The sequence below is a fragment of the Micromonospora sp. NPDC049662 genome, assembly GCF_040675055.1.
Taxonomy (GTDB): domain Bacteria; phylum Actinomycetota; class Actinomycetes; order Mycobacteriales; family Micromonosporaceae; genus Micromonospora.
The window spans coordinates 1-42503 of record NZ_JBFAOC010000052.1 but is presented as its reverse complement, the minus strand read 5'-3'; the positions used below and the strand labels follow the sequence as shown (position 1 = coordinate 42503).

Sequence of the window (42503 nt, the reverse complement as noted above, 5' to 3'; positions counted from 1 at the left end):
GACGTCGCGGCCCTGCGCCTCGACGACGAGGCCAGCCGGGACGTCGCCGTACGCCTGGCCCGCGAGTCCGTCGTGCTGCTGCACAACACAGGCCGCCGGCCGCCGGCCGCCGGTGGCTGGCAGCCGGTGGCCGGTGCCTGGTCGCCGGTGCGCTGGGCCGTCGACTCGGTCAGGGCGGACCACTAGGTCTGTCCGCTCCCTGTCGAGCTGCCCCAGAAATGGGGCGCGCGGTTGGCGTGCGGCGGGTGCCTGTGCCAGCCATTGTGCGTCAGCGGGTGCCGGGTCGGCCGTGATGTGGTTGGCGTTGGTGGGTGCTGTGTCGGCGGTTGATGTGGTTGGCCTAGGTGGGTGCCGGGCCAGGCCGTCGGCGTGGATCGCTGCGCCCCGCATCTGGGGCAGCTCGACAGGTGTCCAGTGGCAACCTGGGGCCCGAGCCGTCGACCACCTGTCAGGGGCCCCCGCCCTGCCGGCGCTACCGGCGGGCCGGCGTAGGCGGGCGGCCCGGCGTCTCGGGCGGGTCAGAGCGGAAGCTTCATGCCTTCGTGGCTGGCTCTGAAGCCGAGGCCCAGATAGAAGCGGTGCGCGTCGGTACGGGACTTGTCGGTGGTGAGCTGGACCAGGGCGCAGCCCCGCCGCCGGGCCTGGTCGATGACCCAGGCCATCATCTGCCGGCCGAGCCCTTGCCCGCGCCGGTCGGAGCGCACCCGGACCGACTCGATGAGGGAGCGCTCGGCACCGTGCCGGCCCAGCCCCGGGATGTAGGTGATCTGTAGGCATCCGACCAGGTCGCCGTCCTGCTCGGCGACGATCAGGAAGTTGCGCGGGTCGGCGCTGATGTCGGCGAACGCCCGTTCGTACGCCTCGTCGACCTGGGTGAAGTCACGAGCCTTGCCCAGGACGTCGTCGGCGAGCAGGGCGATGACGGCGGGCAGGTCCGCGCGGACAGCCTCCCGGAAGATCATGTCGCTCATACCGGTCAGCCTGGCACAACGTCACTTGGCCGGGCAGCGCAGGCCCTCGCGGGGAACGGTCAGGTCGAGCAGGTACGCGTCGACGGCCTGGGTGATGCAGGAGGTCTGCGGGTACGCGGTGTGCCCCTCGCCCTCCCACGTGAGCACCCGGCCCACGCCCAGCATCGAGGCGAGCCGGCCGGTCTGCTCGTACGGCGTCGCGGGGTCGCCGGTCGTGCCGACCACCACGATCGGTGGCGCGCCGTTGGCCCGCCCGGTCGGGTACGGGTCCCGGCCGCCCGGCCACTCGACGCAGCTCAGCATGCCGACGGCGAGCGCCGGACCGAACAGCGGGTACTTCGCGCGCCACTGCGACTGCAACTGGCGGATCTGCTCCCGGCTCGGCTTCTCGGTCTCGTCTGCGCAGTTGATGGCGAGGTTGGCGTCGAACAGGTTCGAGTAGTGCCCGTCGCTTTCCCGCCCGGCGTACGAGTCGGCGAGCCGGAACACGTCCTTCGGGTCGCCCTCGGCCAGCCGGTCGATGGCCCGTGCCAGCTCCTGCCAGCCGGACTCCGTGTAGAGGGACGAGATGACCGCGTAGAAGACCCAGCCCGCGGTGGCCTCCCGCCCGTCGTCGCCCCGGACGGGGGAGACCTTGGCCTTGTCGATGGCCGAGGTCACGGCGGCGCGGGCGTCGGGAGCGATCGGGCAGCGCGGGGCGTTGGCGGCGCACCATCGGGTGAAGTTGTCGAACGCCCGCTCGAACCCGCGGGCCTGGCTCTCCGAGCCGGCCACCAACCGCTGCTGCGGGTCGACGGCGCCGTCGAGCACCAACGCGCGTACCCGCTGCGGGTAGAGCTGGGCGTAGATGGCGCCGAGCAGCGTGCCGTAGGAGTAACCCAGGTAGGTCAGCTTGTCGTCACCGACGGCGGCGCGGACGGCGTCCATGTCCCGGGCGGCCTGCTCACTGCCGTACAGGGGCAACTGGTCGCCGTAACGGTCCCCGCAACCACGCCCGATCCGCTGGCTCAACCCGGCGAAGCCGTCGAACGACGCCTGGCTCTGCGGGTCGGGGTCGTAGCCGAAGCTCGTGTCCAGGTCGGCGTCGGAGATGCACTTGACCGGACTGGAGCGGGAAACGCCGCGCGGGTCGAAGCCGACGATGTCGAAGCGCTCGGTGACCGAGGTGGGCAGCCCACCGAACTGGGTGCCGAACGAGAGGTAGACGGCGGTGTCCACACCGGAGCCGCCCGGTCCGCCGGGGTTGACCACCAGTGAGCCGATGCGGTCGCGCTGCCGGGTGGACCGGGCCCGCAGCAGAGCGATCTCGAAGGTCTGCCCGGCGCCGGGTCCGGCGGTGGCCCCGCTGCCGGTGCCCCAGTCCCGGGGAACGGCGATCCGCGCGCACTCGTAGCGCATGTCCGGTGCGCCCCGCCCCACCAGATCCTCGGCCACCTCCGGGCACGGCCGCCAGGTGGCCGACGAGCCGGCCGGGGCCGCCTCACCCTGCACCTCGGTGCGCGGCGCGAACGCCGGTAGCGTGCAGCCGGCGGTGAGCAGGGCCGCCACGGCGAAGGCGACGAAACGGTGACGGACCCGGCGACCGGGTGCCATCCGAGGGTGGTCGGCGGTGCGGCTCACGTGATCCTCCGGAGTCGGGTCGACGGCCAGGCTACGCCGGACCGGTGGCGGCCCGATCCAGGGTGACCGCCGGATCGCCGCGCAGCACCTGGTCCACGTCGAAGCGGATCGGACGGTCGAGCTGGTCGTAGCGGCAGGAGCGGGGATCGCGGTCGGGTCGCCACCGGACGAACTGGGCGGTGTGCCGGAAGCGGTCGCCCTCCATCGCGTCGTAGCCCACCTCGACGACCAGTTCCGGGCGCAGCGGCTCCCACTCCAGGTTCTTGGTGCCGGTCCACCGGCTCACCCCGCCCGGGATGCGCTGACCGCGTTCGTGGTCGCCGTGCACCCACGGGTGCTCGCCGCCGGTGTCCCGGTAGGGGGCCAACTCGTCGAGCAACTCGGCCCGGCGGGCCATGCTGAACGACGCGCTCACCCCGACGTGGTGCAGGACGCCCTCGTCGTCGTAGAGGCCGAGCAGCAGCGAGCCGACCACCGGGCCGGACTTGTGCCAGCGGAAGCCGGCCACCACCGCGTCGGCGGTGCGGGCGTGCTTGACCTTGAACATCAACCGCTTGCCCGGCTCGTACGTCAGGTCGGCCGGCTTGACGATCAGGCCGTCCAGCCCCGCGCCCTCGAAGACGTCGAACCAGCGGCGGGCGGTCTCCGGGTCGGTGGTGACCTGGGTGACGTGCACCGGCGGGCGCACCTCGGCCAGGGCCTGGACCAGCCGCTCCCGGCGGCGCGGGTACGGCTGGTCGAGCAACGCCTCGTCACCGACGGCCAGCAGGTCGAAGGCGACGAAGTCGGCGGGCGTGGTCTCGGCCAGCAGCTTGACCCGCGATGCCGCCGGGTGGATGCGCTGGGCCAGCAGCTCGAAGTCCAGCCTCGGCTGACCGGACGGCCCGTCCCGCCGGATCACGATCAGCTCGCCGTCGACCGCGCACCGCTCGGGCAGCTGCCGGCGGGCCTGCTCGACCACCTCGGGGAAGTAGCGGGTCATCGACTTGCCGCCCCGGCTGGCCAGCTCGACCTCGTCGCCGTCGCGGAACACGATGCACCGGAACCCGTCCCACTTGGGCTCGTACGTCACACCGGGCGTGGTGGGTAGCTTGGCGACGCTCTTGGCCAGCATCGGCTCGACCGGAGGGTTGATCGGCAGGTCCACGGCGACCAGTCAATCAGACGGCACCGACAGCCGTGAGGCAGATCACCGCTGGTGCGGCGGTGGCGTGTCCGCCCGCGCGCCCCTCGTCCCCCGCGGGCGAATCAGATAACCGCAGGTCAGAGCTAGTTTCGCGGGATGGCCGAGTGGGTCTGTGACTGCTGCGGGCGGTGGCGGGTCAGCGTCGAGCTGGTCCGGGGCCGCTACCGCTACCGGCTGACCCGTCGATATCCACAGCGGTTCGGTGGCGGCCGGGACGTGCTCGGCGAGGTCGCCACGGTGTCCGAGCTGGAAGAGCTGCTGCGGCGTCGTACCCCGTTGAGCCTGGCCGACCTGCGCGAAGCCGCCTGATCCCGCGCGGCCGGCGGACCCACGGCCCGATCGATGATCGGACCGCCCGGTGGATGCCGCGGTGACGGTCCGCCGGGCAGCGTCGTCGGCAGGAGGTGGCGGAGCCGGACGGCGCCACCGGGGGAGGGGACGCGATGCGGTTCGCAGCGAACAGCGAGATCGGCGCCGACGCCGAGCGGGTCTGGGCGGTGCTGGTGGACGTGGAACGGTGGCCGGAGTGGACCGCCTCGGTGACCCGGGCCGAGCGGGGTGAGCCGGGGCCCCTCGCGGTCGGCGCGACCGCCCGCCTGACCCAGCCGAAACTGCGCCCGGCGGTGTGGCGGGTCGTCGAGCTGACCGAGGGGCGGGAATTCACCTGGGTCTCCGACGTCCCGGGTGTGCACACCCGTGGCGAGCACCGGTTGGTGCCGTTGCCCGACGGACGTACCCGGGTCGACGTGGCCATCGACCAGAGCGGACCGCTGGCCGGTCTGATCGGCCGGCTGTACGGCGGCCTGCTGCGCCGCTACGTCGGGCTGGAGGCCGACGGGCTCAGGCGTCGCTGTGAGCGGAGCTGACGGCCGGTTTCTCCAGCACGGCCAGCGGGGTGCCGTTCGGGTCCGGACGGTGCGCCACGACCCGGTAGCCGTACCGCTGGTAGAGCGCGAGGGTGCGGGCGCTGTCCGCGCCGGTGAAGAGGGTGAACCGGGCCGCGCGGCCGGCGCAGGCCTCCTCGATCGCGACCAGCAGTCGCGCCCCGAGACCCCGCCCCTGCTGGTCGGGGGCGACCGAGAGGCGTCCGACCTGTGCGGTGTCGCCGGCCAGGTGGGCGCGCACCGAGCCGACCAGCCGGTGCCCCGAGCGGGCGACGAGCACGATGTCCGGGCCGGCCAGCACGGCCGCGACCTCGTCCAGGGTCTCGGTCAACGGCGGCAGGAAGGGCTCGCCGTAGTGTTGCGCCTCGCTCAGGTACGCGGCGCGCTGGACGGTCAGGATCTCGCCGGCGTCCGCGACAACCGCCGCAACGATGCTCACCTCGACGCTCATCGGGGCAGCACAACACAGCCGGCGTTGCCGAACCCGGGCGGCCCGGCCGCTGCCCGGCAGCCGGGAAACGCTCAGAAGCGGGCGAACGAGCGGATCGGCGCGCGCGGGCCGTACTTCGGCGCCTGGATACCGGCGGCCTCCAGCAGCACACACACCCGACCCCGATGCCCCCGGAACGGCTCCAGCAGGGTCAGCATCCGCGCGTCGTCGCCCCTCGGTTCGCCGGCCAGGGCCCAGGACACGGTGTTCGGGATGTGGTAGTCGCCGACGCTCACCGCGTCGGGGTCGCCGTACGCGATCCGGACCACCTCGGCAGCGGTCCACGGCCCGATGCCCGCGATGGCGGTCAGCCGGCGGGTCGCCTCCGCCGCGTCGACGCAGCGCTCCAGACGGTCGGCCAGCGCGGCGGCCCGGCGCAGCGTGTCGGCCCGGCGCTGCTCCACGCCGAACGGGTGGAACACCCAGTACGGGGTGGCGGCCACCGCGGCGGCCTCGGGTGGCAGCAGCAGCGGCTGAAGCGGGCCGGGCGCCGGCTCGCGGAAGTGCCGCACGGTCGCCGCGTACGCCCGGTACGCCTCCTTGCCGGTGACCTTCTGCTCGAAGACCGCCCGCAGCAGTCGGGGGAAGACCTGCCCGGTGGTGGGCATGCGCAATCCCCGGTGCTCCCGGGCCAGCCGGGCGACGAGCGGGTGCGCCGCCGCCAACTCGGCGAAGCCGGTGAGGTCGTCGCGCAGCCCGGCGATCCCGTCGGCGTGTGCCACCACATGCTCGGCGCCCGGCCCGTACCCCTCGGCGAGCAGATCACCGCCCGTCGGTCGCAGCGCGAGGGTGGCCGGTCCCTGCGGGGTGCGGGTCGCCCACCAGAAGGTGCCGGCGGCGATCCGCGCGCACGGGTCGTACGGGCTGAAGGTCAGCGCGCGGACCGACGCGGCCAGCCGGTATCCGACCGGCGGGTGCAGCACCCGGGTCGCGGCGGGTTCGGTCTCGGTCACCCTGCCACTCTGCCAGGTCACGCGGCGGTGCCGGTCGCCGCCGTCCGCCGACGTGCCACCGGGTACGACGGTGGCCGGTCGCGCCCGCTGCGGCTGCGACCGGCCACCGTCGTACCCCGGCGGTGCCGGGATCAGTACGAGTAGCCCGAGCCTCCGGCGTCGCTCGACCCGCTGTCCGCCGGCGGCGCGACGGCCTTCGGCGTCGAGGTGGGCAGGCAGGTCAGGTTCTTCTTGCCGTTCTGGTCGACCACGAACCAGGTGCCGCCGACGGCCTGACCCTTCCACTGGCCGGGCTTCTTGTCGCCGATGTAGCGGTAGACCGGCCAGCCGCCGATCGTGAGCTGGCGGGTGCCGTCCTGGCGGGTGACGCTGCCGACCTTGTCGTCGGAGAGGCCGGTGAGCTGGGGGTTCCCGTCGGTCAGCGCGGGCGGCCACACCTGCGCGCACTTGTCGACGCAGTTCGACGCGGGCGGGTCGGCGGTGTCCTTGTCGAAGCGGTACAGGACCCAGCCGTCCTGGTCCGTCACGACGTTGCCCATCCGGGCGATCTTCTTGCCGATCAACTGCTCGGTCAGGTCGACGTCCGCGGCCGGCGGCGCGTCGGCGACCGGCGCCTCCGCGGATGCCGACCCCTCGGGCTCCGCCGACGCGCTGGGCTCGGCCGCGGCGACGGCGACCGGCTCGGCCGCGCTCGAGTTCGCCCCGTCGTAACCCGCGGGAGCGCAGGCCGTTAGTGCGACCATCGCGCTCGCGACGATGACGGTCCGCTTCATCTGTGCCACGTGCCCTCCTCATTCTTGGCAGTTCACCCATAGGTACGGCGAGCGGGCTGTCAAGGTTGAAGAAGTAACAGTGGTCAATTTCACGGGTTTTGATTGAACCGTAGCGAACGATGATGCGTACGGCCCCACGCGGAACTTTCGACGGAAACAAAAATCGACGCCGGCCATTGGACAATGGCCGGCGTCGACGATGGTACGCGACCCTACATGGGCACCGTGACCAGCGGGCTCGCCACACCGTTACGGTCCACCGACTGCACCTGGAGCTGTTTGATGTCGCGCGTCAACGCCGACGTCGACGCGCTCAGCTCAAGACCCTGCGGGCGGCTGTTGGTGCCGTAACCACCCTCGGGCACCGACCACGTCGAAATCACCTCCGTGGTGGCGTTGTCGCGCACCACCACCAGTCGGCAGGTCCGCGGGCCGGGCAGTTTCCGCAGGCTGAAGTTGATGCGGGTGCCGTACTCCCGCTCAAGGAGGAACATGGTCGTCTGGACGCCGGTCGTCGGGTCGGTGGCGTCGACCTGGTCGCCCTCCTCCTCGGTGCCGCCGACGCCCGGTCCGCTCGGCGGCGCGGTCGGCGCGCTCGTCGGCGGGTCGTTGACGCCGGCGCTCGCCGTCGGCTCCGCGAGAGTTCCCGGCGCGTCGTCCCCGGCCACGCTGACGAAGCCGTAACCCGTCAACCCGCCGAAGACCACCACCGCCGCGGCGGTCGCGAGCAGCTGACGAAACCTGGTGCGCCGCCGGTCGGCCCGGACCGCGACCAATGTCCGGTCCAGCAGCGCCGGATCCGTGGCGGTCTGCTCCAGGGCCATCATCGTCTCGCCGTCGATGCCGGAGAGCAGGCCCACCACCGGCACCATCGTCTCCAGCTCGGCCGCGCACGCCCAGCAAGCGGCGAGATGCTCCTCGAACCGCTCGGTGTCCTGCTCGTCAAGCACGCCGAGCGCGTACGCGGCGACGTCCATGTGGTCCGGCCGGCTCATTCTGTCACCCCCCGCTCCTGCAGAGCCGTGCGCAAGGCGCGCAGCGCGTAGTAGACCCGCGACTTGGCGGTGCCCAACGGAAGCCCCAGCTCCTCCGCCGCCTCCGGCACCGTCCGCCCCCGGAAGTACGTCGCGATCAGGATCTCCCGATGCGACTGACTCAGCGTACGCAGCGCGTCCGCCACCGTCATCGTGCGCAGCACCCGGTCCGTGCTGTCCGCCTCGGCGAACGCCGTCAGGTCCCGGTCGTACGTCTCCGGCGGCCGGGCCTCCTGGCTGCGGTGCTCGTCGATGGCGATCCGACGTGCCACGGTGACCAGCCACGGCCGCAGGGAACCCTGCCCCTGTGCGCCGAGGCGGTGCGCGTTGCGCCAGGCCCGCAGCAGCGTCTCCTGGACGATGTCCTCCGCGCGCTGCCGGTCCCCCCCGGTGAGCCGCATGACGAACATCAGCAACGGGCCGGCGTGCTCGGCGTAGAGCAGCCGGATCAACTGGTCGGAGTGGCTGGCCTCGGTTGTCGTCGCCTGGTGGCGCCCGGGCGCCGGTCGGGGCGTCACCGGACCATTTTGGCGAGACGTGGCTCGGGCGTCGACCCCCCGGGCAGACGAGGTCGACCGTGACGACGACCGCGCGGACAACCAGTCCGCGCCAACCGCGTCGCCATGCCAACCGGCCGCCACCGCATGCATGCAGACCTCCGGGATGTCCGTGACCAACGCCGCCCCCACAAGGCGGGCCGCCCGGTGGTACGCAGCCACGCCCCGAGCGGATCAACGAACAACGAAAAAAACTTCGGCGGCGTCACCGGTGACCGGTCAGCGGCGGACGGAGAACAGCCCCGGCGGTGGTGGATCCGAGCCGGTGGCGTCGGCGTCGCGCACCACCGCCGCCCCGCCGGCGAAGCGGTCCAACTCGTCATCGGCCACCACCCGGCCGGGAAACCAGTCGCCGGCCGCCCGCCGGGTCAAGCCGGGCACCGGGGGAGTGGTCCGCCCGGCGACCAGCACCAGATTGCCGTACCGGCGACCACGCAGCACCCCCGCGTCGCCGACCAGGCACGCCTGCGGCAGCACCGAACGCACCGTGGCGACCTGACTGCGGGCGTACCGCAGCGGCGGGCCGTCGGCCAGGTTCGCCAGCAACCAGCCCGCCGGACGGAGCACCCGCGCGACCTCGGCGGCGTACTCGACCGACGTGAGGTGCGCCGGGGTGCGGGCACCGGCGAAGACGTCGGCGACCACCACGTCGTAGCTGGCGTCCCGCGTCGAGGTCAGCACGGCCCGCGCGTCCTGCACGCGGACCCGCAGCCGCGCGTCCGCAGGCCAGGGCAGCATGCGCCGCACCAGCTCCACCAGGGCGCCGTCCACCTCGGACACCCGCTGGGTCGAGCCGGGCCGGGTCGCCGACACGTACCGGGGCAGGGTCAACGCGCCGCCGCCCAGGTGCAGCACCCGCAGCGGCTCGCCCGGGGGCGCGATCAGGTCCAGCGCTGCGGCCAGCCGCCGGACGTACTCGAACTCCAGGTGGGTGGGGTCGCTCAGGTCGACGTGCGACTGCGGCGCGCCGTCCAACAGCAGCGTCCACGAACCGGGCCGGTCCGCCGACGGCACCAGCTCGGCCAGACCGGTGTCCACCCGCTCGACCACCCGGTCACCCGCTCGTTTACGCCCCACCGCGACCCGCCCGCTCAGCGACCGACACGTGCCGCGGCGGTCAACGCGCGGTGCAGCAGCCGGGAGTCGCCGAGCAGCGCGCGTAGGCGGCGCTCCAGGCCGGCGATCGGGATGAGGTTCTGCGGCGCCCGTGGGTCCTTGTACGGTGTCGACGCGAACCGGGGCAGCGTGACCAGCGACAGGTCGGCCAGGTCGATCGCCGCCTCGACGGGCAACTCGGTGGAGCACTCCACCCGGACGATGCCGGCCCACGGCGCGCCCACGGCCACCGGCAGCCGCAGATACCACGACCAGCCGCCCCAGGGCGTGCGGAGCCGGAACACCGGCGACCGCTCGCCCGGCGCCAGGCCCGTCACCACCGCCGTCAGCCGGGCGTCCAGATACTGGCTGTGCTGGGTCTTGATGTAGCCGAGCGTGCGCGGCAGATGGTGCCGACTGCGCAGCGGACCGTCCACCACCAACAGATCGCCGTCGACCCGGGCGGCGTCGGACACCGCCACCTCCAACGCGGTCAACGGGCCCTGCACGGCCGCCGGCAGCTTCGCCAGCTCGCCGGTGCCGCCCACCCGGTGCACCGGATAGCGGATCGCGCCCGCCACCACGTCCCGGGCCGACGGGCTCGCCGTGAACAGACCCCGGCCCACCTGCGTGCCGGCCAACTGCGCCGCGCCCCGACCCAGGTCGCAGCGCACCACCCCGGCCGCGTACGACGCCGCCAGCCCCGGAAACGACCCGCCGTCCTCCTCCGCCGTCCAGATGCTCGCGTCGACCCGGCGGACCCCGTCGACCAGGAGCACCACGTCCGGCGCCCGCACGTCGGCGCGTACGCCGATCGCCCGCCAGTCGACGGCCGGCAACTCCACGTCGACCTCGACCTGGGTGCTGCTCGGGGTGGCCGGCCCGGAGGCGGACGCCTCGAACGACGCCCCGTACGACGGGTCCCACGAGTCGACGAAGAACGCCGCGTCGCCCACGCTCACCGACCCGACCTTTCGTTCGCGACTGCGGGGCTCCGCTGCGCTGCACTCCTCGCGCTCACCGGCCGGACCTTTCGTTCGCGACTGCGGGGCTCCGCTGCGCTGCACTCCTCGCGCTCACCGGCCGGTCCGTTCGACGCGCGCCGAGCGGGCGTCCTTGCGTACCTCGAAGCGGACCGGGATCCGCTCGGCCAGCGCCGCGACGTGGGTGACCACGCCGACCATCCGGTCACCCCGGGCGGCCAGGTTCTCCAGCGTGGCGGCCACCGTGTCCAGGGTGGCCGCGTCCAGCGTGCCGAAACCCTCGTCCAGGACGATCGACTCCAGACTCGCCGCCGTCGTCGACATGCCGGCCAACTGCTCGGAGAGCGCCAACGCCAACGCCAGCGACGCCTGGAACGTCTCGCCGCCGGAGAGCGTCCGTACGCCCCGGCGCAGCCCGGCGTCGTGGTGGTCGACCACGAAGAACTCGCCCTTGTCGTGCACCAGCTCGTACTGACCCGAGGACAGTTCCCGCAGGATCCCGGACGCGCCGTCGACCAGCAGGTCCAGCGCCTCCGCCAGCAGCCACCGCTCGAAGTTGTTGGCCCGCAGGTGGCCCGCGAGGGCCCGCGCGACCTGCGCCTCGCGCTCGTGCCCGGCCCGCTGCTCGCGCAACGTGCCGGCCTGTTCGCGGCGCTCGTGCAGTCGACGCCGGTCGGCCTCGGCCCGCTCCACTGCGATCGTCGCGGCGTGTACCGGATCATCGCCGACCGGCACGTCGGCGGCGGCGAAGATGTCGGCGATCCGCCGCTGCACCTCGTCGGCCGCCGCCTCGGCCTCGGCGACGACGGTAACCCGGCCGGCCCGGTCAGCACGACGACGCTCCGCCTCGGCCGTCGCCCAGTCGGTCAACGCCGCCCAGGAGGCCGCCACGTCGTCCCGGTCGGCGGCCGGCGGCCCGAACCGGGCCAGCCCGTCGCGGGCGGTGTCGAAGCCCCGCCAGGTCGCCCGCAGCCGCTCCTGCGCCGCGTCCACCCCGGCGCGGGCCTGGCGCGCGCTTTCCCGGCCCGCCCGGACGGCGGTCGCCGCCTCGTCCAGAACCCGTCGCAGCCGGGCGTGCTCGGCCAGCTCCCGGCGCAGCACCGCGGGCTCGGCCGCGCCCGCGAGCTGCCCGTCCAGTTCGGCCAGCCGGGCGTCCACCTGCTCCTGCCGGGCGCGGGCCTGCACCAGCAGCCGTTCCAGGTCACGCGCCGCGGCGTCCCGCTGCTGCACCGCCGCCTGCGCCGCCTTGGTGGCGGCCCGCGCCGCCTTGCCGGCCGCCGTCGCGGCGGCCACCGCCGAATCCGCCGGGACGGCCGGCACCCGCGTCACCGGCTGCTCGCACACCGGGCAGGGCCTGCCCGGATGCAGGTGCGCCCGCAGGCCGACCGCCAGGTCGGTGGCCTTCGCCTCCTCGTGCGCCCGGAAGGCCGCCTCCAACTCGGCGTCGGCCCGCTCGGCCTCGGCGCGGGCGGCGGCCACCGCCGCCACCGCCGTCGTGTGCTCCTCGTCCGCCGTACGCACCGCCGCGCGGACCGTGTCGGCCTCGCCGGTCAGCCGATCCCGATCGTCGTACGCCCGCAGTTGCAGCCGCAGCGCGCTCTCGTCACCGGCGCCGGCCAACTCACCGCGCAGCTTCTCCTCCCGCTCCTCGGCCAGCGACACCGCCGCGACAGCCGCGTCGGCCTCGGCGCGCGCCGCGGCCACCGCGTGCGCCACCTCGGCCACCCCGCGCGGGGCGCGGACGGCGGACAGCACGCTCAGCTCGTCGTCGAGCGCGGTCAGGGCCACCGCCGCCTCCCGCGCGCGGTCCCGGGCCGCCGCCAACTCCGGCATGGCCCCGGTCACCGCGCCGGCCAGCTCAACCATCTCCTCGACGAGGGCGTCGGCCTCGGCCACCGCCTCGTCGTCCACCCCGGTCAGGCCGGCGAGCACCTGGTCGACCGCGTCCAGCTTGGCCTCCGCCTGCGCCGCGCGGGCCGTGGCCCTCTTCTGCACGTCCTCGTAGACGCCGAGGCCCAGCAGGTTGACCAGGATCTGCTGCCGGGTGGCCGGCTTGGCGTGCAGAAAGTCGGCGAACTGCCCCTGCGGCAGCACCACGCAGCTGGTGAACTGCTCGTACGGCAGCCCGACCGCCTCCAGCACCGCCTGCTCCATCTCGGCGGGCGTACCGGCGACCACCTCACCCAGGTCGTCCGGGCTCAACCCGGTGTCGAGCTTGGTCACGTCGAAGCCGGCCGGCATCACCTGCAACCCGGCGTTCGCGGTCTTCACGTTGCCCCGGCCGTCCCGGCGCACCACCCGGGTCGCCACGTACCGGGCGCCACCGGACTCGAAGACCAGCCGCACCCGGGCCTCGGTCGCCGACGGCGCGAGGGCGTTCGCCAACCCCCGCGCGCCACCCCAACGGGGGACCGTGCCGTAGAGGGCGAAGCAGATGGCGTCCAGCACTGTCGACTTGCCCGAACCGGTCGGCCCGATCAACGCGAAGAAGTCGGCGTCGGTGAAGTCGACCGTCGTGGAGTCCCGGAAGACCGTGAACCCGGCCATGTCGAGCCGCATCGGTCGCATCAGTGATCGACCTCCTCGAAGAGCTCGTCGAAGAGTTCCCGAACGCCCTCGTCGTCGTGGCCCCGGCTGTCCAGGTAGTCGCCGAACAGCTCCCGGGGGGAACGCCCCGACCGCTGCGCGATCCGGGTGCCGCTGCCCGGCGTCGCCAGCAACTCCGGGTCGATCCGGATCTCCAACGCGCGGGGGAGCAGCTCCTGGACCTCCTCGCGCAGGCCCGCGCGGGGGTGCTCCCGCACGAACACCCGCAGCCAGGCGTCCGGCGCCTCGATCTCGGCGAGCTGGGCCAGCGTGCCGCGGACCGTCCGCAGCGCGCTCGCCGCGGTCACCGGCACCTCCCGCACCCGGGCCGCCGTGCTGGCGGTCACCTCGACGACCGTCACCGACGGCACGTTCTCCTGCTCGCCGAAGTCGACGGCGAGCGGGCTGCCGCTGTACCGGACCGGGCAGGGGCCCTCGACGCGCTGCGCCCGGTGCAGGTGGCCCAGCGCCACGTAGTGCGCCGTCGCCGGGAAGACGGTGGCCGGCACCGCGTAGCCGAGCACCGTGTGGGCGTCCCGCTCGCCGCCGCCGGCCGCCGCGCCGATCACCGTCAGGTGGGCGGTGACCAGGTGCACCCGGTCCGGCTCCGAGAAACCCTCGGTGAGCCGGCCCAGCACCCGACCCAGGTGGTCGGCGTACGTCTGGTTGGCCTCGGCGGCGGTCAGCTCGTACATCTCCAGCGCGCGGATCGCGTACCGCTGGGACAGGAACGGCAGCGCGGCGAGCTGCCACCGCTCACCGCCGGCCGTGGTGCCGTCGATGACGTGCTCGGCCGGATTCTCGCGTACCCCGCCGCGCAGCGTGATGCCCGCGGCCTCGGCCCACGGGCGCAGCGCGTCCAGCGCGGGCCCGTTGTCGTGGTTGCCGCCGATCGCGACCACGTCCGCGCCGGTACGACGCAGCGCGGTCAACGCCCGGGTGACCAGCCGGGTCGCCTCCGAGGTCGGCGCGGCCGTGTCGTAGAGGTCACCGGCGACGATCACCAGATCCGGCTGTTCGGCGCGGGCGATGTCGATCACCCCGGCCAGTACGGCCTTGTGCTCCTCGGCCCGGGACTGCCCCTTGAGCACCTTGCCCACGTGCCAGTCGGAGGTGTGCAGGATCTTCATAGGTGTGCCGGCCCCCTAGAACGGGATGTCGTCGTCGCTGCCGCCGCCGGAGCCCACCACGGCGAACGGGTCGGCGGACTGGGTGATCGAGCGCAGCGTCTCCGAGGGGGCCCGACCCGCCTCGGAGACCCGGGTGGCCCACGCCGGGAACGGGAACTCCAGGCAGAGCGGCACCGGGATGTCCGGCTGGTTGACGAACATGGTGCCCGGCTTGGCGAGCAGCGCCCGCTGTCGCTGGGCCGGCGGCAGGAAGCCGTACTCGGGGCGGGACGCCTCGGCCGGGTCGAGCCGGCCGACCACCCGGATCGCCGAGTTGGTGACGATGCGCCGCTCCACCTCGCTCGCCGTCTGCTGGGCGCCGATCAGGATGACCCCGAGCGAGCGGCCGCGCTCGGCGATGTCGAGCAGCACCTCCTTGATGGGGGAGGAGCCCTCCCGGGGGGCGTACTTGTTGAGCTCGTCGAGGACGACGAAGAGCAGCGGCTTGGCCGTGCCGGCCTTCTCCTTGCGCTCGAACTCGCTCTTGAGCGTCACACCCACCACGAACCGCTGCGCCCGGTCGGGGAGGTTGTGCAGGTCGACGACGGTCACCTGCGCCGACTCGCTGGTGTTGATCGAGTGCGGGCGACGGACGGCCAGGTCGCCGCGGATCAGCCGGGCCAGGTCCTTCTTGCTGCCGATCAGCCGGCGGGCGAACGCGTTGACGGTGCCCAGTCCGACCGCGCTACCCGCCCAGTCGGAGCGGGTCTCGTCGTTGTTGAGCGCCTCGACGATGTGGTCGACCAGATCGCCGTAGGACCCGAGCCGCACCCCGTCGATGCTCACGCCCCCGTCGGCGGGCTGGGCGTACCGGGCCAGGTGGGCCGCGACCGAGTGGACCACCATCGTGTACTGCTGGCGCTCGTCGTCGGCGTCGGCGAAGACGTACGGCAGCAGGCGGTCGGAGCAGAACTCGCTCAACGTCCAGTAGAAGGCGTCGACGCCGGTCAGCCGGCTGCTCACGTCCGGCGTGCCGGCCGCGTCACCGACCCGGGGCGGGGCGTACACCCGCACGTCGGGGAAGGCACCGGCGCTGAGGCCCAGCTTCGCGTACGCCGCCCGGGTCGGCTCGTCGAGGCGCGTGTTGGGGTGGTCGAGGAACAGCAGGTCCTCGCCCTTGACGTTGAAGATGAGCGCCTTGCCGTTGACCGCGTCGCCGCCCAGGACGCCGGAGCGGAACACCGAGTAGAGCAGGAAGGTGGCGAAGCTCGTCTTGGTGGCGACCCCGGAGATGCCGGAGATCGAGACGTGCGCGCCCCGGCTGCCGTCGAGGAAGTCGGCGTTCAGGTAGACCGGCACGCCGTCGCGGCCCATCCCCATCGGGATGCGCCGCTCCATCCGGTCGAAGTGCAGCGCGCGGGCCCGCGCGTCGCCCTCGGCCCGGTGCACCACGGCCCCCGGGGTCGGCGGCACGTACAGCTCCGGGTCGACCCGCGTGGTGGTGACCTCGGCCGCCTCCTGGACCTGGGCGGGCAGGGTGCCGTCGGCGATGGCGAAGACGTCCGAGTCGAACTGGGCGCCCTCGTGCCGGGCCCGGACCTGCGTGACCACACCGGCGATCGTCACCGGCTCGCGGTTGGGCAGCTCACGACGGGTGACCACCACGTCGTCGAGCTGGAGGTAGCTGCCGGGGGCCACCGCCGTCCAGAACTGCAACGGCGTGGCGTCGGCGGTGCCCAGCACCCGGCCGACCAGCTCGCCCGGGCTGTCGAGGTCGGCGTCGGTCATCGGACGACTCGGGTCGGGCGGGCAGCGCGGTCGGGAAGCATGAGGTGCATCCTGCCCGAGGAGTACGACAGGTCGCCACGCGACGCGGCGGACGACACCATGGTCGGTCACACCCGCGACGCTGGGTGGGTGACCGGGCGACGGCCCGTCACGCGTCGGTGAGTGGCGGGCCGCCTCCAGGGCGCGGCCGTCAGTCGCGGGCGTGCCGGAGCATCAGGACGCCGTCGTCGGCGGCGAGCACGTGCCGCAGCGGCAGGTGCATCGGCCCGGTGGCGTCGCCGGCGGTGATCCGCCCCGGCCCCGGCCCGGCGAGCAGCGGCGCGACCGTGAGGCACAGCTCGTCCACCAGGTCGGCCGCGGTGAGCGCGCCGAGCAGGTGCGGGCCGCCCTCGCAGAGCAGCTGCGTCAGTCCGCGTCCGTGCAGCTCGGCCAGGGCGGCGGCGAGGTCGACCCGGCCGGCACCGCAGCGCAGCACTTCGGCGACGTCGGTGAGGCCGGGGGGTGGCTCGGCGTCGGAGTGGGTGAGCACGATCGGCCGGACCGGCGCGTCGGCGAACGCGGCCTGCGCCGGGTCGAGGTCGAGGGCGCCGGAGACGACCACCAACGTCGGGTACGCGGCCAGCCCGTTCGCCCTGCGCCAGGCGCGGCGGCCCTCGTCCAGGCGGACGGCCCGGTACCCCTCGTGCCGCAGGGTGCCGGCGGCCACCACGAGGGCGTCGCAGACCATCCGCAGCAGGCCGAACACCCGCTTGTCCGGCTCGCCCGACAGCCCGGCGGAGAAGCCGTCGACGGTGACCGCGCCGTCCAGGCTGGAGACGAAGTTGACCCGCAGTCGGGGCCGGTCGGCGCGGCCGTAGAGGGCGGTCAACGCCGCGTCGTCGAGGGGCTCGACGGACGGCTCGGGCCACAGCCGCCGGATCGGAATTCCGACCGTCATTCGCCGGCCGGACCGGTGACCGGAGGGGTCGGTTCAGCGGTACGGTGCTGGCAGTCGCACCAGTTCCGGCCCGGGCAGTCGTCGTGCCGCCGGGCCCGGCACGCTCGGCAGATCATGGTCGCAGCCTAAGCCGCGGGAGGACAGGACAGCATGCCGCGTCAGATCTTCCAGCTGAAGATGTCCCTCGCCGGCGTGCGCCCGATCATCTGGCGTCGGGTGCTCGTCCCGGCCGGCTACACGCTGGACCGACTGCACCGGGTCGCGCAGCACGCGATGGGCTGGCGGGACTGCCACCTGCACTCGTTCGAGATCGACACGGTGACCTACGGCGAACCCGTCCCGGACGAGGGCCTGGGGCTGCACGACGAGCTGGACGTCCGGCTGGACGCGGTGCTCGGCAAGGGCAGCAGGTTCTCCTACACGTACGACTTCGGCGACTGGTGGGAGCACGACCTGGTCGTCGAGGACGCACTCACCGCCGACCAGGACGAGCGGTACCCGGTCTGCCTGGACGGGGAGGGCGCCTGCCCGCCGGAGGGAATCGGTGGTCCGCTGGGCTACCAGACGCTGCTGGCGGCCCTGGCCGATCCGGCTCATCCGGAGCGGGCTCTGCTGACCGGCTGGGTCACCGGCGGCTTCGACCCGGCGTTCTTCGATCCCGCCGTCGCGACCACGCTGCTGCGTCGCTTCTGCTAACGGGCCGGTCAGGCTGGCGTCGATGCCTCGTGCGCCGGCCTGAAACAGGGCGGTAACGATCTGGGAACGCTCCCAATGGTCTATTGACACCCTGGTAGCGCCCCGGCAATCTCATGGGAGCGCTCCCGGGGGAGTGGCGGAAGTCTCCTTCACAGCTCTCCCCAGGCGTCCACGGCCACCGGCTGAGCGGCGCGGGGCGCTACAGCACCCCCCACCACGTACGACACACCAAGCCTCACCACTTGAGAGGGGTCAGGATGAGCGTCACCTCACGTCGCCGCTTTGCGGCGATCGCGCTCGCGTCCGTCGCCGTGCTTGCCGCGGCGACCGCCTGCGGCGACGGCGACTCGTCGTCCGATTCGGACGGCGGCAAGGTCACTCTGGTCGTCGACGTCTTCGGCGACCAGGGCTTCGGCTACGAAGATCTCTACAAGCAGTACCAGACGGAGCACCCGAACGTCACGATCCAGGAGCGCGGCAAGGGCCTCGGCCTCGGTGACTACAACACCCGGCTGACGCAGCAGATCACCGCCGGCGCCGGTGCCGGTGACGTCGTCGCCCTCGAAGAGGGCACGATCGTGCAGTTCTTCGCGCAGGCCGACAAGTTCGTGAACCTGGCCGACCACGGCGCCAACGACCTCAAGGGCAACTTCCTGCCGTGGAAGTGGGAGGGTGGCCTCACGCCGGACGGCAAGGTGCTCGGTCTCGGCACCGACGTCGGCGGCATGGCCGTCTGCTACCGCAGCGACCTCTTCAAGGCCGCCGGTCTGCCGACCGACCGCGAGCAGGTCGGCGCCCTCTGGCCGACGTGGGACGCGTTCATCGAGCAGGGCCAGAAGTTCACCGCCGCCGACAAGAAGCACAAGTTCGTCGACTCGGCCACCAACTTCTACAACATCGTGCTGATGCAGACGGCGGGCGCCGGCAACGGCTACACCTACTTCGACAAGAGCAACAAGCTCGTCGTCGGCGAGAACCCGGACGTGCAGACCGCGTTCCAGCAGACCACCAAGATGATCAGCGCGGGTCTGTCGAACAACCTGCGGAGCTTCTCGAACGAGTGGAACGCCGGCTTCAAGAACGGCAGCTTCGCCACCATCGGCTGCCCGGCCTGGATGACGGGTGTCATCAAGGGCCAGGCCGGTGACGCGGCGGCCGGCAAGTGGGACGTCGCCAAGGCGCCGGGCAACGGCGGCAACTGGGGCGGTTCCTGGCTGGCCGTGCCGAAGTCCAGCAAGCACCAGAAGGAAGCCGCTGAGCTGGCCAAGTTCCTGACCAGCGCCAAGAGCCAGACCGAGGCGTTCAAGAAGGTCGGCAACCTGCCGTCGTCGCCGCAGGCCCTCGAGGACCCGGCCGTGCTCGCCGCCACCAACGAGTACTTCAGCGGCGCGCCGATCGGCAAGATCTTCGCCGCTGGCGCCAAGGAGCTGAAGCCGGTCTACCTCGGCCCGAAGAACCAGGCGGTCCGGGACGCGGTCGAGAACGCGCTGCGCAGCATCGAGCAGGGTAAGGCCGCCGACGCCGCTTGGCAGGACGCGGTGAAGAACGGCCAGGCAGCAGGCAAGTAACGGCTGCGACGCGCTCACGGGTGGTGCCGCTCCGGCACCACCCGTGAACCCGCGTCAACACGCCCTGCCGCGGCGCCCCACGAGGCGCCGCCGAGTGTGAAGGACCGCTCATGAGCTCCCTGAAGACCCCCGCGCCACCGGACGCGTCGGCCCGCGGGCCGCGCCCGGCGCCACGGCACTCAACGGCGCGCCGCCGGCAGCTGAACCGGCTGGACCTGCGCTTCACCCCGTACGTCTTCGTCCTGCCGTTCTTCGTGCTCTTCGCGATCTTCGGCGTCTACCCGATCGTCTACACGTTCTGGATCGCGATGACCGACCGGTCACCGATGAACGCGACGATCAGCTTCGTCGGCCTGGACAACTTCGTCGAGCTGTTCACGAACGATCCGCAGTTCTGGAACGCGGTGGTGAACACCTTCGGGATGTTCGCGCTCTCCACCATCCCGCAGCTGCTCATCGCGCTGATGCTGGCCAACGCGTTGAACCGCCGCATCCGCGGCCAGATGTTCTTCCGGCTGGCCATCGCGATGCCGATCATCACCTCGACCGCCGTGGTGGCGCTCATCTTCTCGATGATCTACGCCCGGGACTTCGGCCTGATGAACTGGCTGCTCGACCTGGTCGGTCTCGGCCCCATCGACTGGCGGGCCAACCGCTTCGCCTCCTGGGTCGCCATCGCCACCATGGTCGACTGGCGGTGGGTGGGCTACAACGCCCTCATCTACCTCGCCGCGATGCAGTCGATCAGCAAGGACGTGTACGAGGCGGCCGCCCTCGACGGCGCCTCGCAACGCCGCCAGTTCTGGTCGATCACCATTCCGCAGCTGCGCCCCACCATCATCTTCACGCTGATCATCTCGACCATCGGCGGTCTGCAGCTCTTCACCGAGCCGCTGATGTTCACCAGCGGCTCGGGCGCGCTCTCCGGCGGCACGGAGGGGCAGTTCCAGACGATCACGATGTACCTGCTGGACGTCATGAACCAGCGGTTCCGGTGGGGGTACGCGGGCGCCGTCGCCCTGGTGCTGTTCCTGCTGATCGCGTCCGTCTCGTTCATCAACTACCTGCTGGCCCGCCGCATCAGCTCCGACAAGTGAGGGTGGCCCACCCATGACCAGTACCACTCTGCGACCGCCGTCGGTCCGGCCACCGGCCGAACGCAACGGCATCCGCCACAGCGCGGAGAAGCTCTGGACGGCCAGCCCGCTCACCTGGTTCGGGCTCGTCCTCGGCGTCATCCTGTCGCTCTTCCCGTTCTACTGGATGATCGTCATCGCCTCGCGGACCAGTGACGCCGCGAACTCCTGGCCCCCGCCGTTCCTGCCGGGCGGCAAGCTGGGCGAGAACATCCAGCGGGTGCTCGACAACGGCGACGCGAACATCGTCAAGGGCCTGATGAACTCGTTCCTGGTGTCGGGCACGATCACGGTGGCGACCGTGTTCTTCGGCTCGCTCGCCGGATTCGCGTTCGCCAAACTGCGTTTCCGCGGCAAGAACGCGCTGCTGCTCATCATCCTGGCCTCGATGATGATTCCCATCCAGCTCGGTGTGCTCCCGCTGTACATCCTCATGGCCAAGCTGGAATGGCTGAACACGATGCCGTCGGTGACGGTTCCGTTCCTGATCGGCGGCTTCGGCATCTTCATGATGCGCCAGTACGCCGAGCAGGCGGTGCCCAACGAGCTGATCGAGGCGGCCCGCGTCGACGGCTGCTCCACCTGGCGTGTCTACTGGCACGTGGTGGTGCCGGCGCTGCGGCCCGCGGCGGCCGTGCTCGGGCTGCTCACCTTCATGGAGCAGTGGAACCAGTTCTTCTGGCCCTTCGTGGTGCTCGCCGACCCGGCCAACCCGACCGTGCAGATCTCCCTGCGCAGTCTGAACACCGCGTACTTCGCGGACAATTCTCAGATTTTCGCGGGTACGCTCATCGCTACCCTTCCGCTGTTCATCGTCTTCGTTCTGTTCGGCCGCCAGATCATCGGCGGGATCATGGAAGGTGCCGTCAAGTCGTGAGCAACCCCGCCAGCCCATCCGCCGTCGACCTCGACGAGCGTTCCGGGCTGACCTTTCCACCCGGCTTCCTCTGGGGAGCCGCGACCGCGGCATACCAGATCGAGGGGGCGGCGGCCGAGGACGGCCGCACCCCGTCGATCTGGGACACCTTCAGCCACACCGAGGGCCTGGTGGTCAACGGGCACACCGGCGACGTGGCCTGCGACCACTACCACCGGCTCGGCGACGACGTCGCGTTGATGGCCGAGCTGGGCCTCAAGTCGTACCGTTTCTCGGTCTCCTGGCCCCGGGTGCAGCCCGGTGGCACGGGCGCGGCCAACCCGAAGGGCCTGGACTTCTACCGGCGGCTCGTGGACGAGCTGCTGGCCCACGACATCGAGCCGTGGCTCACCCTCTACCACTGGGACCTTCCCCAGGAGCTGGAGGACGCCGGTGGCTGGCCGTCGCGGGACACCGCCGCCCGCTTCGCCGACTACACGACGCTCGTCGCCGACGCGCTCGGCGACCGGGTGCGCTACTGGACCACCCTGAACGAGCCGTGGTGCTCGGCGTTCCTCGGGTACGGCTCCGGCGTACACGCCCCGGGCCGGTCCAACGGCGCGGACTCGGTGCGCGCCGGCCACCACCTGATGCTCGGGCACGGCCTGGCCGTGCAGGCCCTGCGGGCCGTCCGGCCCACGGCCGAGGTGGGCGTGACCGTCAACCTGTACCCGGTCGACGCGGCCACCGACGCTCCCGCCGACGTGGACGCGGCCCGCCGGATCGACGGGCTGGCCAACCGCTTCTTCCTCGACCCGCTGCTGCGTGGGTCGTACCCGGAGGATCTGGTGGCCGACCTGCGCGAGGTCACCGACTTCGACCACGTCCGCGAGGGTGACCTGGCGACCATCTCCACGCCGCTGGACCTGGTCGGGATCAACTACTACAGCCGGCACGTGGTCGCCGCGCCGATCGAGGGCGCCGAGCCCGAGCCGTACTGGCGGGCACCCTCCTGCTGGCCGGGCAGCGAGGACGTCCGGTTCGTCACCCGGGGCGTTCCGGTGACCGACATGGACTGGGAGATCGACGCCCCGGGCCTGGTGGAGACGCTGCGGCGGGTGCACGAGGAGTACACGGACCTGCCGCTGTACGTCACCGAGAACGGCTCCGCGTTCGTCGACACCGTCGTCGACGGGCAGGTCGACGACGTCGACCGGCTGGCCTACTTCGACGCGCACCTGCGGGCCTGCCACGAAGCGATCAACGCCGGCGTGCCCCTGCGGGGATACTTCGCCTGGTCATTGATGGATAATTTCGAGTGGGCCTGGGGTTACACCAAGCGCTTCGGCATGATCCACGTCGACTACGACAGCCAGCTTCGCATCCCCAAGTCCAGCGCCAGGTGGTACGCCTCGGTGATCCGACGCAACGGTCTGGCCGCACAATAGGCTCGGGCCAGCCATCAGGGCGGTCCCGGCGTCCACTCTCGCGTGGCGCCGGGTCCGCCCGCCGTCGGAGGAGCAGACGATGACAACGCAGCGCACCCGCTCGCTCGGGCGCCCGACCCTCGATGCGGTCGCGGCGCGCGCCGGCGTGGGTCGGGGCACGGTCTCGCGCGTGGTCAACGGCTCGCCCCAGGTCAGCCCGGAGGCCCGGGCCGCGGTCCAACAGGCGATCGCCGAGTTGGGGTACGTGCCGAACCGCGCCGCCCGCGCGCTGGTCACCCAGCGGACCGACTCCGTCGCCCTGGTGGTGTCCGAATCCGGGGAGCGGGTCTTCACCGAGCCGTTCTTCGCGGCGATCGTGCGGGGGATCAGCTCCGGCCTGCTGGAGACGCCCATGCAGCTCTGGCTGGCGATGGCCCAGTCGCCGGTCGAGCGTGAGCGCGTCGAGCACCACCTCACCAACCAGCACGTCGACGGCGTACTGCTGCTGTCGTTGCACGACTCCGACCCGCTGCCCACCCTGCTGGAGGAGCGCGGCCTGCCCGCGGTGCTCGGTGGCCGACCGGCCCGGATGCTGCAACCCGGGGCCCAGCCGGCGTGGTTCGTCGACGTGGACAACGTTGGCGGCGCACGGCAGGCGGTGGAGTACCTGACCAGCCAGGGGCGGCGACGCGTCGCCACCATCGCCGGACCGCAGGACATGGGCGCCGGCCTGGCCCGACTGGCCGGCTACACCGAGGCCGTCAAGGCCACCGGCGTCGGCGTCAACCCCGACCTGATCGCGTACGGCGACTTCAGCGAGAGCAGCGGGGCGACCGCCATGCGCCGCTTGCTGAACGCCTGCCCGGACCTGGACGCCGTCTTCGTCGCGTCCGACCTGATGGCGTTCGGCGCGTTGCGGACCCTGCGCGACGCCGGCCGGCGTGTCCCGGAGGACGTCGCCGTGATCGGCTTCGACGACGCGCCGGTCGCCCGCCAGGCGGACCCACCGTTGACGAGCGTGTTCCAGCCGGTCGAGGAGATGGGCCGGCAGATGGCCCGGCTGCTGGTCGCCCGCATCCGCGGCGACGACCTACCCGCCCCGCACATCCTTCTGGACACCCAACTCGTCCACCGAGCCAGCGCGTAACCCGTCCCGCGCGCTCCCCGCCCCCTCTCCCGGCCGATCTTGCACTTGCTGTGGCGACATACGGGATATTCCGCGCGAACTGTCGACAGAAAGTGCAAGATCGCGTGCTGGGGGGCGGGCGCGGGGCGCGGGGCAGGGACGGGGTGGGGGGTTTTAGGGGAGCCAGCGGCGGAGTTCGCGTTTGGCCAGGGAGTTGCGGTGGACCTCGTCGGGACCGTCGGCGAGGCGCAGGGTGCGGGTCTGTGCCCAGAGGGCGGCCAGCGGGGTGTCCTGGCTGACGCCCGCGCCGCCGTACCCCTGGATGGCCTTGTCGATCACCCACTCCGCCATCGCCGGTGTGGCGATCTTGATGGCCTGGATCTCGGTGTGCGCGCCCTTGTTGCCGACGGTGTCCATCAGCCAGGCCGTCTTGAGCACCAGGAGGCGGGCCTGTTCGATGCGGACCCGCGATTCGGCGATCCACTCCCGCACGACGCCCTGCTCGGCGAGGGGGCGACCGAACGCGATCCGTTCGTTGGCCCGGCGACACAGCAGCTCCAGTGCCCGCTCGGCCATTCCGATCAATCGCATGCAGTGGTGGATGCGCCCCGGGCCGAGTCGCGCCTGGGCGATGGCGAAGCCGGTGCCCTCCGCGCCGATCAGATTGGCCGCCGGCACCCGTACGTCGGTGAAGTCGATCTCGGCGTGCCCGCCGTGCGTACCGTCTGAGTAGCCGAAGACGTGCATGCCCCGGCGGACGGTCACGCCCGGCGTGTCCCGGGGGACGAGCACCATGCTCTGCTGGCGGTGCCGGTCGGCGTCCGGGTCGGTCTTGCCCATCACGATGAGGATCTCGCAGCGCGGGTCCATGGCGCCGGACGACCACCACTTGCGGCCGTTGACGACGTACTCGTCGCCGTCGCGGGTGATCCGGGTGGCGATGTTGGTCGCGTCGGACGAGGCGACCTCCGGCTCGGTCATGCAGAAGGCCGAGCGGATCTCGCCCTCCAGCAGCGGCACGAGCCAGCGCTCGCGCTGGGCGTCCGAGCCGAACTCGGCCAGCAGCTCCATGTTGCCCGTGTCCGGCGCCGCGCAGTTGACCGCCTCGGGCGCCAGGTGCGGGCTGCGCCCGGTCAGCTCGGCGAGCGGCGCGTACTGGAGGTTGGTCAGGCCGGCGCCGTAGCGCGGATCGGGCAGGAACAGGTTCCACAGGCCGCGCTTGCGGGCCTCCGCCTTCAGCTCGGCCAGCACCGGGGTACGCGACCACTCCTCGCCGGTGGCCGCCTGCTCGGCGTGCACCGGCTCGGCCGGGTAGACGTGCTCGGTCAGGAACCGGGTCAGCTCGTCGCGCAGCTCCTCGGTCCGGGCGTCGTACGCGAAGTCCATCACCGCTCCCTGGCAGCGGTCAGCCCGTGCGCGACCAGCGGTGCCACCATGTCGCCGATCCGGTCGAAGCCCTCGCCGAGCGTCTGCCCGAGCGTGTGGCGGTAGTGGATGCCCTCGCAGATGACGGCGAGCTTGAAGCAGCCCAGCGCCACGTGCCAGTGCAGCGGCCCGACGTCGACGTCGCTGCGCCCGGCGTACCTGTCGATCAGCTCCGCGCCGGTGGGGAAGCCGGCGCGCGGGCCGAGGCCGTCGGCGACGGGATTGCCGGCGGCGGTGTCGCTGTCGCCCAGCACGTCCCAGTACGTCAGCAGCAGCCCCAGGTCGGCGAGGGGATCGCCGAGGGTGGCCATCTCCCAGTCGAGGACGGCGTGTACGGCCACCGGGTCGGCCGAGGCGAGGAGGTTGTCCAGCCGGTAGTCGCCGTGCACGATGCGGCCGGCGTTCGCGCCCTCGGGGGCGGTCGCGGCGAGCAGGTCGCGCAGTTCGTCGATGCCGGGCAGGTCGCGGCTGCGCGAGCGGTCGAGCTGCCCGGCCCAGCGGCGGACCTGCCGGGCCAGGTAGCCCTCGGGGCGGCCGAAGTCGGCGAGCCCGACGGCGGCCGGCTCGACGGTGTGCAACGCGGCGAGGGTGTCCATCATCGCCATGGCGAGGGCCCGGCGTCGTTCGTCGCCCAGCGGGTCGGTCTGGGCGCGGGTGCGGAACACCTCGCCGGGCATCCGTTCCATCAGGTAGAACGGTGCGCCGAGAACCTCGGTGTCGGTGCAGAGCAGCAGCGCGCCGGGGACCGGCACCTCGGTGGGCGCCAGCGCCGAGATGACCCGGAACTCGCGGGCCATGTCGTGCGCGGTGGCCAGCACGTGCCCCAGCGGTGGGCGGCGCAGCACGACCTCCCGCTCGCCGAAGCGCAGCAGGTAGGTGAGGTTGGACTTGCCGCCCGCGATCAGGTGGGCGCGCAGCGGCCCGGCGGTCAGCTCGGGTCGGTGCGTCGCCAGGTAGCTCGCGAGGCGATCGAGGTCGATCCCGGCGGGGGCGGCCGGAACAGCGCCCGGCCGGAGCGCGCTGGCGGCCGGATCACTCATCCGACTAGTTGATGGCAGCCCGTTCACGTTGTCAAGGTCAGGTACGCCTGACGTGCCGTGGTCAGCGCTTCGGCCAGGTGAGGTGGCGTCGCCGGCGGTCGAGCCAGTCGACGGGCGATCTCCCCTTCTTGCGACATTTGCCCAGATATCGTCTCTTGATGGGCGGACCGCGGCAGTGGTCTCCGGAGCGGTGGGGGGCGATCGTGGCGAAGGCGAGCGAGGGTACGACGACGGTGGGCGAGCTGTTGCTCAGCCGGCTCTACGACCTCGGAGTACGCCATGTCTTCGGGCTGCCGGGCGACTACAACATGGACTTCCTCGATCAGATCGAGGCGTTCGACGGGATCGAGTGGGTCGGCAGTTGCAACGAGCTCAACGCCGGCTACAGCGCCGATGGATACGCCCGCCTCGCCGGTGTGGCCGCGATCCTCACGACGTTCGGTCCCGGCGAACTGTCGGCGGTCAACGCCCTCGCCGGGGCCATGGCGGAGTCGGTGCCGATCGTCTCGATCGTCGGCGGTCCGACCGCGGAGATCATGCGGCAGCGCACCTCCATGCACCACTCGCTCGCCGACGGCGACTTCGACCACTGGGTACGGGTGGCACGCGAGGTGACGGTCGCCCAGACCTCGCTGACGCCGCAGAACGCGCTGGACGAGGTCGACCGGGTGCTCACCGAGTGCTGGTCGCAGCAGCGTCCGGTCTACGTCCGGATGCCCGGCGACGTGGTCCACGCCGAGGTCGCCGAGCCGGGGCGACCGTTCACCCGCCCCGAGCCGGTCGTCTCACCCGGGCAACTCGACGCCTTCGCCACCGCCGCCCGGCGGCTGCTCGCCGGCGCCGAGCGGCCCGCCCTGCTGGTGGGAAACCTGCCGATCCGCCTGCACCTCGGCGCTGCCGTCACCGCCCTGGCCGCCGAACGGAACTGGCCGGTCGCCGCGCAGTCGCTGGGACGGGGACTGCTGGACGAGTCCGACCCGCACTACGTGGGCGCCTACAACGGCGGTGACAGCGTCGACGAGGTCCGCGCGGTCGTGGAGGACGCGGACGCGCTCGTCTGTGTGGGCGCCACGTTCTTCGACTGGGACGGCCTGTTCACCGCCGACATCAAGGTCGACCGGGTCATCAGCCTGCACCGCGACGCCGCCGTCGTCGGCGGCACCCGCTTCGCCCCGGTCGCCCTGCCGGCAGCGCTGCGGTGCCTGCACGAGATCGCCCCGAACCGTACGGCGCAGTGGTCACGCGCGCCGTTGCTCGCGGCCGACCCGCCCGCACTCGACCCGTCGAGCAACGAGCCGATCCGGCAGGCACGGCTCTGGCCGGCGATCCAGCGGATGCTGCGCGAGGGGGACATCTTCGTCCCGGAGACCGGCACCCCTTCCTTCGGCGCGGCGACGATGCGCCTGCCCGCCGACGTCACCGTCGTGTGGCCGCCCATCTGGGGCTCGATCGGCTACGCCACCCCGGCCGCCTTCGGCGCCGCGGTGGCGGCACCGGATCGACGGACGGTGCTGGTCACCGGCGACGGATCACTGCAGCTGACCGTGCAGGAGATCAGCCGGATGCTCGCCACGAACCAACGCCCGATCATCATCGTGGTCAACAACGGCGGCTACACCGTCGAGCGGGCGGTCGACGGGCGGCACCAGCCGTACAACGACATCGACAACTGGCGGTACACGGATCTACCGGCGGTGTTCGGACGGGACCGGGGCTTCACCGCGCACGTCGCCCGTACCGAAGCCGAGCTGGCCGCCATCCTGGCCGGCATCGACGGCCTACCGGCCCAGTTGACCCTGATCGAGGTGGAGACCGACCCACTGGACCTGCCCACCGGCATGCCCCAGTGGGGTCGGGAGACGTCCGCCGCCGACTACCACGCACAGCTCGCCTCCACGCCGGTCCTGCCCCTGGGTGGGCTCCCCTGAGCGTCAGCGTCCGGTTTCGCCCCGTAATCGGCCGCCGGAATTTCCGCTCGGGATATGCCTCTGCAACAGGGACGAAATGGTCACCCGGCAGGCTGTGAGCAGCCCGCCGGCCGTCGCCGGCCCGCCGAGCGGAGGGACAGACATGTTGCTGCGAGTTCGGGTCACCCTGCCGGACCGTCCGGGCACCCTCGGTCAGGTCGCCCGCACGCTGGGTGTCTCCGGCGCGGACATCGTGCAGGTCGTGGTCCTGGAGCGCCTCGGCGGGCGCGCGGTGGACGACTTCACGGTGGTGTGGCCCGGCGCGGCACGGGTCGAGCGTCTGCTGGCCGGTCTCGCGGCGATCCCGGGCGTACGGGTGGACGGTGTGTGGCGGGCGATCGGCGCGCCCACCACCACCGGCCAGGACGCGGAGCTGCTGGCCCAAGTCGCGGCGAACCCGGCCGACGGACTGGCGACCCTGGTGGACGCCGTACCGGGCCTGCTGGCGGCCGACTGGGCGGTGGCGGCCGTGGTCCCGGTGGACTGGGCGTCGCGTACGGGGGGTGGCGGGGCCACCGTCGGTCACGCGAGCTGGCGCGCTCCCGTACCGCCGCGGTTGCCGGAGGTGACTCCGCTGCGCGGGCGGTCGATGACCGCCCCCGACGGCACCCACTACGGTATCGCCCCGTTCGGGCGGGCGGGTCTGGTGCTGGTGGTGGCCCGCGAGCACAACGAGACCCTCTGCGCCGCGGGTTTCCACAGCACGGAGGTCGACCGGCTCACCCAACTCGTCCGGGCCAGCGCGGTCATCCTGGGCGACCGACTGGACCTGGTCGGTGCGCCTCCGGTGGTCGCCGGTCCCTGACCAGCGCGAGGAGTTCCCGGGTCGACACCGGCGAGCAACCGGGCGGCAACAGCCGCGGACGAGGCTCTGGGTGGGGAAGGGAGCCAACCCATGACGTTGTGGCGGATCCGAGCGACAGTGGACGACCGGCCCGGCTATCTGTCGGTCCTCACGGCGAGCCTCGCGCTGCGCGGGGTCAACATCCTCACGGTGCAGGTGCAGCCCACCGAGCATGGCGCGGTCGACGACTTCCTGGTGGACGCGCCGGACACGCTCGACGAGACCGAGCTGATCGCCGCCGTCGAACGAGGGCGCGGGCGGGACTGCTGGGTGGCGCGCAGCGAGGCGCGCGGCCTGGTCGACCAACCGACCCGGGTGCTCGGCCTGGCCAACCGGCTGGTGCGCGATCCGGACGCGACGGGTGAGGCGTTGCGTACGCTGCTCGGCGCCGACTCGGTGAGCTGGCGTCCGGCGGCGACCGGTACGGACCGGGGCAGCACCGGCACGAGCATGGTGCTGGCCGACCCGGCGGGCGGCACGTTCGCGCTGCGCCGGACGGCGCCCGCCTTCACTCCGGCGGAGTACGCCCGGGCACAGGCCCTGGTCGAGTTGGCCGCCACCGTGGCTCGGCGGGCCGCCGAGCAGGTGACCCTGGTGCTGCCGGACGGCATCGAGGTGGCGGTGCGACCGGCGTGCGCGGACGACCTGGCGGGTGTGGTGGAGCTGCACGAGTCGTGCTCCCCGCGCAGTCGGGAACGGCGCTACCTGAGTGGGGCGGCGCTGCCGCGACCGGCCCGACTGCGTCGACTGTTGGAGCCGGCTCGGGGGCTCACCCTGGTCGCGACGACCACCGACACCGACGGCGCGGTGGTCGCCATGGCGAACCTGCTCGGCGAGGGCGACGAGGCCGAGGTGGCGCTTCTGGTCCGCGACGACTGGCAGCGGCGTGGGCTGGGCTCGGCCCTGCTGCGCCGGCTGGTGTCGCACGCCGACCGGGCCGCCTACGCGGCGTTGGTGTTGCACGTGCGGGCGGACAACGCGCCCATGCTGCGGACGCTGCGTCGACTGGACCGGCCCAGCTCGGTGCAGCGGGACGGCGGTCTGCTCGCGCTGACCGTACCGCTCGGGGTTCCGATGCCGTCCGAAACGACCACGACCGGCCACCAGGGGATGTCCGGGACCGGCCGACGGCCTCGGTAGATCGGGCTGAGCTGGGACGACGTCTCGGACGGACCTGGCGGCCGGGTCGACTTTCCGCGCGGTGGCACGCGTGTCGCCGTAACGTCGGCGAGCGCGATGGCGCTGTGGCGCGGCGTGGGCTTCCCATTCGACGTGGCGCACATTACATTGTCGGATATCCATGGGAGCGCTTCCATGCCCGTGGCCACACCGCCACCCCCGCTGTCGCCGGTGGCCGTGCCGCCCCCACGCCGTCCCGCGTCGGTGCGACCGCCGGCGGCGCCTGGCTAACAGGAGCCCTTCATGCGCCACCTGACCCGGCCGTCCACCGGCCACCCCGGCCGGTCGCCCGTCGACCAACCGTGGCCCCGGCGGCTGCTGGCCGCCGGCGTCGCCCTGCTCACCGGCGCGGCCCTCGCGGTCGCCGCGCCGACGCCCGGACCGGCGTCCGCCGCGCCCACCTTCAACTACGCCGAGGCGTTGCAGAAGTCGCTGCTGTTCTACGAGGCGCAGCAGTCCGGCCAACTGCCCGACTGGAACCGCGTCTCCTGGCGCGGCGACAGCGCGCTCACCGACGGCGCCGGTACGGGAGTCGATCTGACCGGCGGCTGGTACGACGCCGGCGACCACGTCAAGTTCGGCTTCCCGATGGCGTTCAGCGCCACCATGCTCGCCTGGGGCGCGGTGGAGTACCGCAGCGGCTACAGCGCCTCCGGCCAGTTGCCGCACCTGCTGAACAACCTGCGCTTCGTCAACGACTACTTCATCAAGGCGCACCCGTCGGCGAACGTCCTCTACGGACAGGTCGGCAAGGGCGACGACGACCACAAGTGGTGGGGCCCGGCCGAGGTGCTGCCGATGGCGCGGCCCGCGTACAAGATCGATGCGAGCTGTGGCGGCGCGGACCTGGCGGGGGAGACGGCGGCGGCGATGGCCGCGTCCTCGATGGTGTTTCGGCCCACCGACGCGACCTACGCGGACAAGCTGCTCACCCACGCCCGGCAGCTCTACACGTTCGCCGACACCGTGCGGAAGGCCTACAGCGAGTGCATCACCGACGCGGCCGCGTTCTACAAGTCGTGGAGCGGCTACCAGGACGAGCTGGTGTGGGCCGCCATCTGGCTCTACCGGGCCACCGGCGACGCCAGCTACCTGACCAAGGCCGAGAGTGAGTACGACAAGCTCGGCACCGAGCCGCAGTCCACGACCCGTTCCTACAAGTGGACGATCGCCTGGGACAACAAGCAGTTCGGCGCGTACGTGCTGCTGGCGAACCTGACCGGCAAGCAGAAGTACGTCGACGACGCCAACCGCTGGCTGGACTACTGGACGGTCGGGGTGAACGGGCAGCGGGTGCCGTACTCGCCCGGTGGGATGGCGGTGCTCGACTCCTGGGGCGCACTGCGCTATGCGGCCAACACCTCCTTCGCCGCGCTGGTCTACAGCGACAAGACCACCGACACCACCCGCAAGGCGCGGTACCACGACTTCGCCGTCCGGCAGATCAACTACGCGCTCGGCGACAACCCGCGCAACTCCAGCTACGTCATCGGGTTCGGCGCCAACGCGCCGAAGAACCCGCATCACCGCACCGCGCACGGGTCCTGGTGGGACAGCCAGACCGTGCCCGTCGAGACCCGACACACCCTCTACGGCGCGCTGGTCGGCGGCCCGTCCTCGGCCAACGACGCGTACACCGACAGTCGGTCGGACTACGTGATGAACGAGGTAGCCACCGACTACAACGCCGGCTTCACGTCCGCGCTGGTCCGGCTGACCTCCGAGTACGGCGGCACCCCGCTGGCGAACTTCCCGGTCGCCGAGACGCCGGACATGGACGAGATGACCGTGGAGACCACCGTCATGCAGGCCGAGCCGCGGGCCACCGGGCTCAAGGCGATCGTCTACAACAAGTCGGCGTTCCCGGCCCGCGCGCTGACCAACGGCAAGTTCCGGTACTACTTCCGGCCCGACGGCAGCGGCCCGGTGCAGGTCACCTCCGGCTACACCCAGGGCTGCCCGTCGCCGACCACCGCCAAGCAGTACAGCGGCGACATCTGGTACGTCGAGGTGGACTGCACCGGCTACACCATCGCCCCGGCCGGACAGTCGGCACACCGGATGGAGGTCCAGTTCAAGATCGGTGTGCCGGAGGGGGGCACCTGGGATCCGACCAACGACCCGTCGTACCAGGCCACCGCCGGGCCGAACCGCAAGGTTCCGCTCTACGCCGGCAGCACCCGCGTCTGGGGTAACGAGCCGGGGCCGGTCGTGCCGGACACCACCGCGCCGAGCGTCCCGGGCAAGCCGGTGGCGTCCAATCTCGCGTCCCGCTCGGTGACCCTGACCTGGTCGGCGTCCACCGACAGCGGCGGTAGCGGGCTGGCCGGCTACGACGTCCGCGAGGTCCAGGTCAACAGCGACACGGTCGTCGTCCGGCCGGTCACCGGCACGACGCTGACCATCTCGACGCTGCTGCCGGCGACGTCGTACGAGTTCACCGTCGTGGCCCGCGACGGCGCGGGCAACACCTCGGCGGCCTCGCCGGTGCTCACCGTGACCACGCCGCCGACCGGCTCCACCGACACGACCGTGCCGAGCACGCCCGGCACGCCGGTCGCCTCGGCGGTCACCGCGACCGGCCTCACCCTGGCCTGGACACCGTCGACCGACAACGTGGGCGTCACCGGCTACCGGGTCTACCGCGAGGCCGGCGCGACCGACGCGCTCATCGGGTCGCCGACCGGCAGCACCCTCGCGGTGACCGGGCTGACCGCCTCCACGGCGTACCAGTTCTACGTGGTGGCCGTCGACGCGGCCGGCAACACCTCCGCGGCGTCCGCGCCGGTCTCGGTGACCACGGCGGCGCCGCCGGTCGGCGGCACCTGCTCGGTCGGGTACGCCACGACGGACTGGAACACCGGCTTCACCGCGACGGTGACGATCACCAACACCGGCACCGCCGCGATCAACGGCTGGACCCTGCGGTTCAGCTTCCCGGGCGGGCAGACCGTCAGCCAGGGCTGGTCGGCGACCGTCAGCCAGGCCGGCGCGGCGGTCACCGCGACGAACCTGTCCTACAACGGCACGATCGCGCCGGGCGCGTCGGTGAGCTTCGGCTTCAACGGCACGCACAGCGGCAGCAACCCGAAGCCGACCGCCTTCACCGTGAACAACACCACCTGCGCCGTCGCCTGACTCGTTGACGGGTCGTGGCGTGGCCGGCGCCGAACTCTGGCGACCGGCCACGCCACGCAGGGCCAAAACATTTCCGAAACATTTCCGAAAACTCCATTGCCCGGACCGGTGCGTGGTTAGCATCGACTGAGTTAGATGTCTCAATCGATACATCCGGTCGTCCTCGCCCTCGGCGGCCCGGGTGTTGGCCCTTTAAGGAGGCCGAGATGGCAGTGCGCCCATCCGTTCATCGCGGCGGCACTCGGCGACGGCGATCGCCCGTCTTCCGAGCGCTGCTCGCCGGCGCGTTCAGCGTCGTGACCGTGGCCGCCGTCGCGGTCATGATGCCCTCGGCGAACGCCGCCGCGAGCACGCTCGGCGCGGCCGCCGCGCAGTCGGGCCGGTACTTCGGCACCGCCATCGCGGCGGGCCGGCTCAGCAACTCGCAGTACAGCACGATCGCGGCACAAGAGTTCAACATGATCACGGCCGAGAACGAGATGAAGCCGGAGTCGACGCAGCCCCAGCGGGGCCAGTTCAACTTCAACTCCGGTGACCAGATCTACAACTGGGCGACCCAGCGCGGCCTGAAGGTGCGTGGGCACACCCTGGCCTGGCACGCCCAACAGCCGGGGTGGATGCAGAGCCTGAGCGGCAGCGCCCTGCGTCAGGCGATGATCGACCACATCAACGGCGTGATGGGCCACTACCGGGGCAAGCTCGCCGCGTGGGACGTGGTCAACGAGGCGTTCAACGAGGACGGCAGCCGCCGCAGCTCCAACCTCCAGGGCACCGGCAACGACTGGATCGAGGTGGCGTTCCGCACCGCGCGGGCGGCCGACCCGTCGGTCAAGCTCTGCTACAACGACTACAACATCGAGAACTGGTCGTACGGCAAGACGCAGGGCGTCTACCGCATGATCCAGGACTTCAAGTCCCGCGGCGTGCCGATCGACTGCGTCGGGTTGCAGACCCACTTCACCGGTGGCAGCTCGCTGCCGAGCAACTTCCAGACGACGCTGTCCAGCTTCGCCGCGCTCGGCGTGGACGTGGCGCTGACCGAGGTCGACGTCACCAACGCCTCCACCACCCAGTACGCCGGGCTGACCCAGGCGTGCCTGAACGTGCCGCGCTGCATCGGCATCACCGTCTGGGGCGTACGCGACAGCGACTCCTGGCGCTCCAACGAGAGCCCGCTGCTCTTCGACGGCAACGGCAACAAGAAGGCCGCCTACAACTCCGTCCTCAACGCGCTCAACGCGGCCCCGCCGACCTCCAGCCCGACCGCGAGCCCGACGGTGAGCCCGACCGTGAGTCCGACGGTGAGTCCGACCACGAGCCCGCCGCCGAGCGGTGGCGCCGGCCGGATCGTCGGAGTGCAGTCGGGTCGGTGCATCGACGTGCCCAACTCCACGCAGACCAACGGCACCCGGGTCCAGCTCTACGACTGCCACAGTCAGTCGAACCAGCAGTGGACGTACACCAGTGGCAAGCAGTTGCGGGTCTACGGCAACAAGTGCCTGGACGCGAACGGCGCGGCCACCGCCAACGGCACCGCAATCATCATCTGGGACTGCGGCAGCGGGGCCAACCAGCAGTGGAACATCAACTCCAACGGCACCATCACCGGCGTGCAGTCCGGTCGCTGCCTGGACGTCTGGGGCACCGGCAACGGCCAGCAGGTCCAGCTGTACGACTGCCACGGGCAGACCAACCAGCAGTGGCGGACCGACTTCGGCGGCGGCACCACGCCGGCCCCCACCACGCCGGCCCCCACCACGCCGCCGCCAACCACCACGCCGCCGCCGAACAACGGCTGCGCGCTCCCGTCGACCTACCGGTGGTCGTCGACCGGCGCGCTGACGAGCCCGAAGAACGGCTGGCTCTCGCTCAAGGACTTCACCAACGTGGTCTACAACGGCCAGCACCTGGTCTACGGGTCATACGTCAACAGCAGCGGCCAGTACAGCTCGATGAACTTCGGCACGTTCACCAACTGGTCCGACATGGCCTCGGCCAGCCAGAACGGAATGAGCCAGGGCACCGTGGCGCCCACCCTGCTGTACTTCGCCCCGAAGAACATCTGGGTGCTGGCGTACCAGTGGGGACCGACCTCGTTCAGCTACAAGACGTCGAGCGACCCGACGAACGCCAACGGCTGGTCCTCGGCGCAGACGCTGTCCACGGCCACCCTCTCGGACGCGCCGTACGGTGTGATCGACCAGACCCTCATCGGTGACGACCAGAACATGTACCTGTTCTTCGCCGGGGACAACGGCAAGATCTACCGGTCGAGCATGCCGCTGGGGAACTTCCCGGGCAGCTTCGGCTCGAGCTACACGACGATCATGACCGACTCGTCCAACAACCTGTTCGAGGGCGTCGAGGTCTACAAGGTGGCGGGCCAGAACCAGTACCTGATGCTCGTCGAGGCGATCGGAAGCCAGGGGCAGCGCTACTTCCGGTCGTTCACGTCCACCAGCCTGGGCGGCTCGTGGACCCCGCAGGCCGCCACCGAGAGCAACCCGTTCGCCGGCAAGGCCAACAGCGGCGCCACGTGGACCAACGACATCAGCCACGGTGACCTGGTCCGCACCAACCCCGACCAGACCAAGACCGTCGACGCCTGCAACCTGCAGTTGCTGTACCAGGGCAAGGACCCCAACGCGAGCGGCGACTACAACCGGCTGCCGTGGCGGCCGGGTGTACTGACCCTCCAGCGCTAGGCGTCAGCCAGTTCGAGGAACGCGTGCCCGGCACCCGTGCGGTGCCGGGCACGCCCTTGGGTTCAGTCCGTCAGGTCGTCGGCGAGCAGGTCCATCAGCAGGGCGTCGTGCCAGCGGCCGTCCTCGCCGCGCTCGTACCGCCGCATGATGCCCACCGGGCGGAAGCCCACCTTCGCGTACGCCCGGATCGCGGCGGTGTTCGCCGCCGCCGGGTCGATGGTGAACCGGTGGTGGCCGTACTCGTCGATCAGGTGCCGGGCCAGGGTGCGGATGGCGTCGCCGCCGAGGCCCTCGCCACGGGACGCCGGGTCGAGGAACACGTCCAGGCTGGCGTGTCGGTAGTCCGGGTCGGACTCGGCGTACCACTGGATCGCGCCGATCACCCGGCCGTCGTGCTCGATGGCGTACAGCGTCAGGTCGTCGTCACCGAGGTCGGCGTGGACCGCGCCGGCCAGGTCGTCACCGCCGCGCCACCACCGGCGTACCTCGGGGTGCGCCCGGATGGCCGCGAGGGCCGGCACGTCCGCGACCGTCGCCGGTCGCAGGGTCACCGCCCGCCCGCGCAGCATCGGCTCAGCCCCGGATCTCGCCGTGCTCGACGCAGACCGCCGACCAGCCGACCGGCAGGACCTGCACCTTCATCCGGCGTCGACAGCGCGAGCAGTAGCGCGGCGGCTCCAACTGCCGGGCCGCCGCGCAGCCCGGGTGGGCGTCGTCGGCCGCCGCCTCGCCGCACCTGTCGCACCAGGGCACGGCCGCCGACGCCGGGCCGCCGCTGCGGGTCGGTTCGGCGTCGGAGGTCGTCGTCATGGTCGTCACAGCGTGGCGGAGAGGGCCTTGACCGGCATCTTCAGCTCGTCCAGCAGGTCGAGGTCGGCGGTCGCCGGCCGGCCCAACGTGGTCAGGTAGTTGCCGACGATCACCGCGTTGATGCCGCCGAGCAGGCCGTCGCGGGTGCCCAGGTCACCGAGGGTGATCTCGCGGCCGCCCGCGTACCGCAGGATGGTGCGCGGCATGGCCAGCCGGAACGCGGCGATGGCCCGCAGCGCGTCCTTGCCCTCGACCACCGGGCGGTCGCCGAGCGGGGTGCCGGGGCGCGGGTTGAGGAAGTTCAGCGGCACCTCATGCGGGTCGAGTTCGGCGAGCTGCGCGGCGAACTCCGCCCGCTGCTCGACGGTCTCGCCCAGGCCGAGGATGCCGCCGCAGCACACCTCCATGCCGGAGTCGCGGACCATCCGCAGCGTCTCCCAGCGCTCCTCCCAGGAGTGGGTGGTGACCACGTTGGGGAAGTACGACCGGCAGGTCTCCAGGTTGTGGTTGTAGCGGTGCACACCCATGTCGACCAGGTCGTCGACCTGCTCCTGGCTGAGCATGCCCAGCGACGCGGCGACCTGGATGTCGACCTCGGCCTTGATGGCGGCGACGCCCTCGCGCATCTGCTTCATCAGCCGCGCGTCCGGGCCGCGCACGGCGGCCACGATGCAGAACTCGGTGGCCCCGGTCTTCGCGGTCTGCTTCGCGGCCTCGACCAGCGACGGGATGTCCAGCCAGACCGAGCGCACCGGCGAGGTGAACAGGCCCGACTGGGAGCAGAAGTGGCAGTCCTCCGGGCAGCCGCCGGTCTTCAGCGAGACGATGCCCTCGACCTCGACCTCGGGGCCGCACCACCGCATCCGCACCTCGTGGGCGAGTTGCAGGGCGGCGGGCAGGTGCTCGTCGGGCAGGGTGAGCACGGCGAGGACGCCGGCCTGGTCGAGGCCGACGCCGTCACCCAGGACCTGGGTGCGGGCCTGGTCGAGGATCTCTGGCATGGCTCGTACCCTACAAGGCCCCGGTCCGGCCGGGTACGACCTGCCGCCGGGGTCGACGCGAACCGGCGGGGCCGGGCCCGATCGCCGGCCGTGCGGGTCGGGCGACGCACCGCGCCTGCGGCAACCATCCGTGACGACGTTACGACGGTCCGTGGTGGCCGGTCTCGCTGCGGCTACGTTCGCCGCCGCCGTGCCTCGCGTACCGAATGGATTCGTCTGCTCGATGGTCGCGGGTGGTAATTTCGCCCGGCGGACGTCGGCGTGACCGGCGCGGACGGCGGTGAAGGGGTGACGGTGGCGGACTGGCTGGCGGCGCTCGATCGTCGCGCGCAGTTGAGGGCGAAGGCCGGATTGACCCGGCGGCTGCACCCGCGTCCCGCCGACGACCGGATGACCGACCTCGCCGGCAACGACTACCTCGGCCTGGCCACCCACCCGGAGGTCACGGCCGCGGCCACGGCGGCACTGTCCGCGTACGGGCTGGGCGCGACCGGTTCGCGTCTGGTGCGCGGCTCGACCGACGCGCACCACGCCCTGGAGGACGACCTGGCGCGGTGGCTGGGCACCGACCGGGCTCTCGTCTTCTCCTCCGGCTACCTGGCGAACCTGGGCGCGTTGCGGGCTCTCGTGCAGCCCCGGACCCTGCTCGTCTCCGACGCGCACAACCACGCGTCGCTCATCGACGGCTGCCGGATCTCGGGCGCCGAGACGGTGGTCAGCGCGCACGCCGACGTGACGGCGGTGGCCGCAGCGCTGGCCGTGGCGCCGGGACGCCCGGCGGTGGTGGTCACCGAGTCGGTCTTCTCGGTCGACGGCGACCTCGCACCGCTGGCCGAGTTGCACGCGGTGGCCCGCCGCTACGGCGCGCTACTGCTGGTCGACGACGCGCACGCGCTCGGCGTCACCGGTCCGTCCGGAGCGGGCGCGGTGGCCGCCGCCGGTCTGGCCGGTCAGCCGGACGTGGTGGTCACCGCCACCCTGTCCAAGGCGCTCGGCGGGGCGGGCGGGGTGGTCGCCGGTCCGGCCGAGTTCGTCCGGCACCTGGTCGAGACCGGCCGTACGTTCATCTTCGACACCGCGCTGCCGCCGGCCGTGGCGGCCGGGGTGCACGCCGCGCTGGGGCTGGCCCGAGCCGGTGACGACCTGCGCGCCGAGATCGCCGACCGGGTGACGCTGGCGGTCGGTCGACTGCGCGCGGCCGGGCTGGCCGTCTCCGCGCCGGACGCGGCGGTGATCTCGGTGACGGCGCCCGGTCCGGAGGCCGCGACGGCCTGGGCGGCCGACTGCCGGGACCGGGGCGTCGCGGTGGGGTGCTTCCGGCCCCCGTCGACCCCGGACACCCGCTCCCGGCTGCGCCTCACCATCAGCGCGGGGGTGCCGCGGGCGGACTTCGAGCGGGCGCTGGACGTCATCGTGGACGGTGCCCCATGAGCGCGAGGAGTGAGCCGGTTTTGCGAGCCCCGCAGTCGCGTACAGAGCTGGTGCCGTGAGCGCGTGGGAGGGGCCGGTGCTGGTCACCGGCACCGACACCGAGGTGGGCAAGACGGTCGTCACGGCGGCGATCGCGGCGGCGGCGCAGGCCGCCGGCCTGCGGGTGGCGGTGGTCAAACCGGGCCAGACCGGCACGGCCAGTGGTGAGCCGGGTGACGTGGACGCGGTCAACCGGTTAGCGGCCCCGCTGACCGGTCGTACCCTGGCGAGCTTTCCGGACCCGCTCGCGCCGCTGGCCGCGGCCCGGGTCGCGGACCTGCCCCCGTTGGAGCTGTACACGGCGGTGGACGCCGTCCGCGCGGAGGCGGACAAGCACGACCTGGTCCTCGTCGAGGGGGCCGGCGGTCTGCTGGTGCCGATGGGGCTGCGCCCGTCCGGCGAGCCGTGGACGATGGCCGACCTGGCGGTGTCCCTCGGCGCGCCCGCGGTCGTGGTCGCCCGCGCCGGGCTGGGCACGCTCAACCACACGGCGTTGACCCTGGAGGCGCTGGACCGTCGGGCGGTACCGGCCGGAGTGGTGATCGGGGCCTGGCCGGCGTCGCCGGAGCTGGTGCACTGGACGAACCTGACCGACCTGGTGCCGAACCTGCTGGGCGCGGTGCCGGCCGGGGCGAGCGCGATCGATCCGGGGGTGTTCCGGCGGTCGGCGCCGGGGTGGCTCACTCCGGCGCTGCACGGGGTGCTCGACGACTGGCGCGTCTGGGCCGAGGAGAGCAGCTGAACACCTGACTTTCGTCGGTGTCCGGGCAGGTCGTGCGTGGGTAGCGTGGCCGCCGTGAGGATCCTGGAGCCGTCCGTGCGCGGGGCGCCCCGGTGGCGGCGTCCACTGCGGGACGTGTCGCTCTGGGCGCTGGTGGCCGCGCCGATCGCGGCCGCGCGGGTGACTCCGCCGTACCCGCGTTTCGGGGTGGCGCTGTTGTTCGGCTCGCTGGCGCTGCTCGCGGTCGCCGTCGCGTCGGCGCGACGGTGGCCGCTGGTGGGGTTGCTCCTGGTGGTGCTCGGTTCGCTGGTGGACGGCAACTTCGTCTTCGCCATCCCGGTGTTCAGCTATCTGAGCGGCCGGCGCAGCGCGACGGCGACGCCGGCGGCCGTGCTCTTCGGCGTGATCGCCGTCGGCGGCACGGTGCTGAACCTCGGGTTGCTCGGCACCGGGGCGGCGACCTGGTTCCTGTTGGCGTCGGTGCTGCTGTTCGGCGGGGTGTTCCCGTGGCTGGTGGGTCGGTACCGCCGGCAGCAGCAGGCGCTGACCGACGCCGGCCGCCGGCACGTCGAGGCGGTGGCGCGCGAGCGGCGTGGCGTCGCGGAGCGGATCCGGCTCCGCGAGCGGGCGCGGATCGCCGAGGAGATGCACGATTCGCTGGGTCACGATCTCAGTCTCATCGCGGTGCGGGCCGCCGCGTTGGAGCTGGCCGACGACCTCGCTCCGGCGCACCGGACGGCGGTCGGGGACCTGCGGGCCAGCGTGGCGGCGGCGACCGAACGGCTGCACGACATCATCGGGGTGCTGCGGGAGGAGGGCGGCCCGGCCGCTGTCCGGCCGGTGGGGGAGACCGTCGTCGACCTCGTCACCGGGGCTCGTGAGGCCGGGATGGCGGTACGCCTGGACGCGCCGCCGGACACCCTGCGCCTGCCCGGCATGACCGGGGCCGCCGCCCACCAGGTGGTGCGGGAGGCGCTCACCAACGCGGCCCGGTACGCCCCGGGCGCCCCGGTGACAGTGCGCCTGGCGTCCGACCTGGACGGGGTCGAGGTGCGGGTGCGCAACGCCCCGCCGCCGGCCGGTCCGCTGCCCCGACCGGCCTCCTCGGGTAGTGGTCTGGTCGCGCTCGCCGAGCGGGTACGCCTGGCCGGCGGCGTCCTGGACGCCGGCCCGGCCCCGGACGGCGGATTCGCGGTGCGGGCCCGGCTGCCGCTCGTCGCCGAACCGGGGCTGTCAGCGGTGGCCGCCGCCAGCGGGACGTTCGAGGACGTCCCCGCGTCCGGGGGCGTTTCGGAACGGCCGCTCGACGCCGAACGCCGGCTGCGCGAGGCTCGTCGCCGGGCTCGACGGAGCCTGCTGACTGCGCTCGCGGCTCCGGCCGGCTTCGGGCTGGCCCTGTCGCTGGTCTACTACCCGTTCGCCACGGCCGGCACGGTGCTCGACGAGTCGACGTACGACCAGATGCGGCCCGGCACGGCACGGGCCGACCTACCCGGGCTGCCCCGCCGGCAGCTCGCCCCGCCGCTCGGTGTCGCGGCGCCGGGCTGCGAGTACTACACCGACGGCAACTTCCCCCTCGCCGAGGCGACGTGGCGGCTCTGCTTCACCGACGGCCGACTGGTCAGCAAGGAGCGCATCGCGTAGTGGACACCGACACGGTTCCGACCGCGCCCGTCCGGGTGGTCCTGGCCGACGACGAGGCGATGATCCGGGCCGGGGTCCGGGCCATCCTCGCGGCCGACCCGGGTATCGAGGTCGTCGCCGAGGCCGCCGACGGCCGGGCGGCGGTGGAGCTGGTCCGCGCGCACCGGCCACGGGTGGCGTTGCTGGACATCCGGATGCCCCGCCTGGACGGCCTGGCCGCGGCGGCCGAGATCCACCGGTTGGCGCCGGCCACGGCGACGGTGATGCTGACCACCTTCGGTGAGGACGACCACGTGGCTCGGGCGCTCGGGCACGGCGCGAGCGGGTTCCTGCTCAAGGCCGGCGATCCACGGGAGTTGATCGCCGGGGTGCACGCGGTCGCCGACGGCGGGGCGTACCTGTCGCCGCGGGTGGCACGTCGGGTGATCGAGCTGGGCGCCGGGCGGTTGGCGCGCCGGCCCGCCGCGCGGGACCGGACGGCCGGGCTGACCGAACGGGAACGCGAGGTACTGGCGCTGGTCGGCGCGGGGCTGTCCAACGCGGAGATCGCTCGCCGGCTGCACCTGGTGGAGGGCACCGTGAAGAGCTATCTGACGAGCATCTTCACCCGGTTGGAGGTGCGCAACCGGGTGCAGGCGGCGATCCTCGCGTACGAGGCGGGGCTGGTCGAGCGGTGGGCGGGGGGCGGGGGGGGCCCCCCCCCCCCCCCCCGGCGGGGCGGCGGGGGGGGCAGGGCCCCCCCCGCCGCCGGGGGGCGCCCCCCCCCCCCCCGCGGGGTGGGGCT

Annotated in this window: 36 protein-coding genes and 1 pseudogene; 18 read left to right on the top strand and 19 right to left on the bottom strand. The window is 72.5% G+C overall.

Annotated elements, in window-relative coordinates; genetic code table 11:
* On the top strand, positions 1-186 hold a 186-nt coding region (locus tag AB0J36_RS27625; RefSeq protein ID WP_363661305.1), incomplete at its 5' end, for a hypothetical protein.
* A 332-nt stretch (positions 187-518) separates the two neighbouring features.
* Here the strand turns inward: AB0J36_RS27625 and AB0J36_RS27620 are convergent.
* The 3 genes from AB0J36_RS27620 to AB0J36_RS27610 are packed head-to-tail and all read right to left on the bottom strand — an operon-like array spanning position 519 to position 3738.
* Positions 519-971 carry a GNAT family N-acetyltransferase gene (locus tag AB0J36_RS27620; RefSeq protein ID WP_357122847.1) on the bottom strand — a complete coding sequence of 151 codons (453 nt, stop codon included), beginning with the start codon at positions 969-971 and terminating at the stop codon, positions 519-521.
* Positions 972-992: 21 nt separating this feature from the next.
* On the bottom strand, positions 993-2564 hold the full coding sequence (locus tag AB0J36_RS27615) for an alpha/beta hydrolase (RefSeq protein ID WP_363661306.1): 1572 nt from the start codon (positions 2562-2564) through the stop codon (positions 993-995).
* A 58-nt stretch (positions 2565-2622) separates the two neighbouring features.
* Positions 2623-3738, bottom strand: a complete 1116-nt coding sequence (locus AB0J36_RS27610; RefSeq protein WP_357171282.1) for an ATP-dependent DNA ligase — start codon at positions 3736-3738, stop codon at positions 2623-2625.
* Positions 3739-3873: 135 nt separating this feature from the next.
* On the opposite strand from AB0J36_RS27610, the gene AB0J36_RS27605 reads away from it, so the two are divergent.
* Both AB0J36_RS27605 and AB0J36_RS27600 read left to right on the top strand, forming a co-directional pair.
* On the top strand, positions 3874-4086 hold the full coding sequence (locus AB0J36_RS27605) for a hypothetical protein (protein WP_357122853.1): 213 nt from the start codon (positions 3874-3876) through the stop codon (positions 4084-4086).
* A 134-nt stretch (positions 4087-4220) separates the two neighbouring features.
* Positions 4221-4643, top strand: coding sequence for an SRPBCC family protein (locus AB0J36_RS27600; protein WP_357171284.1), 423 nt, complete (start codon positions 4221-4223; stop codon positions 4641-4643).
* Here AB0J36_RS27600 and AB0J36_RS27595 read toward each other — a convergent pair.
* From AB0J36_RS27595 to AB0J36_RS27545, 11 genes are all read right to left on the bottom strand, one after another.
* The gene (locus AB0J36_RS27595) at positions 4618-5112 is read right to left on the bottom strand and encodes a GNAT family N-acetyltransferase (protein ID WP_357122859.1); all 495 of its coding nucleotides are present in this window, start codon (positions 5110-5112) and stop codon (positions 4618-4620) included. The two genes, AB0J36_RS27600 and AB0J36_RS27595, sit on opposite strands and share 26 nt — an antisense overlap.
* A 71-nt stretch (positions 5113-5183) precedes the next feature.
* Positions 5184-6104, bottom strand: a complete 921-nt coding sequence (locus AB0J36_RS27590; protein WP_357122862.1) for a DNA-3-methyladenine glycosylase 2 family protein — start codon at positions 6102-6104, stop codon at positions 5184-5186.
* A 131-nt stretch (positions 6105-6235) separates the two neighbouring features.
* Positions 6236-6886: a hypothetical protein gene (locus AB0J36_RS27585; RefSeq protein WP_363661304.1), complete on the bottom strand. Its 651-nt coding sequence runs from the start codon at positions 6884-6886 to the stop codon at positions 6236-6238.
* A 203-nt stretch (positions 6887-7089) separates the two neighbouring features.
* A complete protein-coding gene (locus AB0J36_RS27580) occupies positions 7090-7872 on the bottom strand; it encodes a zf-HC2 domain-containing protein (protein WP_363661303.1) in 783 nt (260 codons plus the stop codon).
* Complete coding sequence (locus AB0J36_RS27575) at positions 7869-8561, bottom strand: sigma-70 family RNA polymerase sigma factor (RefSeq protein WP_355051883.1); 693 nt, start codon at positions 8559-8561, stop codon at positions 7869-7871. The genes AB0J36_RS27580 and AB0J36_RS27575 overlap by 4 nt, the downstream gene beginning before the upstream one ends.
* Positions 8562-8687: 126 nt before the next feature.
* Positions 8688-9545: a fused MFS/spermidine synthase gene (locus AB0J36_RS27570; protein WP_363661302.1), complete on the bottom strand. Its 858-nt coding sequence runs from the start codon at positions 9543-9545 to the stop codon at positions 8688-8690.
* A 14-nt stretch (positions 9546-9559) separates the two neighbouring features.
* Positions 9560-10525 (bottom strand): hypothetical protein, encoded by a 966-nt coding sequence (locus AB0J36_RS27565; RefSeq protein ID WP_357122872.1) that lies wholly within the window; start codon positions 10523-10525, stop codon positions 9560-9562.
* Positions 10526-10639: 114 nt separating this feature from the next.
* Positions 10640-13114 (bottom strand): SMC family ATPase, encoded by a 2475-nt coding sequence (locus AB0J36_RS27560; RefSeq protein ID WP_357393352.1) that lies wholly within the window; start codon positions 13112-13114, stop codon positions 10640-10642.
* On the bottom strand, positions 13114-14262 hold the full coding sequence (locus AB0J36_RS27555) for an exonuclease SbcCD subunit D (RefSeq protein WP_363661301.1): 1149 nt from the start codon (positions 14260-14262) through the stop codon (positions 13114-13116). The genes AB0J36_RS27560 and AB0J36_RS27555 overlap by 1 nt, the downstream gene beginning before the upstream one ends.
* A 15-nt stretch (positions 14263-14277) precedes the next feature.
* Entirely contained in the window at positions 14278-16029 is a 1752-nt protein-coding gene (locus AB0J36_RS27550) for an ATP-binding protein (RefSeq protein WP_357122882.1), read from the bottom strand.
* Positions 16030-16219: 190 nt separating this feature from the next.
* Complete coding sequence (locus AB0J36_RS27545; RefSeq protein WP_363661300.1) at positions 16220-16966, bottom strand: pyrimidine reductase family protein; 747 nt, start codon at positions 16964-16966, stop codon at positions 16220-16222.
* Between the two features lie 150 nt (positions 16967-17116).
* Here AB0J36_RS27545 and AB0J36_RS27540 point away from each other — a divergent pair, with 150 nt between their 5' ends.
* The 6 genes from AB0J36_RS27540 to AB0J36_RS27515 all read left to right on the top strand — a co-directional run bounded on the left by AB0J36_RS27540 (position 17117) and on the right by AB0J36_RS27515 (position 23796).
* A complete protein-coding gene (locus AB0J36_RS27540) occupies positions 17117-17662 on the top strand; it encodes a plasmid pRiA4b ORF-3 family protein (protein ID WP_363661299.1) in 546 nt (181 codons plus the stop codon).
* Positions 17663-17919: 257 nt separating this feature from the next.
* The gene (locus AB0J36_RS27535) at positions 17920-19230 is read left to right on the top strand and encodes an extracellular solute-binding protein (protein ID WP_357122891.1); all 1311 of its coding nucleotides are present in this window, start codon (positions 17920-17922) and stop codon (positions 19228-19230) included.
* 110 nt (positions 19231-19340) lie between these two features.
* The gene (locus AB0J36_RS27530) at positions 19341-20327 is read left to right on the top strand and encodes a sugar ABC transporter permease (RefSeq protein ID WP_357122894.1); all 987 of its coding nucleotides are present in this window, start codon (positions 19341-19343) and stop codon (positions 20325-20327) included.
* 70 nt (positions 20328-20397) lie between these two features.
* The gene (locus tag AB0J36_RS27525; RefSeq protein WP_355051884.1) at positions 20398-21243 is read left to right on the top strand and encodes a carbohydrate ABC transporter permease; all 846 of its coding nucleotides are present in this window, start codon (positions 20398-20400) and stop codon (positions 21241-21243) included.
* Positions 21240-22670, top strand: a complete 1431-nt coding sequence (locus AB0J36_RS27520; protein ID WP_357122897.1) for a GH1 family beta-glucosidase — start codon at positions 21240-21242, stop codon at positions 22668-22670. The genes AB0J36_RS27525 and AB0J36_RS27520 overlap by 4 nt, the downstream gene beginning before the upstream one ends.
* Before the next feature lie 79 nt (positions 22671-22749).
* Positions 22750-23796 carry a LacI family DNA-binding transcriptional regulator gene (locus AB0J36_RS27515; protein WP_357122900.1) on the top strand — a complete coding sequence of 349 codons (1047 nt, stop codon included), beginning with the start codon at positions 22750-22752 and terminating at the stop codon, positions 23794-23796.
* Positions 23797-23949: 153 nt separating this feature from the next.
* On the opposite strand, the gene AB0J36_RS27510 is transcribed toward AB0J36_RS27515, so the two are convergent.
* Positions 23950-25161 carry an acyl-CoA dehydrogenase family protein gene (locus AB0J36_RS27510; RefSeq protein WP_357171292.1) on the bottom strand — a complete coding sequence of 404 codons (1212 nt, stop codon included), beginning with the start codon at positions 25159-25161 and terminating at the stop codon, positions 23950-23952.
* Positions 25161-26240 carry a phosphotransferase family protein gene (locus tag AB0J36_RS27505; protein WP_363661298.1) on the bottom strand — a complete coding sequence of 360 codons (1080 nt, stop codon included), beginning with the start codon at positions 26238-26240 and terminating at the stop codon, positions 25161-25163. Before AB0J36_RS27505 ends, AB0J36_RS27510 begins: the two co-directional genes overlap by 1 nt.
* Before the next feature lie 158 nt (positions 26241-26398).
* Between AB0J36_RS27505 and AB0J36_RS27500 the strand changes: the two genes are divergently transcribed.
* From AB0J36_RS27500 to AB0J36_RS27480, 5 genes are all read left to right on the top strand, one after another.
* On the top strand, positions 26399-28168 hold the full coding sequence (locus AB0J36_RS27500; protein WP_363661297.1) for a thiamine pyrophosphate-binding protein: 1770 nt from the start codon (positions 26399-26401) through the stop codon (positions 28166-28168).
* A gap of 142 nt (positions 28169-28310) precedes the next feature.
* Positions 28311-29012, top strand: coding sequence for an amino acid-binding protein (locus tag AB0J36_RS27495; RefSeq protein WP_357171296.1), 702 nt, complete (start codon positions 28311-28313; stop codon positions 29010-29012).
* Positions 29013-29102: 90 nt separating this feature from the next.
* Positions 29103-30191, top strand: a complete 1089-nt coding sequence (locus tag AB0J36_RS27490) for a GNAT family N-acetyltransferase (protein WP_363661296.1) — start codon at positions 29103-29105, stop codon at positions 30189-30191.
* A 282-nt stretch (positions 30192-30473) separates the two neighbouring features.
* Positions 30474-33368, top strand: a complete 2895-nt coding sequence (locus tag AB0J36_RS27485) for a glycoside hydrolase family 9 protein (RefSeq protein ID WP_363661295.1) — start codon at positions 30474-30476, stop codon at positions 33366-33368.
* Positions 33369-33574: 206 nt separating this feature from the next.
* Complete coding sequence (locus tag AB0J36_RS27480) at positions 33575-36073, top strand: non-reducing end alpha-L-arabinofuranosidase family hydrolase (RefSeq protein ID WP_357122920.1); 2499 nt, start codon at positions 33575-33577, stop codon at positions 36071-36073.
* A 62-nt stretch (positions 36074-36135) separates the two neighbouring features.
* On the opposite strand, the gene AB0J36_RS27475 is transcribed toward AB0J36_RS27480, so the two are convergent.
* The 3 genes from AB0J36_RS27475 to bioB are packed head-to-tail and all read right to left on the bottom strand — an operon-like array spanning position 36136 to position 37884.
* Positions 36136-36642, bottom strand: a complete 507-nt coding sequence (locus AB0J36_RS27475) for a GNAT family protein (protein WP_357122923.1) — start codon at positions 36640-36642, stop codon at positions 36136-36138.
* A 4-nt stretch (positions 36643-36646) separates the two neighbouring features.
* On the bottom strand, positions 36647-36883 hold the full coding sequence (locus AB0J36_RS27470; RefSeq protein ID WP_357393364.1) for a hypothetical protein: 237 nt from the start codon (positions 36881-36883) through the stop codon (positions 36647-36649).
* A gap of 5 nt (positions 36884-36888) precedes the next feature.
* Entirely contained in the window at positions 36889-37884 is a 996-nt protein-coding gene (bioB, locus tag AB0J36_RS27465; protein ID WP_357171302.1) for a biotin synthase BioB, read from the bottom strand.
* Between the two features lie 294 nt (positions 37885-38178).
* Between bioB and AB0J36_RS27460 the strand changes: the two genes are divergently transcribed.
* From AB0J36_RS27460 to AB0J36_RS27445, 4 genes and pseudogenes are all read left to right on the top strand, one after another.
* Complete coding sequence (locus AB0J36_RS27460) at positions 38179-39315, top strand: 8-amino-7-oxononanoate synthase (protein ID WP_357393418.1); 1137 nt, start codon at positions 38179-38181, stop codon at positions 39313-39315.
* Positions 39316-39391: 76 nt separating this feature from the next.
* Entirely contained in the window at positions 39392-40096 is a 705-nt protein-coding gene (gene bioD / locus AB0J36_RS27455) for a dethiobiotin synthase (protein ID WP_357393420.1), read from the top strand.
* Between the two features lie 54 nt (positions 40097-40150).
* A complete protein-coding gene (locus tag AB0J36_RS27450) occupies positions 40151-41719 on the top strand; it encodes a histidine kinase (protein WP_363661294.1) in 1569 nt (522 codons plus the stop codon).
* 59 nt (positions 41720-41778) lie between these two features.
* Positions 41779-42387 (top strand): annotated as a pseudogene (locus tag AB0J36_RS27445) (response regulator transcription factor); the annotation flags it as partial.
* Positions 42388-42503: the final 116 nt, after the last annotated feature.

Bases quoted from the DNA above. Each gene is read 5' to 3' on its own strand.
- AB0J36_RS27620 (WP_357122847.1), bottom strand. From the start codon at position 971: ATGAGCGACATGATCTTCCGGGAGGCTGTCCGCGCGGACCTGCCCGCC.
- AB0J36_RS27615 (WP_363661306.1), bottom strand. From the start codon at position 2,564: ATGGCACCCGGTCGCCGGGTCCGTCACCGTTTCGTCGCCTTCGCCGTG.
- AB0J36_RS27605 (WP_357122853.1), top strand. From the start codon at position 3,874: ATGGCCGAGTGGGTCTGTGACTGCTGCGGGCGGTGGCGGGTCAGCGTC.
- AB0J36_RS27600 (WP_357171284.1), top strand. From the start codon at position 4,221: ATGCGGTTCGCAGCGAACAGCGAGATCGGCGCCGACGCCGAGCGGGTC.
- AB0J36_RS27595 (WP_357122859.1), bottom strand. From the start codon at position 5,112: ATGAGCGTCGAGGTGAGCATCGTTGCGGCGGTTGTCGCGGACGCCGGC.
- AB0J36_RS27580 (WP_363661303.1), bottom strand. From the start codon at position 7,872: ATGAGCCGGCCGGACCACATGGACGTCGCCGCGTACGCGCTCGGCGTG.
- AB0J36_RS27575 (WP_355051883.1), bottom strand. From the start codon at position 8,561: ATGCATGCGGTGGCGGCCGGTTGGCATGGCGACGCGGTTGGCGCGGAC.
- AB0J36_RS27560 (WP_357393352.1), bottom strand. From the start codon at position 13,114: ATGCGACCGATGCGGCTCGACATGGCCGGGTTCACGGTCTTCCGGGAC.
- AB0J36_RS27555 (WP_363661301.1), bottom strand. From the start codon at position 14,262: ATGAAGATCCTGCACACCTCCGACTGGCACGTGGGCAAGGTGCTCAAG.
- AB0J36_RS27550 (WP_357122882.1), bottom strand. From the start codon at position 16,029: ATGACCGACGCCGACCTCGACAGCCCGGGCGAGCTGGTCGGCCGGGTG.
- AB0J36_RS27545 (WP_363661300.1), bottom strand. From the start codon at position 16,966: ATGACGGTCGGAATTCCGATCCGGCGGCTGTGGCCCGAGCCGTCCGTC.
- AB0J36_RS27540 (WP_363661299.1), top strand. From the start codon at position 17,117: ATGCCGCGTCAGATCTTCCAGCTGAAGATGTCCCTCGCCGGCGTGCGC.
- AB0J36_RS27535 (WP_357122891.1), top strand. From the start codon at position 17,920: ATGAGCGTCACCTCACGTCGCCGCTTTGCGGCGATCGCGCTCGCGTCC.
- AB0J36_RS27530 (WP_357122894.1), top strand. From the start codon at position 19,341: ATGAGCTCCCTGAAGACCCCCGCGCCACCGGACGCGTCGGCCCGCGGG.
- AB0J36_RS27515 (WP_357122900.1), top strand. From the start codon at position 22,750: ATGACAACGCAGCGCACCCGCTCGCTCGGGCGCCCGACCCTCGATGCG.
- AB0J36_RS27510 (WP_357171292.1), bottom strand. From the start codon at position 25,161: ATGGACTTCGCGTACGACGCCCGGACCGAGGAGCTGCGCGACGAGCTG.
- AB0J36_RS27505 (WP_363661298.1), bottom strand. From the start codon at position 26,240: ATGAGTGATCCGGCCGCCAGCGCGCTCCGGCCGGGCGCTGTTCCGGCC.
- AB0J36_RS27500 (WP_363661297.1), top strand. From the start codon at position 26,399: ATGGGCGGACCGCGGCAGTGGTCTCCGGAGCGGTGGGGGGCGATCGTG.
- AB0J36_RS27495 (WP_357171296.1), top strand. From the start codon at position 28,311: ATGTTGCTGCGAGTTCGGGTCACCCTGCCGGACCGTCCGGGCACCCTC.
- AB0J36_RS27490 (WP_363661296.1), top strand. From the start codon at position 29,103: ATGACGTTGTGGCGGATCCGAGCGACAGTGGACGACCGGCCCGGCTAT.
- AB0J36_RS27485 (WP_363661295.1), top strand. From the start codon at position 30,474: ATGCGCCACCTGACCCGGCCGTCCACCGGCCACCCCGGCCGGTCGCCC.
- AB0J36_RS27480 (WP_357122920.1), top strand. From the start codon at position 33,575: ATGGCAGTGCGCCCATCCGTTCATCGCGGCGGCACTCGGCGACGGCGA.
- AB0J36_RS27475 (WP_357122923.1), bottom strand. From the start codon at position 36,642: ATGCTGCGCGGGCGGGCGGTGACCCTGCGACCGGCGACGGTCGCGGAC.
- AB0J36_RS27470 (WP_357393364.1), bottom strand. From the start codon at position 36,883: ATGACGACGACCTCCGACGCCGAACCGACCCGCAGCGGCGGCCCGGCG.
- bioB (WP_357171302.1), bottom strand. From the start codon at position 37,884: ATGCCAGAGATCCTCGACCAGGCCCGCACCCAGGTCCTGGGTGACGGC.